This is a genomic window from Bifidobacterium sp. LH_424, assembly GCF_056356895.1.
Genome location: NZ_JBKEVC010000002.1, coordinates 115,344 through 173,014, shown reverse-complemented (window position 1 = coordinate 173,014; position 57,671 = coordinate 115,344). Strand labels below are relative to the sequence as shown.

The following is a 57,671-nucleotide window of genomic DNA, read 5'->3' as shown; positions in this document are numbered from 1 at the left end:
CGACGCCCGGCACCGCCTCTGCGCCGTCCAATCGCGGCATGATCGCGATGATCGTCAAGGACACGGCGGACGGCGTCTCCTCGCAGATCCTCAAGGGCGCGCAGATCGCGGCGATGGAGTCGGACAGCGCGGTGAGCGTCATCGAGACCGGTGATTCCGCGCAACGCACGATGCAGATGCTCGACCATCTCGTCGGGAAGGTGGACGGCGTCATCCTCGCCTCCGACGCGCCGCGCACCGATTTCATCCGCGACTACGCCCGGCGCATGCCGCTGGTCGTGCTCAACCGTCCGGTCGAAGGCGTGGCCAGTGTGATCCCCGACCCGCGCATCGGCGTCGTGCGGGCACTGAGCCTGTTCAAGCGATACCATCATGCGGCCGTCACGTATGTGGCCGGGCCGTCCGCCTCATGGGCGGACCAGTCGCGGTGGCGGTTCCTGCACGACATCGGGCAGCGCATGGGATTCAAGGTCAACCGCATCGGACCGGTCCACGCGACCGTCGAAGGCGGGTATCAGGCGGCGCTCGCGTTGGAAGGCGGGTCGGCCACGGCCATCGTCACGTACAACGATCTGATTGCGGCCGGTATCGTATTGCGTCTGACCGCCGACGGCGTCGTCGTGCCGGATGACGTGTCCGTCATCGGATTCGACAACACGCTGATCGCGCCGGTGGTGACGCCGCCGATCACGACGATCCGCATCCCGCGCGCGCAGCTCGGGCAGGTGGCGGTGAACCGGTTGCTCGGGCAGCGGTCCGCTGCCTACCGCAATCCGGCGGATACGCAGGTGATGGCGAAGCTCGCCGAATACGGCATCCGCTGCGAGGAGGAGGCCGATCCGGAGGTGTCGCTCGTGGATACCTCGATCATCGTGCGCCGTTCGGTGGGGGAGCGCCGGCGGGCGTAGACCCTTATCCGGCCGTTATTTGACGGTGAAGCCTTCCTGACGGCCGTAGGTCTTGAGGGATTCGCCCCAGGTGACGAGGGCCTTGGCAAGGGTGGTCTTGCCATGGTAGGCCTGGCCGATCGAATCGACGGCGATCGAGTTCGCGTAGGCCATGTACGGCAGGTAGTCGAAGTCGGTCGTCACGTCGCGCGCGGCCTCGGCGATCGTCTCATGCGTCTTCTGCCCACCGAAGAAATCGTCGGTCTCGGCCAGCCAGCGCTTGTCCTCCAGCACCGATTCGAGCGGCGGGATGCCGCCCTGCTCGAGGTTCACGTCCACGCCGTCGCCGTGCGCGAACCATTCGGCGAACGTGTAGGCGGCCTTGGTCTTCGCCTCGTCGGAGCCCTTCGGCAGGGCGAGCGCGCCGCCGCCGTTCTCGCCGTTCGCGTGCGCGCCGGCCGTGTACTGCGGCATCGGGGCCATCCGCCATTGCCCGGCGGTGCGCGTGAGGTTCTTCTGCATCGACGAGACGAGCCACGCGCCGGTCAGGACGGTCGCGATCGACCCGTCATCGAGCCTGCGCCACCAGTCGTCGGTCCACATCGAGGTGGAGACGTCGATCAGATCGTCGTCGAGCATTCCCTGCCACAGGTCGGTGAACCGGGAGACGTGCTTCGCGGTCATGTCCACGCCGATAGTCGTGCCGTCCACGCTGAACGGCTTCGCGCCGGCCTGCCAGAGCATCGACGTGATGAAGCCGCCGTCGCCGGTGTCGTTGGTGATATGCGCCTTGCCGTCGGTGGCGTCCTTGATCTTCTCGGCGGCCTCGCGGTATTCGTCCCACGTGGTCGGGGCCTTGGCGACGCCGGCCTGGTCGAACACGGTCTTGTTGTAGAACATCACCATCGGGCCCGACGAGATTGGCAGGCCGTACGGTTCGCCGTTCACGGTGACATTGCGTTGCGCGGCCTTGGTGAAATCGCCGCGGATGGACGAGTATCCGAAGTCGTTCATCGAGCGCAGCTGGTCGGAGATCGCGAACTGGTGGACCGCGTTGAAGTCGAGGTAGACGACGTCCGGGATGCCACGGCCCGCGTTGAGCGCGTTGGTGAGCTGCATGTATTCGTCCTCGTTCGCGCCCGCGTTCGTCACCTTCACCTTGATGCCGGGGTGTGTCTTCTCGAACGCCTTCACGAAGTCGCCGATCGTCGATTGCCAGGTCCACAGCGTGATCTCGACCGGATCGTCGGCGGTCCCTTCCGCCGCCGTCGATCCGCCGCAGCCGCCCGTCGCGGCGATCATGCCGATCGCGGCGACGGCGCAGGCGGCGGTCGTCGCGACGTTGCGAAGACGTGAGAAACGAGACATGGTGACTGCTCCGATCTTCCTTGTTCCCGTGCGCGCGCCGTCCGTGCGCGCACACGTATGTCCGATGTCGGTACCGAGTGTAGCCAGCCGCGGACGTCCGGCCGCGGCGGTGCGTGATTTTGGCAAACGATGGCAATCGACGATGCGTGCGATGTCCGGCCGCGCGTTGGAATGGCGCGGATTATGCGCGATGATGCGGCGATGGTCATGGCAAAAGCCGGCAAACGTGGTATGGCAAACGGATGGCAAAAACCGGCAAACGCGACGGCCCTCTATCGTAGACCTCGTGATCCGGACGAAGACGGTTTCGCCACGGAGCAAGAGGACAAGCGAAAGGTATTGCAATGAGGCTCAACCTCAATGGCGTGTGGGACTTCTACCCCGACGGTGGCGACGAACGCCACGACATCATCGTGCCTACCTGGTGGGATTCGCTCAGCCGCACCACCGGATACCCCGAGGAATGGGAACAGGGACTGCGCCACGGCGTGTACGTGAAGACCGTGGACCTGCCCGAGGACATCAAGGACGAGGACGTGTTCCTGCATGTCGGCGCGCTCGCCACGCTCGGCAAGGTGTACGTGAACGGCAAGTCGGTCGGTCCCGTCACCACCAAGGGCTACCTGATGACCCTCCTGCCGTACGACCTCGACATCAACGACGTCGTCAAGGCCGGGGAGAACGAAATCCGCATCGAAGTGTGGAGCGTCAAGGCGCTGCCCGACGACGCGCTCGCCACCGAAGGCGGCCCCGACCGCCTGCTCTTCCCGTTCGGCGTCGAGAACATCGTCGGCCGCGTCGGCATCGGCGAGGACGTCGAGATCGTCACCAAGCCGAAGCTCAGGATCGACGACCTCCAGATCATGCCGGACCTCAAGAAGAACGCCGATCCGAGCGACGACGAACTCGCCGTCAACGTCACCATCGTCAACCACACCGGCGCGGACGCCGAACTGGATCTCGCCGCCGTCGTGCGCCCGGTCAAGGGCGACGACGCGGCGGACGGCGAAAAGCCGGTCGCGCTCGCCTTCGACGGCGCGACGGCGCACGTCGCCGCCGGCGCGACCACCGTCGTCAAGCTCGCCAAGGGATGGCCGGACGCGCACTACTGGTCGCGCGCCGACCCGTTCCTGTACACCGTCGACGCCACGATCACGGCGGCGGGCGCGGGCGACGCGGCCGCGCGGCCCGTGCACGAATACTCCGACCGCTTCGGCTTCCGCCAGTTCTGGCGCGAAGGCGACGCGTACATCCTCAACGGCGTCAAGATCCGTCTGCGCGGCGACTCCCTGTGTCTGCTCAACCAGGGCAACCGCGACCTCATCAATGAGATCGGCGATGCATATGGCGTGGTTCTCGACGACAACCACGCCACCGACGCGATGGCCAAGGCGTGGATCGACGCCTACCAGCACGCCAACTGCAACATCATCCGCAACCACATCCGCTCCGTGCCGTCGCACGTGCTGATGGACCACGCGGACGAGACCGGCATGCTCCTCGAGGAGGAGACCGCATTCTGGAACCCCGGCTCCACGTCCAACGTGTCCCTCGACCCGCCGTACTACCTCAACTACTCCGACGAGGCCATCGGCTACTACGTCGAATGGGTGGAACGCTGGGTGCGCGAATACCGCAACCACCCGTCCATCATCCTGTGGTCCACCACCAACGAGGCGTGGAACCCGAACGACGCGGAGATTCTCATCCCGCCGCTCGAAGCCGCTGCGAACCGCGAGGACCCGACGCGCATGGTCATCAACGACGGCTTCAACAAACCGATCACCAACGAGGACTCCCGCCACTACTACGGCGGCTACCCGTCCGGCATGACCAGCGCGCCCGACATCTACGACCTGTACCAGATCGACGGCGACCTGCCGCTCGGCGCGGGCGAGGAGTTCTCCGTCTCCACCGCCGGCATCCCGCAGTACGCGGAGGACGGCACCATCAAGGACATCTACCACGGCCGACTCAACGGCAACCCGGACACGATCTCCCGCGCCGACTTCGGGCGTGAGGTCGGTCGCGTGACCCGCGGCGTGCGCACCACGCGCATGGCCAACTGGAAGCCGTTCTGCCTGTCGATGTTCATCTACGACAACATCGAGAAGGTCGTCGAACTCGACCAGGAACACACGCGCCACGGCCTCAACCCGCGCGTCCTGCTGCGTCCGCAGTTCGACCCGACCGCCGAGGGCGACGCCCGCTGGATCGAAGGCGACGGCTACCGCTACTTCGCCAACTCCTACGCCGACGTGGCCGCGTTCGACAAGGAATACGACAAGGAGCCGCGCCTCGGCCTGCCGCACGCCATCTACGCGCTCGGCACCACCTCGCAGCGCACGCTCATCGTCTACAACGACGAGGAGATCGACGGCACCGAGCTCGAAGTGCGCTGGACCGTGTCCGCGCTCAACACACAGGACGGTACGCGTCGCGAGGTCGAAAGCGGTTCGAAGACCGTCACCGTGGAGCACGGCGAGTTCGTCGAGACGCCGATCGAGATCCACGTGCCCGGCGAGGTCGAGACCTACGAGTCGAAGCTCATCGAGACGCTGAGCGTCGTCAAGCAGGGCAAGGTCAAGTTCTCCGAAGACAACTTCCTCGGCTGGATCGGCCGCCCCGCGCCCGCGAAGATCGGCTCCAACCGCCCCGACATCGACCTGGGCGTCGTGGATTGGGCGTCGCGCAACGTCAAGCACTGCCTGCACCTGAACCAGCAGGGCGGCGCGCTGAGCGAGAAGTGGACCGCCCGCGTGGTGGACGACGCCTCCGGCTCGATCAGCTTCGAGCGTCTCTCCGGCAACCTGCGCCACGAGCAGGAACTGTTCTACACGGTCAACGTGGCCGGTCTCGAAACCGGACGTGCCTACACCGGTCAGATCGAATACACCGGCGAGAACGGCGACACCGTCACCGTCACCGTGCGTTTCACCGCCGGCAAGCTGCCGACCGGTTCGGGCGAGACCGGCTTGGGCGAGGCCGACGCCCCCGCGAACAAGGCGCTCGGCGCGACCGTGCGCGTGAGCTCCAACTCGACGCGCAACGGCTGGACCTCCGCCTCGCTCGTCGACGGCGAATTCAAGGCCGACTACGACCACTTCGGCTGGTCCAGCGAACCGACCGCCGAGAACCACGACGAGTGGGTGCTGCTGAAGCTCGCCCATCCGACCACCGTGGCGCAGGTCGTGCTCGCGCCGCGCGGCGAGAACCCCGGCGGCACCGTCGCCGAGGCGTTCCACGGCGAAGGCGAGGGCGTCGGCGGCGTGCAGGAGTTCGCCGCCGGCCACCGCGCGGTCGACCCGAACCAGGGCCAGGGCTTCCCGGTCGACTTCACGATCGCCGTCTCCGCGGACGGCAAGGCGTGGACGACCGTCGCCGACAAGCGCGACTACGCGCTGCCCGCCAACGGCACGCCGCGCGCCTTCGACTTCGCGCCGGTGGACGACGTCCGCTACGTCAAGGTCGAGGCCACGAAGCTGCGCTCCAACCCGAACGAGGGCGGCGAATACGCCCTGCAGCTCGTCGAGGTCGCCGTCTTCGCCGACCATCACATGCCCGCCATCCCGTCCGAGCCGACCGACGTCGCCGTGAACGTGCAGGCGCACGACGTGCAGGTGAACTGGCAGTTCGCCTCCGACGGCCGCTCGCCGATTCTCGGCACGACGCTCACGCTCGTCAACGCCGCCGGCGAGGTGATTCCGGCCGGCGTCGTCGGCACCGACACGCACGCGCTCGTCACCGACGTGCCCGCCGGCGAGTGGACCGTCACCGTGCAAGGGCGCAACGCGATCGGCGAAGGCGAAAGCGCCGTCTCCGTGCCGTTCAAGGTCGGCCGCGCCGACGCCGGCGCCATCGACGAGACGGTGCCGCGCCCGAAGGCCCCGACCGCCGAACTGATCGTCGAGACCGGTGCCGTGGCGGTCGCCTGGGACGAGGTCGACACCCGATCCGGCTTCGGCCGCGGCGGCGTCAACATCCACCTGACGCCGGTCGCCGGAGGCGCTTCCGCCGCGCCGAAGCGCACCGCATGGGCGCCGGTCGGCGTCACCGCCTACACGTTCGAGGACGTGGCGCGCGGCACCTACACGGTTACGCTCGAAACCACCACCGGCGAGGACCGCGTGTCCGAGACGAGCGAGCCCAGCGAGCCGGTCATCGTCGCCGCCGTGCCGTCCAAGCCCAACAAGCCGGGCGTGACCTCCGCCGACGACACGATGAACGTCACCTGGAAGGCGCCCGCCGACGGCGGCACCCCGATCGAGTCGTACGTGCTGACGCTCAGGAACCTCACCGAGAACACGGTCAAGGTCGTCAAGGCCGAGGCCGGCGACGAGGCCAAGAGCGTCTCCGGACTGACGCCAGGCAACTACACGGCATCGGTGATCGCGGTCAACGCCATCGGCATGTCTGCGGAATCCAGCCCGTCCCTGCCCTGCCTCATCAAGTAGTCACCAAGCAACACGGTTCCCTCCCGGACCGTCACGGTTCCCTCCTCGGTTTGCATCGTTTTTCCATGGCAAACCGTGGATCGAGTCGTGATGGTCCCGGAGGGAACCGTGACGGTCATGGACCGACCCACGGGCGACCGTGACATTCACGGACCAAACCGTGACGATCCCGGACCGACCCCATCACGGCGGACGCCGCACGAACTAGGCTGGATAATATGGCGAGAGCAGCGAGTGGAGCGAGCGAATCGAGCAACAAGAACCAGAAAGGCGCACGTGACCTCGTGCGCAAGATCACGATACGCGAGGCCGTCGGCTTCGGCGTCGGCGACTTCTACGGCGGTGGCCAGCTCACCATCATCGCCACGTATCTCGCCCTGTTCTGGACGCGCTTCTGCGGCATGAACATCGCCGCCGCGCAGGCCGTGATCGGCGTGAGCGCACTCGTCAGCGCCATCGCCGCGCTCGCGTTCGGCGTCCTCGACGACAATCTCTACCGCTACCCGATCGGCCTCAAATACGGCCGCCGCCGGTTCCTCCTCATGATCATCGGACCGCTCATCCTCGTCGGCGTCCTGCTGTGGATCCCCGGACTCCCGTTCGCCGCCTACGTGGCCGCCTACGTGTTCTGGGTCGTGCTCGCGCAACTGTTCCAGACCGCCTACAACCCGCTTCCCGGCGAGATGACCGCCGACTTCAACGGGCGCACCAAACTGTCCACCGTGCGCCTGTTCATCTCCACCGGCGCGGGCACGGCGATCCCGCTCGCCGGCGCCGCGACGCTCGCCGTGTTCGGCGAGACCGCGCCGACCGGCTACATGGCGTTCACGATCACGACGACCATCCTGTTCGCGCTCGCCGTGTTCGCATGCTGGCGCAGCACGTGGGAGATGACGCCCGAGCGCGCCGGCTTCGGCGCGTACGCGCGCGGCGAACGGCGCGACGGGCACGTCGGCGTACGTCGGTGGATGCGCCGCGCCGGCAAGGTGCTCGCCGAATACGCGACCACGTTGCGTATCCGCGAATTCCGCAAGCATCTCGCCATCTACCTGCTCGTGCAGGTGACGATGGACGTGTTCGGCCAGGCATTCGTGTTCTTCGTCGTCTACGACTGGAACCGCACGGCCGCGTTCGCCTCGCTGCTGCTCGGCTGCGCGGCCGTCTCCCTGCCGCTCATGCCGCTGTTCGGTTTCGGCATGACCCGCCTCGGCCCGCGCCGCATGTACGCGCTCAACTACGCCGGTTGCCTGCTCGGCGTGGTGTGGTTCCTTGCGTTGTGGCTGTGCGCCGGCCACCTGCCGGGCGCGGCGTGGACCGCGCTCGCCGTCGCGGCCTCGCTGTGGTTCTTCGCGTTCAAATCCCTGTGCGGGTATCTGCCGTGGGCGGTGTTCCCGTATATCGCGGACATCGATCAGATCGTCACGCGCCGGTACCGTTCCGCCACGTTCTCCGGCATCCAGGCGTCGTTCCGTCAAGTGGGTTCCGGTCTCGCGACGATCTGCGTCGGCGTGATTCTCGGCGCGGTCGGGTTCGACGCGACGCGGGCCGTGCAGACGCCGGCCGCGCGCGTCGGTGTGGGCGCGTTGCTGCTCGGGTGGTTCTCGTTCGCGATGATCGCCGGCTGGATCGTCTCCACGCGACTCGTCATCGACAAGCGCACCGACGGCGTGGTCCTGCGCGAAGTGACGCGACTGCGCAACGGCGGCGCGAAGGCCGACGTCGCGCCCGCCACGCGCGAGGTGGTCGAACGCCTGACCGGCGTCGACTACGAGGACTGCTGGAAGTAGGGGCGGAGGCTCCCTCCTGGATTGTCACGGTGACCGTCACGGTTGACACCGGGATCGTCACGGCTCCTTCCCGGGACGTCACGGTTCGCTCCATTGTTTGCTACGGGAAAACGATGATGGTCAAGGAGTGAGCCGTGACGATTCGGGAGGGGATTGTGGGCTTGTGAAAGGGGCCGTGAGGGTCGTGGACAGAACCGCCCGATAGAGCTCCGGCAGGTTCCATCAACGCCGCTAGATATCCCAATGCAATGCGGTTGAAACCCCATGTCGAAATCGGCCATCGACCGAAGTGATGTGGCCTGCCTTTGTTGCTGATGCATGTCATGGGAGTTTGCCTATGCAGTTTTCTGTATGAGGGTTGCGTTCATCCCGGAGAACATGTGGAATCATAGAAGGATTATTGTGAATGGAGGCCTAGCATGCGACAAATGAGAAATGGGCGAATGGTCGAACGTGTGACGAAGAAAATGACCACGGTGATGATTGTCGCATTGCTGGTGCTGGGTATGTCGCCTGCGACGGCGTGGGCGGGGGATGTGCCGAATGGGGGTGTATCGCCACAGATGAACACTCGTGTCTTTCCATGTCCGTCATGGCTGTGGTGGCTCTGCGGATATCGGCGTTGATACGCTATAGCATTCAGTGCGGAACGATTAGAGTATCGCCGTGTCGTTGGGTATCTCAATATGGAGTGACCAGTATGAGGCCGTTCTCTGTTTTTCCCAGATTCCGCCGCATTTCTCAATGAGCTTGCGGTAGTGGGTCAATCCCATCTGCGTGCTCTGCGTAGGGGTGGCGGAACTGACTTGTTGAAAACCGTGGATGGAATTCGTTGTTTCAATCACAATGAATCTTGTGGTGTAGGAGACCATCAAAGTGTACGGAGATGAATGATCGCCGTGCTTGGCTATATTATTGAATAATTCCTTTAAAATGTTGCTTGCGACTGTGAGACTGTGTGGCGTTTTGTTTTTGGGGCTCGCCAATAATAATGATGCTGCCAGTCATGCCAAGGTTGTTTAATATTGCTTTCCCTTGGTCGACAACTTGCTGTATGTCTTGAGAGTGTATTGGTCTATGGGGCCGTTTTGGTGTTTCTGAATTGTCAAATTGTAGCGTTCTTATGGATTGACGTGTGCACGACAAAGCTTCGGAAGCAAGTTTCTTCGTCAAGTCAATTTGCTTCCTTGTCGTATTGTCAATATTTGCTTCTTGCATCTGAGATAGCAATAGGATGATATCTGACAAATTATTTGCTGTGTCATCATGTAAATTATTCGCAATCATTTGATTGTCTGCTAAATGCTGGTTCGTTTGCTGAAGAAGTTTTGTGCGGTATTGCTGCCGAATTTGCATGCCTATGCATATGCATACAATAACAAAAGCTGAGTAAGAGAGAAATCCTCCATTTCCCATGTCTTGATCTGTCGATAGAAGTCCATTTATAGTAGACGAAAGGACCAATATGGCACCTAAAGCAATTCCCTCTATTTCATTGAAATAACTTGCAAAAGTAATTGAAGATAGTGCGGAGATAGTTAGAATCCGTGGGACGGGCGTGGAAATGCAGATAGAAATTGCAATTTCTACTGCAGTTATTCCTGTGATTGTATAAACTCCGATTTCTGGTTTCAGTATCAAAGTTATGAAGGCCGCTACTTGTAATGCGATGTGTGTGAGAAATTGAATGTCGGGTTTTATGCTGAGAAGTTCTGTATTGATGAACGGTATTATTTCCACTATATAAAGAAAGCAAAAAAAGCAAGATAAGGCGGAAATATATGGGTGTAGAAATTTTCTCCGAAGCCAATTCATGGCTTTGCTTTGACTGATTATTTTCAATAGTTTTTTCATATTAATGATGGAGGATAGGGCATATGTTCATACGATATGAAGCGATTGGCAGATGCTCAGAGCTTCGTACCACGTACGGGCATTCAGTTTTTGCCGTATGTTCCGGCGATACGAAGAAACAGTATCGACGTTGATTTCCATGCGTTTCCCAATCTGCTTATTGTTCAACGATTGCAGGCTCAAAGCGACGACTTGTATTTCCCTTGCGCTAAGAGGTCTTCGAGTGGGGGTGTCGGATTCGGGAATACTGGAAGGCCCACTCGTATCTTCAGGCGGGACGGCATACGTGGATTGCAGGATCCGTGAGATCGTCGGTTGTAATGTTTTCGGCAGGCTGGCTTTGTCCAGCAGGACAGGCACGCCGTTGGCCTCGGCATTTTCACGATAGGTTTCCACATCATATGACGTCATGCCGATGATATGGGTGTGAGGTGCTTTGCGCAGGATTTCATGGGCGATTCGCGGACCGGTGACGCCTCTCAGCGCCATATCAAGCAACAGGATTTCAGTAGGTTTCGTGCTGTCGCAACAGATTTGGATTGCCTCTGTGGGAAATGTCGTAGACCATATATTTACTCGATTATTGCAACGTTGTGTGCATACCCGAAGCATGCGCACGATGCAATCCAAGGCACAGGGGTCATTGTCCAATACACCGATGCGTGTGGGGTGCCGCTCATCCGTTCCGCCTTCATTCATGGCCTTTATGATAGCCCATGCTATTGCTTCATGCTCACCGTATGCAGTTTTCTGCATAGTGCTGGCTTTGCACTCTACGTCATCATATTGTTATAGCCAAGATATTCCAGAGCAATTCGAAACAGCAACAAGGAGGTTATAATGAGCAGTCTGAAGATTATCGGTAAACGTTTAAGCGCTGTATTCGCAGTGCTTGCGGCATCGCTGTGTTTTGCGACACCGGCATTGGCTAACAACCATGGGGACACTGCATGGAGCATGTATCTCGTCGGTTGGAATGCGCAGGATACGCAAAACCGCTGGAAGGAGGACGCTTCCTCAGGATATATTGCGCTTCATAGCGCAGATGGCGGGCGCCAGATTCGCGCTTGGATGTTGCAGTATTGGAATAAGGATATCAATTCCGAGACTGTACGTCTGACTCCAGGGCACTGGGCGTATGTCACGAATTATGCATATGAATGGTTCAACCGCACCCAAGTTCATATGCGTATACAGAATACGGCTAACGTATCAGGCAGTGCTTCCGGTGTTTGGAGCCCGGACTCAGTCTGATGCCCGTGCGTAGCGCTGGCGAATTATGGTGTGCCGCTCCGGCGGGTGCCGGAGCGGCACGTTTTTGCGTACTGATGACATGAGGGGGTGTCGTGGTGAACGGGGCGTTGTTGGGAAAGCAATTGGTTTCCAATCTGCGAAGCCTGCGAATGCTGGCGTTGGTGGCGCTGTCCGTGGCTTTGATTGGGATGCAGTATTGGACGGTGCACCATGCGGCGTATTGGCGGTGGGGAAGCAAGCCGACCTTTCTGCGTGAGGTCATGCTGTTCAATGCAGATGGTAACGGTTCAGGCCTGTATTTGTTTATGTTGCCGTTCCTTGCCGCATTATTGGGAGGCGGTGTACTCGCCAAAGAACGGTTCAGTGGGCGGCTGTATGAAGTCCTTGCGCGGGAGGGGCGTGGCACGGTGTTGCGGACCTCAGTGCTGTCCGGTTTCCTACTCGGTGGCATTGGCGGTTCTTTGCCGCTCATCGTTAATTTGATTGCCGCCGCCATCGCCATTCCGCATTTGAGTTTCATCGATGGCGATGCGGTTGACCATACCACTGGTCAGGTGCTGCCGAGATATGTACTCATCGATGCCACGTCCTGGGCCTATCCGATGTACCGAATCAATCAGGTGCTGCTGATTCTCTTCATCATATTGCTGGTGTTCGTCGTCGCTGGCCTGTTCTCTGCTGTCGCAGTCGGCGCTTCGTTCTTCACCCGCCATCGGTATGTGGAGTTGCTGGTGCCTTTTGTGTTGAGCGTGGTGTGGTGGATGATGCCGACGCTCACGTTCTACGCGGTGCCGGACCAATGGAGCCATAACGTTTTCCTGTACATTGCGGTGGGCAATTCGCTGCCAGATGCGGCATTGCGCAGTTGGACCGGCATCGCCATCAATGTCATCGGGCTTTCCGCTATCGTTACTTTCCTATCGTTCGTGGAGTTGTCGCGTGATGTTCGCTAGGGCGCTGTTGGAGATTAGACGATCGTCTCCGATGATGAAAGCCGTGTTGATTGCGGTCGCGGTGGCATCCTTATTGTTCTGTGCGTCTATGCTGCTTGTCAACGCCTATCGCGGGCCTGCGACAGCGGAGCAGGGCGCCGTGGCCGACTATCGTGGGTTCATGGTGGATTGCGCAGCACGAGGCGTTTTGCCGCTGGCTCTTCTATTGCAGCTGATTGGCGGCGTGCGTTACGGCGTGTTCGAACGTTGCCGGAAAGACCCGACGCGGGAGCTGCGCGACAATTTCATCTGGCTCGTGATCGTGTCGGTCGGCAGCGGAATCTGGTCCGTGGTGTTGTTCGGGACATTGGAATTCTTGGTGCTCCGCCGCTCGGCAGTTGATGGTCTGTTGACGTCCGTATTGGGGATGGTGCTCGTGCAGACCGTGATGATGGTTGCTTCGGTATCGCTGTTGGTGCTGCTGTTGGTGAATTGCGGCCTATCGTTCGGCCAAGTGGTGCCGGCGATGCTTGGTTTCTTCATGATGGCCGCATGGCTGTTCGCTCCGCTCATCGGTGATGTGACACGATATGTGTACTACTTCTGGTATCCGATTGCTCCCTCATGGTCCGTGGTTGCGGTCAACCAGATCATGCCGTTTGTCGGCTACTGTGTATTCATGGGGTTGGGCAACGTCATGGCATTTGACCGCACCGATCGTTTGGGGGAGTGACATGCACGCACTGAAGGCCGCTACTCAGTCCTTTGCGGGGGACTCGCCGATGCGCCTGCTGCTCATCGCCATCTACATAATTGTCATGTACCGATTTTTCTGGACGGTTCCGCACTCGGATGTCTTCATCGGCATGGTCAGACCGGTGTCGCCCGGTGAGACGTTCGATTTAGTCGCAAGTCTGTATCCAATCGCCTATATGGCGTTCGGGCTGGCACTTCCGCTGGGTTGTGACTCGCGGTATCTTTGTACCCCTGATTACCTTGTGTATATCCGCAAGCCTCGTGGCGTCGCCCAGTTCCTCCGGTATCTCGGTGTCGTGACTGCGGAGTGCGCGGTCTTTAGCGTCCCGCAGTCAATGGTCACGGCATGGCTGCTGCCGGATGTCGACCAAGACATGCTGGTGCGTACATCGCTCTGCTCAGCGCTGATTCTTATGGCGCTCGTTCTTATCGTCAATCTCGCATACTTGATGAACGCGCATGGGGTGGGGTATGGCATGGCGGGTTTCGTATATCTTGTCGTCATCGCCATTCCGCCGATTCGCCAATGGTTGGGAGAGTCGTCGTTTCCGTGCATCGTGACGTTGGTCGTCGTCGCGATTCTGGCCCTTACGGATTGGATGGTATTCGATCATGTGCAGATTCAATGAATAGCCACGAGCATCGGGCGGAGTCGAAACCGAAGAGAATCAATTCATCAAAGGAGGACATCATGCATGTGACTATCACCGACTACTCCAAGACCATTAAACATAAGCCCATCCTGCGCAACGTCAACGCGGAATTCGATTATGGACATGTCTACGGTATTGTGGGGCCGAACGGCTCCGGCAAGACCATGCTACTGCGTGCCATCTGTGGGTTCATTAGGCCCGATTCCGGCTCTGTGACGATTGAGGGCAGAACGGTGGAATTCAACCGCCGACTTCCTGAACCAGTGGGCGTAATCATCGAAAGCCCCGGTTTCGTGCTGTCCGAGAGCGGAGAGCAGAATCTGCGGTATCTGGCCGACATCAACCGCTGCTATGACGAGGAGGAGACGCGGCGTCTTCTGACGGAATTCGGACTAGAAGTACATCGTAACGAGAAAGTCAGCTCCTATTCTTTGGGAATGAGGCAGAAGCTCGGCGTCGTACAGGCGCTGATGGAGCATCAACGCCTGATCCTTCTCGACGAGCCGACCAATGGGCTGGACGAGGCGTCGGTGACGGTGTTCCTGCAGGAGATGCGTCATCAGAAGGACTTGGGGAATACAGTCATCATCGCGAGCCATCACAGCGATGAACTTGGCCAGATAGCGGATACGCTGTACACGATGGACAATGGAACGCTGCGCAGGGAGGAATGACCTGTCAATCAATGGGTTCATTCTCCTGAAGGTCGCTCGCCGCCTCCGCAACTACACTGGGCAACCATGAGCAAGCATCATCATCGCGACCGCAGCTGGGCGCCCGCGCCGGAATCGCTGCCGGAGGACGCCCACGTCATCGACAACCACACGCACGTCGCATCCGTCGTGCCGTTCGCGCGCGCGATGAGCCACGAGGCTGTCGCGAAAGGGCAGCCGGAAGTGCCCGTCTACGACGTCGACGAACTGCTCGCGCAGGCGGCGGCGGTCGGCGTGACCGGAATCGTCGACTGCGGCTGCGAACTGCCGAACCTCCAACGCGCGATCGACATGGCCGTCGCGCATCCGGGCGTCGTGCACGCGGCCATCGCCATCCACCCGAACGAGGCCGTGCGCCACGGCCACCGCGCGGTGGCCGGGCCGGACGGACTGGCCGTCACGTACAAGCCGTACCACGACGTGCCGTTCGACGAGGCCATGGCCGAGGTCGAACGCCTCGCACGCGCGTACCCGGACCAGGTCGTCGCGATTGGCGAGACCGGCATGGACCTGTTCCGCACCGGCGAAGGCGCGCTGGAACTGCAACGCGAGGCGTTCCGCGCGCACATCGCGCTCGCCAAGGAGCTGAACCTGCCGATGCAGATCCACGACCGCGACTCGCATCGCGAGGTCATCGAGACGCTGCTCGCCGACGGCGCGCCCGAACGCACCGTCTTCCACTCGTACTCCGGCGACGCCGAGATGGCCGCGATCGCGCGCGAGAACGGCTGGTACCTGAGCTTCTCCGGCACGGTGAGCTACAAGGGCAACGAGGGGATCCGCGAATCGTTGCGCATCGTCGGACTCGACCACGCGATGGTGGAGACCGACGCGCCGTACCTCACGCCGATGCCGTACCGCGGGCGCACGAACGCGCCGTACATGATTCCGTACACGTTGCGCGCGATGGCCGATACGCTCGACGTGCCGCTCGCGGCGGTGGCGCGCGGCACCCGCGCCACCACGCGCGCGGTGTACGGCGTGTGAGCCGCGTGCGAGTGCGGCGGTGGCGGTGGCACACGGTGCGGTGACGGTGGTGCGGTGACGTGGTGACGGTGCGGTGCGGCGGTGGTGCGGTGACGGTGACGTGGTGACGGCACGGTGAATATCAGGCGAAGTGGGGGAGGAATGGTGGATTTCCGCTGATTTCGCGGCGATGATTCGTGCCGCTGGTGAATTTGTGGTGATTGCGGTGGCGGACTACGATGTGTGTCCGAAGAAAAGCGAGTGTGACGCAAGAGACGAAAGAGCATCGAGAACGGCAGGCAGTGTGAGGCCGCTCCGCATGGAGGATTGAGTGTATGGCTGACCGCAATCAGCAGACCAAACGCGCCCGCAAGGTGGTAGGCGGCACCGCGACCGAAACGAATACAAAATCCGGCAGATCGGCCCTGGACGGGAAACGGCGGGAACGCCGGGAATGGCAGGAGCGCCAGGAGAAGGCCAAGGCGGAGAAGGAGGCGCTGCTGAGGGCCGACACCTTCACCAACGCCCCGAAGGTCTCACGCCGCACCCTCACCAAGGAGGAGCGCGAAGTCCTCGCCAAGCAGGCCGAGGCCGAGAACAAGGAGGCCGCCAAGCTCGCCACCACCGCCGCGAAGGGACGCTTCGGCCGCTGGTGGGCGCGCCTGCAGTCCGGGCCGAACAAGGTCAGCTGGGGCATGATGATCGTCGCGCTCGGCGTCGTCTACGGCGACATCGGCACCTCGCCGCTCTACACCGCGCAGACGTTCCTCTCCGGGCAGGGCGGCATCGGCAGCGTCGACCGTGAGGCCGTGCTCGGCATGCTCTCGCTGGTGTTCTGGTCGATCACGCTGATCACCACCGTCAAATACGTGCTCATCGCGATGAAGATCGACAACAACGGCGAAGGCGGCATCTTCGCGCTGTACTCGCTGATCCGCCGCCGCGGCGCGTGGCTCGCCATCCCCGCGATGGTCGGCGGCGCCGCGTTCCTCGCCGACTCGGTGCTCACGCCGGCCGTGTCGATCAGCTCCGCCGTCGAGGGTCTGCAGACGCTGCCGCCGCTCGAGAAGCTGTTCGACGACAATCCGAGCCTCACGCTGATGATCACCGTGGTCATCATCGTCGTGCTGTTCATGGTGCAGTCGCGCGGCACGGAAAGCATCGGCCGCGTGTTCGGCTCGATCGTGCTCGTCTGGTTCAGCTTCCTCGCCGTGGTCGGCCTCGTGAACCTCGCGCAGGACTGGACGGTGTTCGCCGCGCTCAACCCGGTGTACGGCGTGCGGTTCCTGTTCAGCCCGCACAACGACGCCGGCATCGCGCTCATGGGCACCGTGTTCCTCGCGACCACCGGCGCCGAGGCGCTCTACTCCGACATGGGTCATGTGGGCCGCGGCAACATCTACTTCACGTGGCCGTTCATCAAGGTCGCGCTCGTCTGCTGCTACTTCGGCCAAGGCGCGTGGATCCTCGCGCACAGCCGCGACCCGCACTACACGACGATGAAATCGTTGAACCCGTTCTTCCAGATGATGACCCCGGACGTGCGCTACGTAGCGGTCGTGCTGTCCGTCACCGCCGGCGTGATCGCGTCGCAGGCGCTCATCACCGGCGCGTTCACGATGGTCTCCGAGGCGACGCGACTCAACTGGATGCCGCATCTTCAGGTGCGCTACCCGGCGCGCACGCGCGGGCAGCTGTACATCCCGGTCGTCAACGCGGTGCTGTGCGTCGCGACGCTGCTCGTGCTCGCGATGTTCAAGGATTCCGAACACATCTCCGCCGCGTACGGACTCGCGCTCACCATCACGATGATTACGACGACGATCCTGCTCGCCGTGTACCTGTGGTACGCGAAGCGGCGGGTCGGCGCGATCGTGTTCCTCGTGCTGTTCCTCGCCATCCAGATCCTGTTCTTCATCGCGTCGATGGCGAAGTTCCTGCACGGCGGCTGGTTCACGATGCTGCTCACCATCGCGATCCTGTTCGTCATGTACACGTGGAACGAGGGCACGAAGCTGGAACGCGCGCAGCGCCGCCACATGCGCCCGAAGGACTTCCTGCCCACGTTGGAGAAGCTGCACGGCGACTTCCGCATCCCGTACTTCGCCGACAACATCGTGTATCTCACGTCCGACAGCGAGACGAAACGGCTCGACACCGACATCTTCTTCTCCATCTTCGCCGACCATCCGAAGCGCGCCCGCGCATGGTGGGCGGTGAGCGTGGAGACCACCGACCAGCCGTTCACGCGCGAATACGAGGTGCAGGACTTCGGCACCGACTTCCTGTTCCGCGTGCGCATCCGGCTCGGATTCAAGGTGTCGCAGTCGATTCCGGCGTACCTGCACCAGATCATGCACGACCTGTCGAAGACCGGCGAACTGCCGCAGCAGAAGTCGCTGTACCCGAAGGTCGACGCCGATCCGAACATCGGCACGATCCGCTACGTGCTGATCCACAAGGCGCTGATGCCGGAGTCGAAGGTCTCCGCGCGCGGGGCGCTGTCGCTGCAGACGAAGTATGCGATCCGCCACGTCGCCGGCTCGCCGGTCAAATGGTTCGGACTCGCGCCGTACAACCCGCTCGTCGAAGTGCAGCCGCTGTTCGTGTCCACGCGCAGGCCGCCGCGGCTGAAGCGGATTGAACGCGCCGCCGGGAATGAGCCGGTCACCGGGGATCTGCCGCCGGTGCGGTGAGGCCGCGGTGCGGACGAGACGCGTGGGTGAAACCTATAAGCAACGCTTATAGCACCGGCCGCGCGTCGAATCGTGTGCGGGTTATGGTAGCCAACTATGTGCAGATTACTGGGTTACGCGACGGCAGGGTTCAACCTGAGTCTCAACGCAATCCTAGGCACGGAGGGTGTGGACGCCTATCGTGAGATGAGCGAGATCCACAACGACGGCTGGGGTTGCGCGATGCTCTACGAGCCGATCGAACGACCCGGCACACTCGACGGCGGCGCGCCTTCGCCCGAAACCGGCACCAAGCTGTACAAGACCACCGTGGCCGCGCGCCTCGATCCGGTCTTCCCCGAACTCGCCTCCGAACCGGCGCGAGGCGGCCTGTGGCATCTGCGCCTCGCCTCCTCGAACCTGCCGCTCATCCTCGAGAACCAGCAGCCGTTCTTCGCGAACGGGCTGAGCTTCATCCACAACGGCGACATCTCCGATTCGCATGGCCGCAACATCGTGACGAACCGCCAGTACCCGGTGAACCACAGCGTGTTCCTGTCCACCGGCGGCCGCTCCGACTCCGCGATCTTCTTCGCCGTGATCCTCGAATACATCGGCTTCGGCTACGACCTCGACGAGGCCGTGGCGCAGGCCGTGCGCGAGCTGCGCCAGGCCTACCCGCGTTCCAGCTACAACTGCATGATCCAGTCGCAGGACCAGTTCATCGCATTGAACGCGGCCGGCCGCGAACGCACGTCGTCGCGCATCGTCGAGATCTACGACCAGTACGGCCAGGGCGAGAAGGCGCAGGACTACCGTGTGATGCGCTACCGTGCGCTCACCGACGAGGAGGGCGCGCCCGCGGGCATCGTCGTCGCGTCGTCCGGTTTCGACCAGACCGAGGCCGACGGCTGGGAAGAGCTCGAAAACGACCAGATGATCGTCGCCTCCAACCGCACCGGCGAATGGTCGATGCGCTCCATCGACTGACCTCGGGGGAAGACCAAGGCGTTCCGAGGCCGCCATACAATGGCGGTATGGTTCCTACGCTTGAGCAGATCGAAGAGCTTCACCACAAAATCGCGCCTTCCGAAGAGGCGTACAACCTGATCCACACGCATTGCGTGATCGTCGCGCGCATCGCCCGCATGCTCGCGCATCGTCAGAACATGCTGTTCGCGCGCCGCTGCACCCTGCCGAAGGACGCGGCGGAACTGGCCGCGCCGTCCGCGGCGGGTGCGGAGGCGGTGCTCGCCGGGATTGAGGCGGGGGAGAGCGGCGCCACCGGGTCCGGTGTGTCCGGGGAGTTAACCGCGCACGATCTCCTCGCCGTGCCGCCGTCCGACGGGGTGACCGGCGGGCATGTGCCGCCGCGACTCATCGACGAGCATCTGGTCACGATCGGCGGACTGCTGCACGACATCGGCACGTACAAGGTCCTCAAGCATGACGGCACCGACGGCGAACCGCTGAAATTCGCCGGCAAGAAGTACATCAAGCACGGTCTGCTCGGCTACGAGTACCTGCTGGAGAACGGCGTGGACGAGGAGATCGCGCAGTTCGCGCGCAACCACACCGGTGTGGGCCTCACGCGCGACGACGTGATCCGCCAGGAACTGCCGTTGCCGCCGGCCGACTACGTGCCGGTCAACCTCGAACAGGAGACCGTGATGGTAGCGGACAAGTACAACAGCAAGTCGCTGCCCGCCAAGTTCGTCACCGCGGAAAGCTACACGAAGCGCGCGGCCCGCTTCGGCGAGGAGAACAAGCGCCGCTGGCTGGAACTCCTCGACCAGTACGGCGTCGTCGACGTGCGCCCCCTCGCCAAGGAATACGGCATGGTCATCGTGTGAGGGCTGTGCCTACACATGTGGCCCCCTCTGATGGGACATCGCCGTGGAGCAAACGCCGGAGGCGTTTGTAGGCGATGTGCGAGCCGGCAGGCGAGCCGATTTGAGGCCAGCCGAAGGCTGCCCGTAATCGCGGTCGGGCTGTCAGCCGAAGGCTGACTGGGGGAGAGTAGAGGAGCGGCCGCAGGGCGCGGGAGATACTGCATCGGCCGAAGGCCGATTCTATTTCCTGCGGCCTGCGGCCGGTGTCTCTCCCCCACCCGGCTTCGCCGGGAGCCCCCTCGTCAGAGGGGGCCGATTCGAATTGGTCTTAGTCGGCGAGGGGGAAGGTCTGGTCGGCGGCCTGTGCGACCTCGTCGGAGGCGGTGACGATGATGACGGCGCGCTTCGGGTCGCGGGCGTGCGCGATCGAGGCGAGCAGCTCGAGAATCGCAGCCGCATCATCCGAATCCAAGCCCTTCGTCGGCTCGTCGAGAATCACGACATCCGCCTCGCAGCTGATTGCGCGGGCGATCGCCACGCGGCGCTGCTCGACGAGCGGCAGCTCGCCCACCGGACGTCCGCTCGTCGCCTCAGAGAATCCGACGCGGTCGAGCAGCTCGCGCGCAATCACCGGCTTCGGCTTCAGATACGTGCGCCCGGACGCGTCCATCGCGTACCGCACGTTCGCTTCCGCGTCGAGGTCGCCGCGCACCGCGTAGCGCTGCGGCACGATGCCGAGCCGATGCCCGCGCAGCTCGTTGATCTCCAGTTCCGCGAGGTTCGAGCTCTTCGTCATCGCCGTGCCGGAGGTGGGCAGCTGGTAGCCGCCGAGCACCTCCATCAGCGTGACGCGCTGCTCCGGATCGTCCGCGTCGGGCAGCACGCGGATCGCGTACAGCGAGCCCGCGTAGCAGGCGATCGACACGTTGTCGAGCACGTGACGCCCGGTCTTGCGGTTCGTCGTGGTCGCATGGTTGAGCGAGAACGTCGGGTACGACTTGAGCAGCACACGGTCGCCGACCTGCTTGTCGAGCGCGCGTTCGGAGCGCTTCACCGACGCCTTGATCTCGTTCGGGTCGGCGATCGCGTCGAGCGTCGCGTGCTTCGCGGCCAGCGCGAGCGTCTCGTTGACGCGTCGCGCGTTCGCCGCCGTGGCCGCCGCGCTCGTCTCCTTGGGATTCGCGTCGGCCGCCTTGTCCTCGGCGGTGTCTTCGGTATCGGCGGTTTCCGCGGGTGCCGTGGGTGCGTCGGTTTCGTTGACGGTTTCGTCGTCGTCCGTGGCGGTGTCCGTTTCACCGGCATCCGTCGCGTCGTCGGCGTCCGCGTCGGGCTCGCCCGCGGTGGCCGTTTCACCGGAAACGTCCACCGGCGCGGCGTCGCCTTCCGCGGTGTCATCCGTCTCGTCGGTTTCGTCGATATCGTCGCCATCATCGGCATCGTCGATGGCGTCCGGATCGAACGCGATCTGCGCGTCGCCGTCCTCGTCGTAGACGATGCTGAATTCGACCGGCTGCGCGTTGATGTCGGCGTCCGTGATGTCGTCGTCATCCGCATCCGCGTCAGCGGCTTCCATGGCTTCCGAGGACGACTCCGTGGAGTCCACGTCCGTCTCGTCGGTTTCGACGGTCTCCGCGGTCTCGTCGATGACGGTGTCGTCGGCGACCGTCTCGGTCGCGGCGTCGTCCTTCTTCTCGACGATCGTCTCGTTCTTGTCGATATCCTTCTCGCTCATGCCTTGTCCTCCGAAATCTCCGATGCCTTGAACAGATTCGCGTTGGGGAACGTCGCCGGACGCAGCATCGCGACGATCGCGAGCACAACGACGATGCCGATCGACTCCCAGACCAACGGCCAGACGATGCCGGACGTGACGGGCGTGGCGTGGCCGTTGGCCAGCGCGGCGCCGATGGCGCCCGCGCCCAGGCCGCCGGCCACGAGGCCGACCGCCGCCGGGACCACGGTGAGCATGAACGTCTCGACCATGAACTGCCAGCCGAGGCGCGGCTTCGTCACGCCGGAGACGAGCGCCATGCCGATCTCGTCCGTGCGGCCGGACCAGGTGCGCGCGATGGTGAGCGCCGCGAGCACGATGCAGCCGCCGAGCGCGAACGCCCACAGGGCGACGCGCGCGCCGGACGCGGCGGAGGCGAGCGGCTCGATCGACTTCGTGTAGGCCTCGAGCGAGGGGGATTCGAGCGTGTAGCCCTTCGGCAGCTTCGCCTTCTTGACGAGCGTGACGAACTTGTTGTAGGTGGCGACGTCGCTGAAGTCGAAGATGATGTCGAGCTTCGGCATCGACCAGGTGTTCTTCGCCTTGGAGTCGTCGAGCTTGTCGAGGCCGAGCGTGTACGTGGTGGCGTACGCCGTGTAAATCACGTTCTCGCGGTTGTCCTTCGCGTACTTGCCGCTGGTGCCGCTCGTGCCGTTGGTGCTGTCGTCGTACTGGTAGATGCCCTGCACGGTGAGCTCGTAGGTCTTCGATTTGTCGGTCGGATCGGCGACCTTGAACTTGTCGCCTACCTTGAGGTTGTTCTTCTCGGCCACGGACTTGGAGATCAGCGCGCCGGTGAACGAGGTGTCGGTGAACTTGAGCGCTTTGCCGTCGACGATCGTGTACTGGCCGTAATCGTTGTCCTGCTTGGTCTTGCCGTCGTAGAAGGAGCGCAGCTGGAACTCGCCGCCCGTCTTGTCGGCGGAGGAGTCGGTGTCCGCGGTGCCGGCGATCGCCTTGAACTTCGCGGTCTGGCGCACCGGAATGGTCTCCATGAACGTGTACGTGAACGAGACGCCCTTCTCCTGAGCAGCGACCGCGTACGGGGTGTAGTCGTCGAACGTGAGGTAATGGGCGGTGGTCGCCTTTGCGTCGTCGGACTTCATCGCCGCCTGCGTGGCGGCGGTCGGGCGCAGGACCGCGTTCGGGGTCTGCGCGTCGTAGGCGCTGCCGTGCGCCGTGTCGTTCTCCTGCACGATGGCGAGCGAGGCGATCGTGCCGAACGATGCGAGCAGCGTGACCACCACGGTCAACGCCGAGATCGCCCAGCGGCGCGTCACGGCGCGCCAGGCGTTGGTGAGAACGAACATAAGCTGCTTCTCCAGTCCTCTATATCCCTATGCGCGCGGGGCGGGATGCCGGGCTCGGCCGGGGGTGCGGGATCCGCGCGCGTTTCGCTATAACAGTAAGACAGTACGTCGGCAAATGTGGGGGTTCTCTTGCCTGATGCTGTGAGGTGGCTGGGAAAACCCCTCAGTCCGCCTGCGGCGGACAGCTCCCCCTCAAGGGGGCGCAAAGAAAGGTCTTTTCTGCTCTCCTTCTGAAGGGAGGAGCAAGGGAATGGCCTTTTGCGCCCCCTTCAGGGGGAGCTGTCGGCGAAGCCGACTGAGGGGGTGCCGGGTGCCTGGCCTGGAAACCACGGCCGGAACCCTGTCCGAACGGACCGGCAAGTGGGACAATATGAAGAGGTATAACGAGGTACTGAGAGACATAGGGAAAGGGAAGGAGTCCATCATGATGGAGCCGTATGTGAGGCCGGGCATCGACGATCGCCCCGACTACGAGAAGGCGCTGAGCGCCGAGGACAAGGCCTCGGTCTCCCGTCTCGCCGCCGATCCGCACCGCATCGCCCCGGAGGCGTCCGCCGAACAGCCGACCGCGCAGGCCGCCCGCCTCGCCGCTGACGGCACCGCATCGGTCGTCGCGGCCGCCAAGGTCGACGCCGCCGTACCCGACTATGCGTCGTCGTTCCTCGACATGCGCGACCCGATGGTCGCCGCCGACGGCGAACGCCCCGACGCCGTGCAGCTCTCCCGCCTCAAGTGGGGGTTCGCGACGGGTGCGCTGCTCATCACCGCGCCGTGGGCCGCATTGAACCTCGTCGCCGTCCCGAACCAAATCGCGCACGCGGTCGGCCTGTACGCCGCCGTGCCCGCCGTCGCTCCGAGTAACGGCAGCGGTAGCGTGGCCGTCCCCCTCGCGGATGCCGCGGCGGCCTTGCCTCCCGCCGAACTGGTTTGGCCGCTGGCCGCACTGCTCGCCGTCGGCGCGCTGTTCGGCCTCGTGTTCATGCCGCTGGTCGCCGCGCTCTCCGACCGCACGCGCGTGTCCCTGGGCCGTCGTACGCCGTGGCTCGTGGGCGGCGGCGTCCTGTCCGCGCTGATCGCGCTCGCGCTCAGCGCGGCCACCGCGGTCTCCCTGCTCGTCATCCTGTGGGTCGCGCTGCAGTTCTCCTACGCGATGCTCGTCTCGCCACTCGCCGCCGCGCTCGCCGAACGTGTGCCGGACAAGTTCCGTGATGGCATCGAACGCTGGTATGCGATTGGCGTGATCGCCGGCCAGGCGACGGGCGGCGTGGTCGGCGGCCTGGCCGTCGGCTTCGGCGCGTTCAACCCGTTCCTGTGCGCGGCCGTCCTGTTCGCCGTGTCCGGTGTGGGCGCCGTGGTCGTCTGGCCGCAGGAACCTTCCAGCGTCGAACAGCCGCATAAGCGGTTCGACTGGCGTGAGGTGTTCGCCGCGGCGTCGCCGCGCCTGCCGCGCGGCGCTGAGGCGAAGACGTTTCGCCGCCTGTTCTGGTCGCGCGTGTTCGTCAGCGCCGCCGTCGCGATGACCGGTGCCTACCTGTGGTACGTCGTGCGGTTCTCGGTGTACGGCGACCAGCCCGTGTTCACGTCCGCCCCCGTCACGCTACCGTCCGGCGTGCTCATCGCGCTGCTCGCGCTCGCCTCGTTCGCCGGCATGCTGCTCGCCACGCAGTCCGCCGGTGCGATCACCGACAAGTTCGTCGAAGGATTCGGCCCGTGGTGGCGTGATTCGCGCGCGGCCGTGGTCTGCACGTGCGTGCTGTACGCAATCGCGCTGGCGGTGGGATTGGCGATCGCCGTGATCGGCGGCGAGAAGAGCCTGATGATTTTCTCGTTCCTCGCCGGATTCGCCGTCGGACTCTATGATGCGCTCGTCCAGCCGCTCGTCATCGAGGCGCTGCCCGATGCGCGCGACGCGGGCCGCGCACTCGGCGTCTACGGCAACGCCCGCCCGGTCGGCGTGGTGATCGGCGCGCTTGCCGGCGCGCTCGCCATCGTCGTGGCGCCCGCGTCGCTCGGCTACGTGGCGGTGTTCCCCGCCGCGATCGTATGCGTCGCACTCGCCGCGTTCTTCCTGCGCAAGTAGGACTTCCTTATCCCCTGTGCCCCCTTGAGGGAGCCAGTGCGATTCGGACAGACGGTGGGACCACGGCTTCTTTGCGCCCCCTTGAGGGGGAGCTGGCGCGCGAAGCGCGACTGAGGGGGCTGTCGGCGGAGCCGACTGGAGATGATGGTGCGGGTACGATAGTCCCGTATATATGGTCATAGCGCGAAAAGGGAGTGGTGCATGGTCGGTATGCGCGACGTGGCCCGTCGGGCCGGAACCTCGGTGAGCACGGTGTCGCTCGTCGTCAACGGCACCGGATACGTGTCCGACGAGATGCGCAAACGCGTGCAGGACGCGATGGACGCGCTCGGCTACATCCCCAACGAGCTCGCACGCAACTTCTACCGCGACCGCACCAACATGGTCGGCGTGATCGTGCCGACCGTTCGCCACCCGTTCTTCGCCACGTTCGTCGCCGCCCTCCAGCGCGGCTTCTCGGCACGCGGCATGCGCGTCGTCCTGTGCTCGGTGGCGGACACCGGCAAGGACGAATCCGAGTACATCGACATGCTGCGACGGCACATGATGGACGGCATCGTCATGGCCGCGCACACGCGTCATCCCGCCGACTATTGGACATCCGTAGACCGTCCGATCGTCGCGTTCGACCGCTATCTCGGCGAAGGCGTGCCGTCGGTGAGATCCGACCACGAGCAGGGCGGCCGCATCGTCGCGCGCGAGCTGATAGCGTCCGGCGCGCGTCACGTCGCGCTGGTCGGCGGCCCACGCGCCCAGTTCCACGATCTGACTGACGATGATCCGTCGGACGGCCCGCATCCGGAATCCACGTTCCCCACCGTGCGCTACTACCTCACGCTGGAACGTGAGCTGGACGCGGCCGGCATCGCGCACGAGTACGTCGAGTCGGGCGGCGTCGACGATTTCGCCGGATACGTCGCCGCCGTGCGCGGCCTGTTCGACCGTCGCGGACGCGCGGTCGACAGCGGCGATGCCGGTAACGTCGACGGCGGTGACGACGGCGTCGCGCCCGTCGCGACGGACGCCGCCGTGCCGCCCGTCGACGCGATCGTCGGCAACGACGTCGTCGCCGCGCTCGCCGTGCAGGAGGCGGCGAGGCGCGGCATCCGCGTGCCCGACGACCTCCAGATTGTCGCGTACGACGGCACGTATCTCGTCGACGCGGCCGGCGTGCGGCTCACGACCGTCGCGCAGGATTTCGGCACGATCGCCGAGCGCATCGTCGACCGGATGATCGCGTTGATCGGGGATGGTGGTGACGACGCGACTGCCGGTGACGCTGCGATTGTCGATGATGGCGATGATGACGGAGCGGGGGAGCGCGGCGTCACGCTCGTGCCGCTCGTCCTGCGCAAGGCCGACTCGACGCGGTGACGGCGGCGCGGTGGCCGCGGTGGTGGCTGCGACCTGTCCCGCAGGTTACGGGAATGTGATGGGAAAATGCGACGAATTCGCATGGTTCACATAGTGAACATCAGTGGCCGGCGGCGGAACGGCGCTCCTATGGTGTGGAACCAGTTCGAGCGATAACCGCTCGGAGGACAAACTTCTAGACCGAAAGGAGGCCGCCGCGATGACTGGATACACTGCCGATACCACCGTTGATGAGTCCGTTCTGACCCTCGTCAACGTCGCTCTGCTGTCCGCACGAATTATTATTCCGTCTTCGCTGGCGGCATGATCGGCTTACAAGCTTGAGCCCCGTCAGCGAAGGCAGGGCGAGAGCGATTGATCACGTTTCAAGCCCTGCATGAGATGCGGGGCTTTTTCATTGCCCGCCCGCCACGATCCACAAGATCAGGGCGTGCGATGGAATTCCGCGAAATAGAGAGAGAAACCCCATCCAATTCAGGAGACAATCCCATGAGTGCAGTCGAGGAAACGGCTGAAAACGCAGCTGAAGGCAAGCTGCAGGCGATGGCCCACGATTCCGTGAAGACCGTCATCGCCGCCTCCATGGTCGGCACGGCCATCGAGTTCTACGACTTCTACGCCTACGGCACCGCCGCGGCGAACTACTTCCCGCACATCTTCTTCTCCGCGAAGGACAACCCGACCGTTGCGCTGCTGATGAGCCTGCTGACCTTCGCGATCGCGTTCATCGCCCGCCCGCTCGGCTCCCTCGTGTTCGGCCACTTCGGCGACCGCATGGGCCGCAAGACCACGCTGGTCGTCTCCCTGATGACGATGGGTATCGGCACGTTCCTCATCGGCTGCCTGCCGACCTACAACCAGGCGGGCGTCTTCGCCGTCGCCATCCTGTGCCTGCTGCGCTTCATCCAGGGCATCGGCCTCGGCGGCGAATGGTCCGGCGCGGCCCTGGTCGCGACCGAGAACGCGCCTGAGGACAAGCGCGCCCTCTACGGCTCCTTCCCGGAGCTCGGCGCCCCAATCGGATTCTTCCTCTCCAACGGCACCTACTTCCTGCTTGAGACCTTCAACGACTCCGACGCGATGCTCGCCTGGGGCTGGCGCGTGCCGTTCCTGCTCTCCGCGGTGCTCGTGATCATCGGCCTCGTCGTCCGAGTCCACATGGAGGAGACCCCGATCTTCCGTATGGCCCAGGAGCAGAAGAAGGTCGTCAAGTCCCCGCTCACCGAGGTGTTCCGCAAGTCCTGGAAGCAGGTCCTGCAGGCCACGTTCCTCGTCGCCGTCACCTACACGCTGTTCTACACGCTCGCCACCTGGTCCCTCGCATGGGGCACCAAGGAGCAGGGTGAGGGCGGCGGTGGCCTCGGCTTCACCAACCAGGAATACCTGCTCATGCTCATGATCGCCATCTGCGTGTTCGCCGCCTTCATCGTGATCTCCTGCGTGAACGCCGACAAGTGGGGCCGCAAGCGCGTCATCATCACGTCCTCCGTGCTGCTCGTCGTGTTCGCCGCGCTGTTCCCGTTCCTCCTGAACGGTGAGATCGTCGGCCAGCGCAACTTCTTCGCCAACATGGTCTTCCTGTGCGTCGGCTTCGCCCTCATGGGCACCGCGTTCGGCCCGATCGGCGCCTTCCTGCCCGAGCTGTTCGACGCCAACGTGCGCTACTCCGGCTCCGGCATCGGCTACAACCTCGCCGCCATCGTCGGCGCGGCCTTCGTGCCGACCATCGCCACCTGGCTGAGCTCCCACTGGGGCGTCCACTCCGTCGGCATCTACCTCGGCGTGATGGCCCTGTGCTGCCTCGTCGCCGTGCTCTCCTGCCACGAGACGAAGGACGTCGACTTCACCAAGTGACGTCTTCCCTTGGCTCCCTCTGACGAGGGAGCTGGCCGCCGCAGGCGGACTGAGGAAGAGATATTGCGGGCCGTCACGTTCCAGCTATCTCTCCCCCACCCGCTTCGCGGGAGCCCCCTCGTCAGAGGGGGCCGGAGAAAGCCCTCGCCACTTCCCGCCAGCGGGAGGGGCGCAGGGAATGCGAATCCCCCAAACTTTCCAGCTGTAATCGCGTTTGATTTCGGCTTGATTCCATAACTGAAAATTCAATTCAATATTTGGACGCGGGCGACCGCGCCGCCCACTGCGGGACTAGAAATAGTCCCCAGTGAACCGATGACTTTCCCCGACACAAGGACACAATCCTTCTCGCCGAAGGCCGTCAGCAATCTCACCGATTGTCGGACGTGCAGTTTCGTTCGGCACACTGAACAACATAAAGGAGTGCCTATCATGGCAGCAACTATCTGGTACGAGAAGGACGCCGACCTCTCCGTGTTCGAAGGCAAGAAGGTCGCCATCCTCGGCTACGGTTCCCAGGGCCACGCCCACGCGCTGAACCTGCGTGACTCCGGCGTCGACGTCGTCGTCGGCCTGCGTCCGACCTCCAAGTCCGTCGAGTTCGCCAAGGAGCAGGGCCTCGAGGTCAAGTCCGTCGGCGATGCCGTCGCCGAGGCCGACGTCGTCATGATCCTGCTGCCTGATCAGTACCAGGCCGCCGTCTACAAGAAGGACATCGAGCCGAACCTGAAGCCGGGTGCCGCTCTGGCCTTCGCCCATGGCTTCAACATCCACTACGGCTACATCAAGCCGTCCGAGGATCACCCGGTCTTCATGGTCGCGCCGAAGGGCCCGGGCCACATCGTGCGTCGTGAGTACGCCGCCGGCCGTGGCGTCCCGGTGGTCGTGGCCGTCGAGCAGGATCCGGATGGCAAGACCTGGCCGCTGTGCCTCGCCTACGCGAAGGCCCTCGGCGCGCTGCGCGCCGGCGCCATCAAGACGACCTTCACCGAGGAGACCGAGACCGATCTGTTCGGCGAGCAGGACGTCCTCATGGGCGGTATCAACCACCTGTGCGACATGGGCTTCGACGTGCTGACCGAGGCCGGCTACCAGCCGGAGATCGCCTACTTCGAGGTCTTCCACGAGCTGAAGATGCTCGTCGACCTCGCCAACGAGGGTGGTCTGAACAAGGCCCGTTGGTCCTGCTCCGACACCGCCCAGTACGGCGACTACACCTCCACGGTCATCACCGAGGAGACCAAGAAGCGCATGCAGTACCAGCTCAAGCGCATCCAGGACGGCTCCTTCGCCAAGGAGTTCATGGATGACCAGGCCGCCGGCGCCCCGAAGTTCAAGAAGCTGCAGGAGGAGTTCTCCCACCCGCACCTCGAGACCGTCGGCCCGAAGCTGCGCGCCATGTTCTCCTGGAACAACGGCCCGGCCAAGGATCAGGACGAGGCCGAGTCCTTCAACGGCAAGATTGCTCGTACCCAGGTTCAGTGAGCTTGACCGCCCCGGCTCCCGTCCGATGAGGACGCGGCCGGGCGACCATATCGGTCGGTGAAAGGCCGCCATCCGTTTACCACGGGTGGCGGCCTTTTTGGTTGTTTCTGTTGTTTCTGTTGTTTTGGTTGTTTGGGTCTTTTGGGTTTCGTTTCTTTGCCGGCGGTTGTCGGCCTCGATTGCCGGTCGGCGGCTGTCGTCTGCCCCGTATCGGTCGCCCCGTCCTCGGCGCGATAAATCCCGGGAATTCGGCCTATGCTCCGGGAATCTTTGTGCTGACTCGGTCTCAGCGCAAGGATTCCCGGGTGATGGGGCTGTTTTCCGGGATTTCTTGTGCTGGTGACGGTTCAGTGCAACAATTCCCGGATGACAGGGGTGATTCCCGGGAAAAATTGCGCTGGGAATTTGCGTTGGGGAATGGGGCGCAAGGATTCCCGGGTGATGGGGATGATTCCCGGGAAAAGTTGTGCTGGAGGTGTTTCAGCGCAACGATTTCCGGACGACAGGGGTGTTTTTCGGGAAAAGTTGCGCCGTGTCTGTGGTTGCGCCATGGTCGGCGGGGCGACGCGATGGGATGAGGCCCCGGCTGTCCACGATGCGGGGGAAAGGGTCGGATGATGGCCCGAATCATGGACGTGGGCCACTATCCGACCGCAATATCGCTAGGATTGAGCGCAGTTCACGGGACACAATCCCGTACGATCGAGGTCATCCGGTCAACGCACAACGCACGCGTCACCACGCACACGCGACCGGCGGACCACCCACCCGCGCAACATGCGCCAACGCATAACGCGCAACCACATAACGACACCGTGTACCGTTCGCACGAACGGTCGAACCGGTTGGACACGACCGACGGCGGCCCCGCAGGGGCGATGCCGGCGGGCGTCGTCGGACCGGCGCATCGACCGACGCCGTGCGACGGTACGCAAGTAAAGGAGTGCCACCATGGCTGCACAGATCTGGTATGAGAATGACGGCGATCTCTCCGTGCTCGAGGGCAAGAAGGTCGCGATCATCGGCTACGGCTCGCAGGGCCACGCCCACGCGCTGAACCTGCGCGATTCCGGCGTCGACGTCGTCGTCGGCCTGCGCCCCACCTCCAAGTCTGTGGACTTCGCGAAAGAGCAGGGCCTCGAGGTCAAGTCCGTGCCGGAAGCCGCCGCCGAGGCCGACGTCATCATGATCCTCGCGCCGGACCAGTACCAGCGCAACATCTGGAAGGACGACATCGAGCCGAACATCAAGCCGGGTGCGGCCGTCGCCTTCGCCCATGGCTTCAACATCCACTACGGCTACATCAAGCCGTCCGAGGATCATCCGGTGTTCATGGTCGCGCCGAAGGGCCCGGGCCACATCGTGCGTCGTGAGTACGCCGCCGGCCGTGGTGTCCCGGTGGTCGTCGCCGTCGAGCAGGACCCGCGCGGTGACGGCTGGGCGCTGACCCTGGCCTACGCGAAGGCCCTCGGCGCCCTGCGCGCCGGCGCCATCAAGACCACGTTCAAGGAGGAGACCGAGACCGATCTGTTCGGCGAGCAGAACGTCCTCATGGGCGGCGTGAACAAGCTCGTCGAGATGGGCTTCGAGGTCCTCACCGACGCCGGCTACCAGCCGGAGATCGCCTACTTCGAGGTCTGCCACGAGCTCAAGATGCTCGTCGACCTGATGAACGAGGGCGGCCTCAACAAGGCCCGTTGGTCCTGCTCCGACACCGCCCAGTACGGCGACTACACCAACACCGTCATCAACGAGGACTGCCGCAAGCGCATGGAGTACCACCTGGGCCGCATCCAGGACGGCTCCTTCGCCAAGGAGTTCATCGACGATCAGGACGCCGGCGCCCCGCACTTCAAGGAGCTGCAGGAGAAGTACTCCAACGAGCGCATCGAGACCGTCGGCCCGAAGCTGCGCGCCATGTTCTCCTGGAACAAGGACGGCGTGAAGGACGCCGACGAGGCCAACTCCTTCACCGGCAAGATCGCCCGCGCCCAGGTCCAGTGAGCCTGACGCTCTGAGCTGAGCCCATAAGCAAGGCCGCCGTTCCCCGATACGTGGGGAACGGCGGCCTTTCGCGTTATCGAAGAAATCAAAAGAATCAAAAATATCAAAAGAATCAAAAGCTGGGGTCGGGGAGGGGGAGTCGCGCGCCTGCGGTGCACGGCGTCGGTTCTGCTCCATGCTTGGCGCGGAAGCGACGCTGACGGCCTTCTTAGCGTCGTTGCCGTGCCATGGGTGGCGTGGGGACGACGCATTTGGCACGGATGTGATGGGGATGGCGGTCTTGGCGGTGGTTCCGTGCCATGGGTGGCGTGGGGGCGACGCATTTGGTGCGGAGGCGACGGAATCGGGGGAGTCGAAAGCGGCAAAGTGGGGGTGGGCGGGGGTCTCTCCCTCAGTCAGCCTTCGGCTGACGGCTCGACCGCGATTATGGACAGCCTTCGGCTGGCCTCATATCGGCTCGCCTGGCGGCTCGCACATCGCCTACAAACGCCTCTGGCGTTTGCTTGACGGCGATGTCCCGTCAGAGGGAGTCCCGCTTTGCGGGACAGCTCCCCCTGAAGGGGGAGCAAAGGTGGGGCGTATAGCACGTCTCGGCTGGGAAAACAAGTCTTGTGTTCTGGGAATTTGCGGCGTAAGTTGACGAATGGACTGTGAGTGTTCGACGGCGGCACCGGGAACGGGAAGATAAGGTGCCGTGTCCGGGGGTGGCGTCGGCGCTCGTCGTAACCGATTACGGGATTACGGGCAATCAGCATGGTCGGCCATCACCGATGGTCGTCGTGCGAAGTCGTCGTGCGAGGCCGTCGGTCGAATGACCGTAGTGCGTACCGTGCGTGCCCCGTGCCCCCGCGATCGGCAATCATCGACAGACCGATCAGATATGGATATGAGAGGGAACACCCGTATGGTTTCAGGGCATCATCATGCCGGACCATGGCGGTCGATCACGGCGCTTGCCGTGACAGCCGCCATGCTGCTCCCGGCCAATGTGGCGATGGCCGCGCCGGCTGCGTCGCAGCCTGCCGCGGCATCGCAGGATTCCGCCGTGGCCGCCGCGTCCAACGGCACCGGCAGCACCGCCAGCAACACCGTCACCACCGCTGATAGCGGCAAGAACGCCACCGGTAGCACCGGTAGCACTGCCGACACCGCCAAAGCCACCGCCAAGACCGCCGACAAGACGGACGGAAAGGACGCCGACGCGCTGCTGCGCGCGGTCGGCGAGTCCGCGGACAAGTCCGGCAAGAACGACAAGTCCGGCGACAAGGGGCTGCTGTCCGGCTCCGGCGACACCACGACCGGCATCGCGACGATCATCGTGCAGCTTGACGACACCACCGCAGGCGTGCCGTGGTACCGTTCGCTGTTCGGCGTGAGCAAGCAGACGCGCCACCGCGAGATCAAGAACGACATCCGCGACCTGGCCGCCAACGAGCCGTCGCTGATGTCCACCGACGGCGCCAAGGCCAACGGCAAGGCGAAGTCCGTCCAGGTCTCCGACGTGCAGGACTACTACCACGCGATCGACGGCTTCGCGGTCAAGGCGCCGGCCGCGCTGCTCGACGGCATCCGCGAGCTGCCGGGCGTCAAGCGCGCGTTCATCGAAAGCAAGTACAGCATCCCGGACGAGAAGTCCGCGGCCGACGATTCCACGCCGGACCTGAAGAACCAGTCGTCGCTCGACATGACCGGCGCCGACAAGGCCGCGCAGAAGGGCGACGGCCAGACCATCGCGATCATCGATTCCGGCCTCGACACCGACCATGAGGCGTTCCAGGGCGACCTCGACGACGCCAAGGTGAAGATGAGCAAGTCGGACGCCGAATCGAAGATCAAGGAGCTCGGCCACGGCACGTACGTGTCCGAGAAGATCCCGTTCGCGCGCGACTACGCCGACAACGACGACAACGTGAACCCGAGCGACCTGTCCGGCATGGAGCACGGCACGCACGTCGCCGGCATCGCGGCCGCCAACTCCGGCGACCAGATCCGCGGCACCGCGCCCGACGCGCAGATCATGCCGATGAAGGTCGCCGACGATTTCAGCGGCGCCATCTACGATTCGTCCCTGCTCGCCGCCATCGACGACGCGAAGGCGCTCGACGCGGACACCGTGAACATGTCGCTCGGCTCCGACGCGGGCTTCTCCGAGGAGTCCACCGCCACCTACGGCGACGCGATCAAGGCGCTGCGCGACGGCGGCGCCACGGTGAACGTGGCCGCCGGCAACGCGACCACCGCCGCGCTCGGCAACGCCTCCGGCGCGAACCTGCCGTACGCCTCCGATCCGGACAGCTCCGTGATCTCCTCCCCGTCCTCCTTCCCCGACTCGCTGTCCGTGGCGAGCGTGAACAACGCGCAGCGCCAGTCCGCGTTCCTCGGCCCCGACGGCACGGCCATCGGCTACCTGCAGCTCGGCTTCGCCGACGAGAACGGCCAGGCCACCGGCGACAGCACGCCCGGCCTGTCTGACAAGGACAAGGGCCTGAAGGACGGCGAATACGAGTACGTGGACGGCGGCATCGGCTCCACCGAGGACCAGAACCGCCTCGCCAATGAATACAACTGGGACCTGTCCGGCAAGATCGTCGTCGTCAAGCGCGGCGGCACCGAGCCGAGCGACGGCCACGCCCTCACCTTCGGCGACAAGCTCATGAACGTCGGCACCGCGCTCAACGCGGCCGCCGTCATCTTCTACAACAACGCGGACGGCGCGATCACCGGCGCGGCCATCAAGACCGGCATCGTCGTCAACATCCCCGTCGTCTCCATCTCCGGCAAGGACGGCGAGAAGCTCATCGCCGCCGCCGATAAGAAGCTCACCGTCAAGGCCGACGCCACCGCCGCGCCCGCCGGCTACTCGATGAGCGACTTCACCAGCTGGGGCGTCACCCCGGACCTCAAGCTCAAGCCCGAGATCACCGCCCCCGGCGGCAACATCTGGTCCTCGATCCCGAACGACAAGTACGAGTACATGTCCGGCACGTCGATGGCCACGCCGCAGCTGGCCGGCATCTCCGCGCAGATACACGAGTACGTGGACGGCGACAGCAAGTTCTCCGGCATGTCCGACGCCGAGAAGGCGAAGGCCGTCACCCGCCTGCTGATGAGCACCGCCAAGCCGGTCGCGTCCGGCGACTCCTACGCCTCGCCGCGCCAGCAGGGCGCCGGCCTCGCCGACGTGCCCGCCGCCACCTCGACCGACGTCTACCTGACCGTCGACGGCGCCGCCGACGACTCCCGTCCGAAGGCCGACCTCGGCGACAGCACGGACGGCACGTGGTCGTTCACGATGACCCTGCACAACCTCGGCGGCAAGGCCCGCTCCTACACGCCCGACGCGCAGGCCCTGTCCGAGGCGGTCGCCGACGGCCTGTTCCAGAACACCGACACGAACTGGACCGGCAAGGGCATCGACGTCGCCTACTCCGGCAACGGCTACGACGCGAAGACCGGCAAGGTGACCGTCCCGGCGAACGGCAGCGCGAAGCTGACCGTCACCGTCGCCACCGCGCAGGCGTTCAAGGACTTCGCCGCCGCGAACACCCCGAACGGCACGTTCGTCGAAGGCTTCGCCCTGCTCAAGGCCGCCGACAAGAACGGCGTCGACCTGTCCGCCCCGTTCGTCGGCTTCTACGGCAAGTGGAACCAGGCCTCCGTGTTCGATTCCGCGCTGTGGGAGAAGGGTGACAAGGCCTACCACATCTACGGCACCGCGCTCGCCAACCCGAACAACGGCCTGCCGCTCGGTGTGAACCCGCTCGACGGCGACGCCACCGCCGGCCCGGTCTACGACATCGACCCGAACCGCATGGTCGTCTCCCGCACGAACTACAGCGCCTCGCCGATCGCCGCCTGGCCCGTCACCGGCCTCCTGCGCAACGCGAACAAGCTCAAGTACGAGTACACGGACGCGAACGGCAAGGTCGTCAGGAGCTACTCCTACGACTACGTGTCGAAGTCCACGCTCAACCAGACGACCGGCAGCGTGCTGTACGCCGAAGCGCGTCTCGGCAACGGCTCCGGCGCGTTCGACGGCAAGTCGAACGACGGGACCAACCTGCCCGACGGCACGTACACGCTGCGCCAGACCGCCACGACCGCCGGCCCCGGCGCCACCGAGCAGCAGAGCGCCGCGTACCAGGTGACCCTCGACACGAAGGGCCCGCGCATCACCAACATGCAGCTCACCGGCGAAGGCGACGCGAAGACGTTCTCCTTCGACGTGACCGACGAGTCCTGGCTCTCCGCGATCGACTTCCACGATCCGACCACGCTCGCCTACTTCAAGCGCATCCTCGCGCCCGCCGACTACACGACGAACGCCGACGGCACCCGCACGTGGCACTTCGACGTGAAGGTCGCCGACGTGGCCGCCGCGTGGACCGCGTCCGGCCTGTCCGGCTCCCTGCCGAACACCGTCCCGCTGTACGCGTGGGACTACGGCCTCAACGCGAGCGATCGCACGGCCGCCGTCATGACCCCGGTGGCCGCCACCGGCATCACCGTCACGCCGGACAAGCTCACGATTGCGCCCGGCCAGACGGCGAAGCTCAAGGCCGCCGTCCAGCCTGCCGACTCCACCGAGCAGGATCTGACGTGGACGAGCGCCGACCCGGCGAAGGTCAAGGTCGACGCCGACGGCACGCTCACCGGCGTCGCCCCGAGCGACGGCAAGCCGGTCGCCGTGACCGTCGCCTCGAAGATCGATCCGGATGTCAAGGCCGTCGCGCAGGTCACCGTCGCCGACGTGACCGACGAGACCGGCATCGCGATGGCGCAGGATTCCGCCACGATTGAGCCGGGCAAGACGCTCGACATCGCCGCGATCGTCGCGCCGTCGCTCGACGGGAAGAAGATCGCGTGGTCGAGCTCCGATGAGAAGGTCGCCACCGTCGCCGCGAAGGACGGACAGTCCGGCAAGGCAATCATCACGGCGGGCGAGCAGGTCGGCACGGCGACGATCACCGCCACCGTGGCCGGCAAGTCCGCCACGATGACCGTGCGCGTCCAGCCCGCCGACTTCGCCCAGTTCGTGTTCGACAAGGACGGCACGACGCTGCTCGGCTACACCGGCAACGCGCGTGACATCGTGATCCCGAACAACACGAAGGCGATCGACTACAACGCCTTCGCCAACACGCAGGCCGTCACGATCACCGTGCCGTCCAGCGTGGAGACGATCGGCAAGCAGGCGTTCGCCGGCTCCGGAAAGCTGACCACGGTCACGTTCCAGAACGACGCGAAGCACCCGAGCCACTTGAAGTCCATCGGCGACGAGGCGTTCACGCAGAACCTCGCGCTCGACACGGTGAACCTGCCGGTCGACGTGAAGGACTTCGAGCTCGGCGTCAACGTGTTCTCCAGCTCGACGCTCCGCCACGTGACGCTGCCCGCCTCCCTCACCGAGATCCCGGACGGCACGTTCAACGGCGATCCGCAGCTCGCCGACGTGACGATCTCCGCCGATACCACCGTGATCGGCGACAACGCGTTCAATGCGAACCAGTCGCTCGGCGCGCTCAAGCTCGTCGACCGGAAGGGCGACGTGACCACCGGCTGGCCGCAGAAGCTGAAGACGATCGGCGGCTCGGCGTTCGCCGGCACCGCGTTCGGCGGCGTCATCGAACTGCCCGCCAGCGTCCGTTCGATCGGCGACAGCGCCTTCGCCCTTGTCGGCGCCGATGTGCGCCTGAACGACGGACTGGAGTTCATCGGCGCGACCGCGCTCTCCGACACCACCGGCACCGAGGTCGTCATGCCCGATTCGCTCGACGAGGTCGGCCACGGCGCGTTCTCCAACATGCCGAACCTCGCCAAGGCGACGATCGGCGCGAACGTGCCCGACAAGCAGTTGGAGGCCGCGTTCGTCGGCGACGCCAAGCTCGCCGAGTTCACCGTCGGCAAGGACGTGAAGCACTACAGCGAGTTCGGCGGCGTGCTGTTCAACAAGGACCGCACGCGCATCATCGCCTACCCGAACGCCAACGCGCAGGGGCCGAAGGACGGCGTCTACACGATCCCGGCCAAGGGCGAGAACGGCTTCGACACGACCGTGACCGACGTGGCCCAGTACGCGTTCTACGACAACTCCACGCTCAAGGGCGTGAAGTTCACCGAAGGCCTCAAGATCATCGGCGACTCCGCGTTCCTGAGCACCGACTTCACCGAGGTCGTCCTGCCGAAGACCCTGGAGACCGTCGAACACGGCGCGTTCATGAACATGGCGAACCTCAAGTCCGTCGACTTCGGCGGCACCATCACCGTGGGCGGCAGCGCCTTCTACAGCGATCCGGTGCTCACCGACCTCAACATGCGACCCGAGTACAACAGGCTCAAGTCGTTCGGTTCGCTGGCGTTCGGCCAGTCGCCGGCCATCACCGCGCTCGACTTCCCGGATTCGGTGACCGACCTGGGCGACCTGGCGTTCTCCAACATCACCTCGCTCAAGAAGGTCCACCTCGGCGCGGGCATCACGTCCGGCGTGGCCGGTGTCTTCACCGGCGCCAACGGCCTGAGCGAGATCACCGTGTCCGAGAAGAACCCGGTGTACTCCGCCAGCGGCAACGTCCTCTACCAGAAGCAGGATGACGGCCTCCACCTGGTGCTCTCCGCTCCGGGCAACCCCGTCACCGACTACACGGTCAAGGACGGCACCGTCGCCATCGAGGCGCAGGCGTTCCGCAACAACCACCAGTTGAAGCACATCACCCTGCCCGCGAGCCTCAAGACCACGACGACCGGCTCGTTCAACTCGACCGACGGGCTCACCGAAGTCGTCTTCCCGGACGGCTTCGAGAGCACGAAGTCCTCGTTCCTGTTCGCCTCCGGCCTCGAATACGTCGAGTTCGGCACGAAGACCAAGAACATCGACCAGGAGTTCTGGGGCCACCGTCCGACGCACCTCGTGGTGCGCGGCGGCCAGGACGGCACGTACACCGGCGGCATCATCGCCGGCGGCATGCAGACCGCGTACTTCGGCGAAGGCATGACCACGCTGAACATCTCCGATACGCCGAGCATCGTCGTCGTGCCCGCCAGCCTGAAGACGCTGAGCCTCGCCGGTGACGGCACGGTGTACGCGCCCGCCGGCTCGGAAGGCGAGAAGGTCGCCATCGCGACCGTCGGCGCCGACCGCGTGAAGGCGTACACGCCGCTCACCCTCACCGCCGACATCGACGGCGAGGTCAAGGCCGGTGCCAAGGTGACGGTCAAGGCCGAAGCCGAGGGCGGCGTCGACGGCGCGAAGCAGTACCGCTTCGTCGCCGTGGCCGCCGACGGCGCCGAGACCGTCCTGCAGGACTGGTCCGACGCCGCGCAGGCGGAGTGGACCGTGCCGGAGCAGGCCGGCGGCGTGAAGGTGCGCGTCGAAACGCGCGACGCCACGTGGTACAGCGTCGCCGCGAACGCGACCGACGCCACGCTCGACGCCGCCCGCGCGGCGCTCGACGAGTCCATCGCCGCCGCCAAGGCCGTCAAGCAGGGCGACAAGGTCGATTCCGCGTGGAAGACGCTCCAGGACGCGATCGCCGCCGCCGAGAAGGCGCGCGACAACGCGACCGCGACCGCCGGCGACCTCCAGCAGGCCTCCGCCACGCTCGACGCCGCCGTGACCGCGTTCGGCAAGGCCGACGCCAAGGCGACCGACGCCCAGCGCGCCGCGCTCGCCGATGCGATCGCCGACGCCAAGGCCGTGACGCAGGGCAAGAAGACCGACGAGGCGTGGAAGACGCTGCAGGACGCGATCGCCGCCGCCGAGAAGGTCGCGTCCGACACGAGCGGCGACCTCTCCGGCCGCGAGGTCGCCTCCGCCACCGCCGCGCTGACCGCCGCCGTCAAGGCGTTCCAGCAGTCCGCCGACAAGCCCGATTCGGGCGATAACGGTGGGAACGGTTCCGGCGATAACGGAAACGGTGGCAACGGTTCCGGTAATGGTTCCGGCGATAACGGTGGTTCCGGTAACGCCGGTGGTTCCGGAAACGCTGGTAACGGCAACGGTTCCGGCGCCGGCTTGGCTGCCGGCAACGGCCAGTCCGGCCAGAACGGACAGCACGCCGCCGACCGCGGCGGACTGTCCGCCACCGGTTCGACGATCCTCCCGCTCGCCGTCTTCGTGACGGTCTGCATGGCGATCGCCGCAGCCGCCACCATCGCCCGCCTCCGTCACAAGGAGTAACGGCATGACGGCATGCGCCAATAGGCGCATGCCGTATTCTCTGCGCCCCCTCAAGGGGCGCAGGGTGTTTTGGCCCCCTCTGACGAGGGGGCTCCCGGCGAAGCCGGGTGGGGGAGAGACAGCGGCCGCAGGCCGCGGGAGATACGGCATCGGCCAAAGGCCGATTCGATTTCCCCGCGGCCTGCGGCCGCTCTTCTTCTCTCCCTCCGTCATCGCTTCGCGATGACACCTCCCTCGTCAGAGGGAGGTTGTTTTTGTTTCAAGCGGTTTCGCGGGTGTCGGGCGGGGGTGTAATAATGGGCGGCAGTTTTCTATGAGAACGTTCACATTACAGGCGGACGTCGTTGAGGAGCGACGGACGGCGACCGATGCGAACGGGTATCGTGGAACGTCACGTGCGCGGGTGACGGGACGAACCGGAACCGGCGTGCGGAACGTCCGGCATGGCCGTGGTGTGGCGTAGCACCGTGGTACGGCGATGGCGGGGGAGAACGGAAGGAAGAGGCGCTGCGTCGCGCCTGGACGAAAGTGCATAGCAGCATATGAAGAACTGGAAGAAAGCAGTCGCGCTGATCGCGGCCGTGCCGATGTTCGCGGCGTTCGTGCCCGCGGCCACCGCCGCCGACGCGACGACCGCGGCCGCGCAGTCCGCGCCCGCCGTCACCGCCGCGGCCGACGCCGCACCGACCCTGCTCGCCAGCTGGGACTTCACCGGCAAGAACGGCACCAGCAGCGGCTCCATCGCCGATTCGACCGGCAAGTACAACCTGACCCTCAACGGCGGCGTCTCCGTCGGCAAGTTCGGCGACCGCTCCAACAACGAGGCGCTGAACCTCAACAACGACGCGAACAGCGCCAAGTACGCGCAGATCGACGACCAGCTGTTCAAGGACGCCGGCGACTCCTTCACCCTGGAGTTCGCGGCCAAGTCCCGTCAGGCGGACAGCGACGCGTTCTTCACCTTCGCGGTCGGCAAGGACTACAACAAGTACTTCTTCAACCGCATCAGCACCACCAAGGTGAAGACGGTCATCTCCGACAACAAGTGGAACAACGAGCACGGCGACAACGTCACCGTTTCCGGTAACGACAATACGTGGCACACCTACAAGATCGTCGTGGACGGCACCAATCTCGGCGTGTGGCGTGACGGCTCCCTGCTGAGCTTCACCACCAACACCGGCATCAAGATGAGCGACCTCGGCGGCTACACCACGTACATCGGCAAGTCGTTCTACGACGGCAGTGGCTCCGGCATCGGCACCGACAAGTACTGGAACGGCGCGATGGACGACATCAAGGTGTACAAGGGTGCCGAACTCGCCTCGCCGACCGGCGTGACCATCTCCGGCGACGGCGTGGTCGACGGCAAGCTCGCCCTGACCGAGAAGTCCACCGCGAAGCTCACCGCCACCGTCACCCCGGACGACGCCGTGAGCAAGAACGTCACCTGGTCGTCCTCCGACGAGGGCGTGGCGAAGGTCTCCGACGATGGCACCGTGACCGCCGTCAAGGCCGGTTCCGCGACCATCACCGCGACCACCGAGATCGGCGGCGTGAAGGCCGAGCTGCCCGTCACCGTGAACCCGCTGGACGCGAAGAGCGCCGCCACCGAGGACCTCGACTCCGCGATCAGCGCGCTCAAGACCACCACGACCGAGAACCTGCCGCTCGTCGCCGAAGGTACGAAGAACGGCTCCGCGATCACGTGGACGTCCTCCGATCCGAAGCTCATCACCGGCACGAACGCCGACTACAAGGCCCCGGTCAACGGCGCGGCCGCCGACCCGTACCAAGGTGCCGGCGTCGTGACCCGCCCCGCCTACGGCGACGGCGACTCCAAGCCGGTCACGCTGACCGCCACCGCCAGCTACAACGGCGGCGAGAAGGTCACCAAGACCGTCGAGGTCACCGTCAAGGAGAAGACGCGTTCCGTGCCGGACGGCGCATATGCGTCCGTCACCTTCCTGTCCGACTCCGCGACCACCAACGGCAAGATTGGCGAGGCCCTGTACGAGTCCGCCACCGACGGCAACAATTTCTTCTCGTTCAAGGAGATCAACGGCTCCGACCCGGTCATCGTCTCGAACACCGACACCAAGGGTCTGCGCGACCCGTACGTGCTCAAGTCCCATGACGGCGACAAGTTCTACATGATCGCCACCGACCTCAAGGTCTCCTCGCAGGGCTGGGGCCAGAACCAGCAGTACGGCTCCCTCAAGCTTGAGGCGTGGGAGTCCACCGACATGGTGAACTGGACCCGCACCAACGCCGAGGACGGCGACACCGGCATCAAGGTCAACGCCGACAACATGGGCATGACCTGGGCGCCGGAGGCGTTCTGGGATGACGACCTCAACGCCTACGTCGTGTTCTTCTCCTCCCGCGAGTACACGGACGACACCCGTTCCACCGCGGTGAAGAGCTCGAAGACCGGCGGCGCGTACAACATCGTGATGATGGCCATCACGCGCGACTTCAAGAACTACACCCCGGTGCAGAAGTGGCAGGACACCCAGTACTCCCGCATCGACTCCACCGTGTTCAAGATCGGCGACATGTACTACCGCCTCACCAAGAACGAGGAGAACGGCAAGGCCGGCGACTACATCACCACCAAGAAGTCCACGTTCCTCGAGCGCTCCAAGTGCCTGACCTGCGAGACGACCTCCGCCGATCCGAACGCCGACGTGACCAAGACCTGGCAGCTCGTCGACCAGAACATCCTGCCGTTCGAGGGCCCGGAGTCCATCAAGCTCAACGCGGGCGACCCGAACCAGAACGAGGCCGGCGACGCGATGATCATCATGGCCGACTCCGGCGGCTACAAGCCGTACATGACCTCCGAATCCGCGATCGCCGCCTCCAGCTGGGCCAACCGCCTGTCGCAGACCGACGGCTGGAACACGGAGAAGCAGTGGGGCCCGGGCGTCACCGGCAAGGTCACCCCGACCAACATGCCGACCCCGACCCGCCACGGCGCGTTCGTGAACGTGTCCGCCGCCATCGCCGAGAACATGCACCAGTGGACGACCGCCAACCCGACGAAGCTCGCCGCCGTGGACTCGACGACCACGCTCAAGTATGACAAGGACTCCCGCGTCCTGACCGCGACCGTCGCGGCCGCCGACAAGGGCACCGTCGCCGGCTCCGTGAAGTTCGCCACCGCGAACGGCAGCTGGACCGAGACCGTCAAGCTCGACGCCGACGGCGTCGCCGCCGTGACCGTCCCCGCCGCCGTCTCCGGCGACATCACCGCCACCTACGACGGCTACACCGACGGCCTCGTCAACGGTTCCACCAGCAAGGCCGTCGCGGTCGCGCAGGGCGAGAATCCGAACCCGGATCCCGATAAGCCTGACCAGCCCGGCGCGACGGTCGACAAAGACGCGCTGTGGACGCTCTACAACAAGGTCAAGGGATACGAGGCGTCCGACTACCAGTCCGGTTGGGCCGCCTTCGCCGCCGCCCGTGCCGCCGCCGACGCTGTGCTGCGTGATGACAACGCCAGCCAGCAGCAGGTGGATCAGGTTCTCGCGAAGCTCCAGTCCGCCGTTGACGGTCTGGTGAAGAAGAGCTCGTCCGGCAAGCCGAACGGCACGACCGCTGCGAAGAAGCCGGTGCTGTCCTCCACGGGTAGTGCGATCGCAGGCGTGACCGCCGCCACCGCGCTGGTCCTCGCCGCCGGCATCGCCCTCACCGTCTGGCGTAAGCGCCAGGCGTGAGCCGCTTGCTCCCCCACGAATGTGGGGGAGCAAAAACAGAATGCGCCGAAGGCGCATGCCGATTTCGGCCCCCTCTGACGAGGGGGCTCCCGGCGAAGCCGGGTGGGGGAGAGATGCCGCGAACGTAACGTTCCAGCTATCTCTCCCTCAGTCAGCCTTCGGCTGACAGCTCCCTCGTCAGAGGGAGCCACCCCGCTCGCCCCCCAAAAAACGTATGCGCCAAGGGCGCTTTTCGTTGGTGCACCGATGCATCAACAGCTGCATCACCGGTGATGCGGCATCACAGTAGATGTGCGTGGGACAACGTAGGTCTCACGCGAAGGAGGAAACAATGACCACCCAACCATCACCGATCGGGCGGCTTTCGGCCGTGCGGCGATCGGCCGGAGGGCACGCGATCCGCAGGCGTCTTATCGGCGCCGTGATCGCCGTGCCGATGGCGCTGTCCGGACTGGCGCTCGGCGCGACCACCGCGGTCGCTGCCGACGGCGACACGGCCCAGACCATCGCCGCCAAGGCCGCCACCGCCACCGCCACCGCCACCGCGACCACCAAGGCCGCCGCCCTGCCCACCCCGCTCGCCAGCTACTCGTTCGCCAAGGACGACGGCAACGGCGCCGTGGCCAACGAGGCCACCGGCTCCGCGTTCGGCGCCGCGCAGGTCAAGGACACGAAGGACGCCGACAAGGCCGGCACCTACGCGGACGGCGCGCTCCAGCTCACCGGCGACGAATACGTGAAGCTCCCCGACGATCTGCTCAAGGACAAGACCTCCGCCACCGTGGTCACGATGGTGAAGAACAGCGACTTCAGCATCAGCGACTCGAAGTGGACGTACTTCTTCACGTTCGGCGGCTCGCGTCTCAAGGCGGAAGGCAACTGGGCGGTCTCCACCCACAACGGCCTGTACACCTCGATCACCGCCACGCAGAACGGCGAGAACGAGAACTACTTCAGCGCCTCATCCAACCTGTCCACCGAGAAGTTCCAGCTGCTCGCCGCCACCATCGACGGCGCGACGAAGCAGGCGAACCTGTACATCAACGGCCGACTCGTCGGCTCCGGCACGTTCAACACGCTGCCGAACCAGTTCAAGGCGCAGAACTGGAACACGATCGGCAACTCCACGTATCCGGGCGTCGGCGACGCGATGTTCCACGGCGCGATCAAGTCGTTCGCCGTGTACGACACCGCGCTCACCCAAAGCCAGATTGTCACGATGATCGACGCCGACGGCGCCGCCGACCTGCTCGAAGGCGAAATCGGCAACCTCACCGTGCCGACCACCGCGAACGCCGACTTCGCGCTGAAGACCGCGACCGACAACGCCGCCGTCACGTGGACGAGCGACAACGACAAGGTCATCAGCGTCGACAAGGCCGGCAACGCGACCGTCACGCCGTCCACCGAGAGCGACGTGACCGTGACGCTCACCGCCACGCTCTCGCCGAACACGGGCGTGCCCGCGCCGCCGCAACCCGTCACGAAGACGTTCACCGTGCTCGTGCCGCAGAAGCTCGGCGACGAGGAGATTGTCACCCGCGACCTGAAGGCGCTCTCGATCGAGAACGCGACCGACATGCGCTCCAACTTCTCCGTGCCCACGAAGGGCGCCAACGGCGCGACCATCTCGTGGACCGTCAAGGACGCCGGCAAGGCGAACCCGACCATCGCGAACGGCGTCAACGCGACCTCGAAGACCGTGAGGATCGCCCGCCCGGCCGCCGGCGCGAAGGCGACCACCATCACGCTCACCGCCGCCGTGACCAGCGGCAGCGTCACCAAGACCCGCGACTTCGCGGTCAAGGTGCAGCCGATGCCGTCCAGCAAGACCGACACCCAGGCCTACGTGTGGATGTACTTCACCGGTGAGGGCGGCGAATCGCAGAAGGTCAGCATCGCCGCGTCCAAGGGCAACAACGCGCTCGACTGGAACGCGCTCAACACGAACGCCGAAGGCAAAGCCGAGCCGATCATGACCTCCACGTTCGGCGAGAAGGGCCTGCGCGACCCGTTCATCATGCGCTCGCATGACGGCGACAAGTTCTACCTGCTCGCCACCGATCTGAAGGTCGTCAACGGCGACTTCTCCACCGCCCAGAACAAGGGCTCCAAGTACCTGGAGATCTGGGAGTCCACCGACCTCGTCAACTGGTCGAAGCAGCGCCACGTGAAGGTCAGCACCGACTACGCGGGCAACACGTGGGCGCCCGAAGCCTACTGGGACGACGAACTCGGCACCTACGTGGTCTACTGGGCGTCGAACCTGTACGACACCACCGACGAGAACGACCGCACGTCGCTGACCTACAACCGCATGATGTACGCGACCACCGACGACTTCATCACCTTCTCCGAACCGAAGGAATGGATCAACGTGGACCGCCGCGGCCAGGCCGGCGCCGGCTCGATCGACGCGACCGTGCAGAAGGTGGGCGACACCTATTACCGCATCTACAAGGACGAGAACTCGATGACCCTGCGCGAGGAGAAGTCCACCGACCTGACCGCCTCCATCGGCGCCGACGGCGTGACCGACTACGCGACCGCGCTCAAGGGTTCCAAGTGGACCGAAATCGGCGTGAACATCGGCAAGGGCCAGCCCAACGGCTACGGCGGCACGTTCACCGCCGGCGAGGGTCCGTCCCTGTTCAAGGCCAACAAGGGCGACGTGAACGGCTACCAGTACTACCTGTTCGCCGACCAGCCGAACTACCACGGCGGCCCGAACCACTACGTGCCGTTCGCCACGACCGACATCACCGACGCGTCCAAGTGGACGTCCGTCGGCGAGAAGATGCCCGAATCGCAGATGCCGCTCAACTCCGACGGCGGCCGTCCGCGCCACGGCACCGTGCTCGGCGTCACCCGCGCCGAATACCAGGCCGTCCTCGAGGCGTACGAGCCGAGCATCGCCGTCAAGTCCGTCGACGCGCTCGACGCGACCACGAAGCCCGGCGAGGCGCCCACGCTGCCGCAGTCCGCGCACCTCACTATGGCCGACGGCAAGTCCGAGGACGTCGCCGTCGTCTGGAACGAGATCAAGGCGAGCGATTACGCGAAGGAAGGCACGTTCACCGTGTCCGGCGTCGCGCAGGACGCGTCGCGCATGCCGGTCGAGGCGACCGTCACCGTCGCCGCGAAGGCCGCGACCGTCACCGACGTCAAGACCGACGCGATGACGGTCTCGACGAACGGCACTGTGACGTTCGCCGAGCCGGCGGCGGTGAAGGGCCACGCGAAGCGGGCCCTCACCAAGGCGCCGGCGCAGGGCGTCGCGACGCTCGCCGACGACGGCGTGCGCTACGACGCGCTCGGCGTCGCGGCCGGAACGTTCGCGTTCACCGTGCGCTACACGATGAAGGACGGTTCGATCGTCGACGTGACGTACACGGCCGACGTGACCGCCTCCCGCGCCGACGACACGCACCAGCGCGGCAGCGCGCACGACCCGAGCATCGTCAAGGAAGGCGACACGTACTACGTGTTCGGCTCCCACCGCGCATGGCTCAAGTCGAAGGACCTGCAGAACTGGGAGCCGTTCCAGAACAACCTGAGCACCGACTACAAGACCGTGCTCGGCGGCATCTGGAACGAATGGTCGTCGAAGAACGACGCCGGCAACAACGAGATCGACGGCAACATGTGGGCGCCCGACGTCTCCTGGAACGCCACGATGGGCAAGTGGACGATGTACCTGTCCGTCAACGGCGGCGGCAAGGGCAACTACCAGAAGACCGTAATCGTGCTGCTCACCGCCGACCATCTCGACGGCGACTGGACGTACGTGGGCCCCGTGGTCTACTCCGGCTTCCAGGATTCCGACGTGGCGGCGACCGACGTGGCCAAGGTGTCCGGCGTGCTCACCACGGACGGCAAGGTGCCCGCCCGCTACAAGAGCCTCGACGACACCGGCATCAACGCGATCGACGCCGACGTGCACACCGACGACGACGGCCAGCTGTGGATGAGCTTCGGCTCCTGGTTCGGCGGCATCTGGGCGATCAAGCTCGACCCGGCCACCGGCCTGCGCGACTACGGTGCGACCTACGCGACCAAGGCGGACGTCTCCGACGCTTACTACGGCGTGAAGCTCGCCGGCGGCCACAACAACTCCGGCGAAGGCGCGTCGTTCGTCAAGCACGGCGACTGGTGGTACATGTTCGTCTCCTACGGCAACCTCGGCGTGGACGGCGGCTACCAGATCCGCGAGTTCCGCTCGAAGAAGCTGACCGGCCCGTATGCGGACCAGAACGGCAACCCGGCGATCTACACGTCCGTGTACGGCAACCCGGGCTCCGGCGCGAACAAGACCATCAACCGCGGCCTGCGCGTGCTCTCCACCGTGGAGCAGAACGGCTCCACCGAGATCCGCACGTCGCAGGGCGGCAACGAGGTCTACGTCGGCTCCGACGGCGCGATCTACAACGTGTACCACACGCGTTTCGTCGACAAGACTGCCTCCGAGACGGCCACCAAGTCCGACAACGAGCTGCGCGTGCAGCAGATGGTCGCCACCGCGGACGGCTGGCTCGTCTCCACCCCGTACGAGTACTCCGGCGCGTTCCGCCAGAAGGCCTCGTACAAGGTCTCCGACGTGGCCGGCGAATACCAGATCGCCGTCAACGATCCGACGCGCAGCTACGCGACGAATACGGAAGACGCCGACCTCGCGACGCGTCTCGCCGACGCGGGCATCGTGCACGCGGTCACCGTGCGCCTCAACGAGGACGGCACGATCTCCGGACGCGCGCAGGGCACGTGGGAGCTGTCCGGCAACACGGTCACGCTGCATGTGACCGCCGCCGCGACCGGCAGCGACCTGATGGGCGACTACACCGGCACGCTCGCCGGGCAACCCAACGAGACCGGCGGCTACGCGCTCGTGTTCGGCGCGGTCGGCGGTAGCGTGTTCACCAACGCCGGCACCGACGTGGCCGCCGCCACGCCGGGCGCCGTCTCCATCTGGGGCGCCAAGCAGACCGCCTGGCCGTCCAACGAGGACCCGGACAACCCGTCCGGCCCGGGGGACAACGGCAACGGTGAGAACGGCAACGGTACGGGCGATGGCTCCGGTGCCGGCAGCAACGGCGGCAACGGCGCGACCAACGCCGGCAGGAAGCCCGGCCTGTCCGCCACCGGCGCGTCCGTGACCGCGATCGCGGCGGCGGCGACGGTCCTCGCCGTCTCGGCGCTCGCCGCCGGCATCGCTCTAGCCCTCCGCCGCAAGCGCGCATAGCGGTGAGAGCCGGGTATGGCATTGCACCCGGCTCTGGCCCCCTCTGACGGGACATCGCCGTGAAGCAAACGCCGGAGGCGTTTGTAGGCGATGTGCGAGCCGACAGGCGAGCTGATATGAGGCCGGCCGCAGGCCGTCCGCAATTGCGGTCGAGCTGTCCGCGAAGCGGACTGGGGGAGAGATAGCTGGAACGCAACGTTTGCGGTTGTCTCTCCCCCACCCGGCTTCGCCGGGAGCCCCCTCGTCAGAGGGGGCCGAACAATACATCGATTTCGAAGGAGAAACACGTAATGTCCATGTCAACTACCAGGCGCTGGGGGAAGAGGATCCTCGGCGCGGCGCTCGCGGTGCCGATGGCGCTCGCGGGCATGGCGCTCGGCGCGACCACGGCGGTCGCGGCCGACGCCGTCATCCCCACCGACCATCTCGTCGCCGCCTACGACTTCACGTCGAAGCCGGCCGACGGCAAGACCGTCGCCAACGGCGCGCCCGCCGCGAACTCGAGCCTCGGCGCGGCCGAAGTCCAGAACGCGGCCGATTCCCTCTGGTCCGACAGTGCCCTCACCCTGTCCGGCGGCGCGAAGACCGGCTCCGGCGACTGGGTGAAGCTGCCCTCCGGCCTGCTTTCCGGCAAGGACGCGGCCACCGTGCAGATGGAGGTAAAGGCCGACAAGAGCATGCTGAGCTCGTTCCACTTCCTGTGGAACGTCGGCAACGACAGCTCCGATACCGAATACTTCTTCTCCACGCTCAACTGCGGTTCCGGCCGCAATCCGCTCGTCGGCCTCAAGTCCGGCGGCGCCGAGACGCTCGTCCAGGCGAAGTCCTGCGTCGCGTCCGCCGACCGCTGGCTGTCCGTCACCGCGACGATCGACGGCAACACGACCAAGATGTACATCGACGGCGTGCAGGTCGCGTCCGGCACCGTGCCGGCGAAACTGTCCACCGTTAAGGACCAGTCGCTGAACACGATCGCACGCTCGCCGTGGCCCGACGCGCTGTTCAAGGGCGCCGTCTCCACGTTCCGCGTGTACGACGCCGCGCTGAGCGCCGACCAGGTCGCCGCAATCAGCACGGTCGACGCGAAGATCCACGCCGACGAACTCACCGGATCGGCGCTCGACGGCATCAGCGTGCCGAGCGAGATCAACGCATCCTACGTCGCGTTGCCCACCGCGAACGGCGTCACGTGGACGTCGTCCGACGAGAGCGTCATCGCGACGAACGGCACCGTCACGCAGCCCGCCAAAGGCGAGGCCGCGAAAACGGTGACGTTGACGGCGACCGTCACCGTGCGCGGCGTCACCGCGACGAAACGGTTCACGGTGACCGTCAATCCGACCGACAAGACCGCCGCCGAAGTGCTCAAGGAAGCCGCCGACGGCTACGCGATCCCCGCCATCGTGCGTTCCGGCGACGCACTGCCCACGCCCGGTGACGGCACCACGGCGACCGTGAAGGCGACCACCGGCGGCGTGACCGCGGCCGACGGCGTCATCGCCGCGGCCGACGGGAACACCGACAAAGCCGCGGAAGGCACCATCACCGTGACGTTCGCAAAGGACGGCACCGTCGGCACCGTCGACAAGACGTTCGCCGTGACCGTCCTGCCGAAGTCGAAGTCCGCGACGATCGCCGCCTACGACCGCAACGCCACCAGCGTCGACGACGCGAACAACGGCGACATCGCGTACAGCATGCACCTCGCACGACTCGCCGACGACGGCTCCTACTCGCCGTACAACGAGAACTACGGCATCTTCTTCCCGCTCGGATACAAGTCCCAGCCGCTCAACATGAACACCGAGGACGTGGCCCGCAACCTCAAGGACCCGAGCCTGTTCCGCCTCGCCGACGGCACGTTCGCCGTGATCGCCGTGCGCACCAACCGCGGCACCGCGAACGGCGACTCCACCGCCAAGTCCAGTGTGCTCATCGCCACGTCGAAGGACCTGCTCGCCTACAGCGAGAAGGCGAACTCCGGTTCGATCGTCGACCTCGGCGAGACCAACGGCGTCAACGAGCCGTACGCGGTCTACGACACCGCCGCCAAGCAGTACCTCGTCGGCTGGAAGGACGACAACGGCGTGGCCAAGCACACGACGTTCGCCACGCTCTCCAACGACGGCAAGGCCGCCAAGCACGGCGACGTGGTCGTCGGCGCCTACGCGACGTCCGGCAGGCTCGCCGCATCCGGCGCGGGCGCGGTCACGGGCATCGCCGACTTCCGTTCCGGCGCGACGATCGCCGTCGACACCGCCACCGCGAAGGCGCTCGAGACGCGCTTCGGCCGCTCCACCAACACCGGTGCCAGCAACCTGCCCGAGACGATCACCGTCAAGCAGGGCGCGTCGATGGACGAAGTGACCAAGCAGCTGCCGAAGAACGTGGACCTCACCTACTCCGACGGCTCCACCGGCTCGCTGCCGATCTCGTCGTGGGACACTTCGGCGGTGGACACGTCCAAGGTGACGGGCGAAGCGAGCGGCAACGCGGACGGCTACACCGTGACCGGCACCGTCAAGCAGACCGAATACCAGATCCCGTTCGCCGAGGATCGCGCCGACCCGTCCATCACCAAGTGGGAGTGGACGCATCAGGTCGACGGCAAGGAAGTCACCGAAACCAAGTTCCTGATGATCGCCTCCAACGACATCCAAGGCGACGTGACCTGGCAGCACGGCTCCCCGCACATGCCGTTCCGCATGGCCGACTCGATCGCGGCGCTCGCCGACGAGCCGGGCAACCCGGACGCGACCATCCAGTCGAATGGATACAACAACAAGGAGGTGTCGCTGCTCACCGCCGGCGTCAAGGACTCCGAAGGCAAGGCGATCATGCACAGCTTCTGGGCCCCCGAGTTCCACGAGATCAACGGACGCCTGACGATTCTGTTCATGGCCGGCTACGGCAACACGTGGTCGAACGGCAAGTCCGTGTACATGCAGCTCAAGCAGGACGCGAACGGCTACGACCTCGACCCGAGCAAACCCGAGAACTGGACCACGCCGACGCCGATCTACCGTGACGCCGCCTCGCAGGTCAACGGCAAGAAGGACCTCGCGCTCGACGCGAACGGCAACGTGGGCATGTCGCTCGACATGACCTACTTCAAGGACGCGAACGGCAAGTCCTACTACGCGTGGCAGCAGCTCGGCGCGACCTACATCGCGACGATGGACCCGTCGAACCCGGGCCTCATCACGTCCAAGCCGGTGCGCATCGTCTCGCCGGAATACCCGTGGAACGTGACCATCGCCGAAGGCCCGAACGTGACCATGCGCGACGGCAAGCTGTACCTCATGTTCTCCGGCTCGTCCGTCGGCAAGACGTACACGACCGGCCTCGCGGTGGCCGACGCCTCCGGCAGCGACCTGACCGACCCGGCCAGCTGGACTGTGCTCAACTACCCGATCCAGAAGTCCGGCCCGTTCAACGGCGAGATGCAGCTCGGCACCGGCCACGGCATGTGGAGCGAGGACGAGGACGGCAACATGATCTACGTGTTCCACGCCTACGCGACGAAGAACCTCGGTTCCGTCAACGCGACCGGCCGTGACACGTTCGTGCGCCGCGTCCACTGGGCCGCCGACGGCATGCCCGTGTTCGACATGAGCTCGTCCGAAGAGCTCAAGGCCTCGCTGAAGACCGTGACCGTCAAGGTGAAGGTCGTGGCGGATGACGGCGACACGACACCGACCGACCCGGACAAGGGCGACGGCGATGGTGACGCGACCAAGCCGGAGACTCCGTCGGCCAAGCCGGGTGCTGGTGCTGGTGCTGGTGCGAACGGGGCAAACGGCTCGAACGGGGCGAACGGTGCGAACGGTGCGAACGGCGCGAAGAAGCCGGGCCTGTCGAGGACCGGTTCGTCCGTGACCGGTGTGGCGGTCGCCGCGGTCACGCTGCTCGTGCTTGCCGCCGGCGCCGCGCTCACCCTCCGCAAGCGCCGCGCCTGACGGTCGCGTGCATTCCCCTGCGCCCCCTTCAGGGGGAGCTGGCTCGCGCAGCGAGACTGAGGGGGTCGACTGATTTCGGCCCCCTCTGACGAGGGGGCTGTCCGCGAAGCGGACTGGGGGAGAGATACCGCGAACGTAACGTTCCAGCTATCTCTCCCCCAGCCTCACTTCGTTCGGCAGCCCCCTCGTCAGAGGGGGCCAATGTATGCGGGCTGCCTGCCATGTGGAATCGCTCTGCGCACACGCTGGTGATGGGGGGCGTGGCGTAATGGGAGCGTTCACAGTACACTAAACAAGTGTATGGCGTGCGCGCGGTCGAGGTTGGTCGTGCGCAGCGGGAACCGGCGGAGACCACGACAGGTCGCCGTGTGGGCGTCGCGAGGAAGGGCGGCGTGCGGTTCACCCGACGCGATACGAGGAGATACAGACGATTCCCTTATCGAAGGAGCATTATGGGGATGTGGACAAGAAAGGCCGTCGGCATCGTGGCGAGCGTCGCCACGCTGGCCGCCGGTCTCATGCTGCCGATGACGGCGGCCGCGGCGAGCGTGCCGAAGCCGCTCATCCATTATTCATTCGACGCCGCGCCGAGCGGCAAGACCATCGCGAACGAGGGCACCGCGGCGAACAGCGACGCCACCCTCTCCGGTGACGCGACCGTCGCGAACGGCCAGATCAACCTGACCGGATCGCAGACCATCAGCGTGCCGACCACCGCGATCAAGGGCCAGAAGGACGTGACCGTCTCCATCTGGCTGAAGAACAACTACGGTAACGGCAACGTCGCCGCCGCGTACATCGGCAATGGCGCGACGAAGAACGGCTACTTCCTGCTCAATCCGGCGAACCCGTCCGGCTACGTGAAGTCCGTGATGACCACCGCCACCGCGGCCGCCCCGAACAACAGCCCGTGGGGCACCGAAGTCGGTCCCGCCGCGACCAACGCCGCCACCACCGGCGCGAAGGCGACGAACGCGCTCGCGCTCTACACCACCGTGATCGACGGCACCGACGGCACGATGAGCTTCTACCTGAACGGCCAGCCGGTCGGCGACAAGACGTACACGATCCCCGCCGGCGGCCTCACGAACTACGGCGACCTCGTCGCGTACATCGCGAAATCCTCCTACGCCGATCCGAACACGAAGATCGACGTCGACGACTACGCGGTCTACGGCACCGCGCTCACCGCCGATGACGTCGCCGGACTCTACAGCGCTGAAGCGCTCGACAAGGCCGCCGCGGCCGTCGCCGCCGCCGTGCCGTCGAGCGCGACGGAGGACTTCACGCTGCCGGTCGCCGCCGCAGGCGCGACCGTCGCGTGGAAGTCCGACAACGCGGCCATCGCCGTCGACAACGCGACCGGCAAGGCGACCGTCACGCGTCCCGCCGCGACCGCGGGCGACGCGACGGTGACGCTCACCGCGACGTTCGCGCTCGACGGCACGACCAAGACCGCGACGTACACGGTGACCGTGCCGAAGCAGCTGTCCGACAGCGACAAGGCACAGGCCGACCTCGACGCGATCGCCATCGAAAGCGCGGACGACGTGCGTTCGAACATCTCCATCGCGACGAAGGGCGACAACGGTTCCGCGATCACGTGGAAGATCGTCAAGGGCGGCGACTACGCCACCGTCGGCGACGGCGTGAACGACAAGTCTGCGACCGTGACCGTCAAGCGTCCCGCCTCCGGCAAGGACGCGGTCAAGGTCACGCTGGAAGCCACCGCGAAGAATGGTGCCGCCACACTCACCAAGGACTTCGAGATCACGATCCAGCCGATGCCGGCCGCCGAGGAGAAGGACGAGGCCTACGTGTGGGCGTTCTTCACCGGCGAAGGCGTGGGCGGCGAGAAGATCAGCCTCGCGGCCTCCAAGGGCGACAACGCGCTCGACTGGAACACGCTCAACAACGGCACCCCGCTGTTCACCTCCGAATATGGTGAGAAGGGCCTGCGTGACCCGTTCATCATGAAGTCGAAGGACGGCGACAAGTTCTACATGCTCGCCACCGACCTGAAGATCTCCGGTCGTGCCAACGCCAACGGCATCAGCAGCCTGAACGGCTTCGCCGGCGCGCAGGTCAACGGCTCCAAGTACATCGAGATCTGGAAGTCCGACGACCTAGTCCACTGGTCCAAGCAGTCGCACGTGAAGGTCAGCTCCGACTACGCGGGCAACACGTGGGCGCCCGAGGCGTACTGGGACGACGAGATCGGCAAGTACGTCGTCTACTGGGCGTCGAACATGTACGACACCGAGAACTCCGCCGACCGCAAGGCGATGACCTACAACCGCATGATCTACGTCACCACCGACGACTTCGTGAACTTCTCGGAGCCGAAGGTGTGGATCGACTCGCAGCGCGGCAACGGCAAGGATGGTAAGGGCTCCATCGACGCGACCGTGCAGAAGGTGGGCGACACCTACTACCGCGTCTACAAGGACGAGAACTCGATGAGCCTGCGTCAGGAGAAGTCTACGAACCTGCTCGCCACCGTGAAGGGCGACTACCCGGGGACCACCGGCGCGGCCGACCAGTGGACGTTGGTCGCCGAGAAGATCGGCAACGGCCAGCCCAACGGCTACGCCACCGGCAGCGGCAAGTTCACCTCCGGCGAGGGCCCGTCCCTGTTCAAGGCCAACGACGGTGACGTGAACGGTTACCAGTACTACCTGTTCGCCGACCAGCCGAACTACCACGGCGGTCCGAACCACTACGTGCCGATGGCGACCAACGACATCGCCAGCGGCAAGTGGACGGTCATCGGCGACAAGATGCCGGAAGAGAACTTCCCGACCAACTCCGACGGCGGCAAGCCGCGTCATGGCACCGTGCTGCCGGTGACCCGCGCCCAGTACCAGAAGGTGCTGGAGGCGTACGCCCCGGCCGTGGCCGTCAAGTCCGTGGGTGCGCTGGACGTCGTCGAGACGAAGGTCGGCGAGGATCCGACCGCCAAGCTGCCGGCGACCGTGCACCTCACGCATGCGGACGGCTCCGAGGCGGATGTCGCGGTGAAGTGGGATGCGGTTCCGGCTGATTCCTACGCGAAGACCGGCACGTTCACCGTGAAGGGCGTCGCGCAGGATAATTCCCGCATGCCGGTCGAGGCGACCGTCAGCGTCACCGGCATCGACATCTCCGGCGCGACCGTGAAGCTCGCGCAGACCGAGTACACGGCCGACGGCTCCGCCAAGGAGCCCGCGGTCGAGTCCGTGACGCTCGCCGACGGCACCGTGCTGGGCGAGGGCGACTACACCGTGTCCTACGCGAACAACGTCGAGCCGGGCACCGCCACCGTGACCGTGACCGGCGCAGGCAAGTACTCGGGTACGGTGAAGGTCACGTTCACGATCAAGCCCGCTGAGACCAAGCCGGGCGAGACGGTCGCGGATAAGGGCGATCTGCAGAAGCTCTACGACCAGGTCAAGGGCTACAAGGAGAGCGACTACCAGTCCGGCTGGGCCGCCTTCGCCGCCGCCCGCGCCAAGGCGTACGAGGTGCTGCAGAGCGACTCCGCCACCAAGGACGACGTGGCCGCGGCTCTGGCCGACCTTAAGGCCGCCGCTGATGGTCTGGTGACCGGCACGCTGAAGCCGGGTTCGGGTGCGAACACGAATGGTACGGGTGCAAACGGCTCTGCCGCCGGCGCGGGCAAGGGCTCCGCCCTGTCCGCCACCGGCACCGCCGTCGCCGGCCTGACCGCGCTCGCCACGACGGTCCTTGCCGCCGGCATCGCCCTGACTGTCTGGCGCAAGCGTCGCGCCTAACGGCATGCGCCGGAGGCGCATACCGATTTCTTGGCCCCCTCTGACGAGGGGGCTGTCGGCCGAAGGCCGACTGGGGGAGAGATAGCGGCCGCAGGCCGCGAGGAAACGGAATCGGCCTTCGGCCGATGCGATATTCCCGCGGCCTGCGGCCGCTCTTTTTCTCTCCCTCCGTCATCGCTTCGCGATGACACCTCCCTCGCAGAGGGAGGCGATGTCCCCCTCAGTCCGCTTCGCGGACAGCTCCCCTGACAGGGGGAGCAGGGGGGGATGGTATGCGCCGTGAGGCGCATTCCGTTATCTTGCTCCCCCACGGATGTGGGGGAGCTGGCCGGCCGTAGGCCGGACTGAGGGGGTGCCGGGTTTGCCGGCCTCTGCGCGATTTCCCTGCACTGTAAGCGCTTAAGTAAAGTGAGCGTTCACAGTATAATGAGGGGCACAAGAGCCGGGGAGCCGGCCGTGCGAAAACGTTGTTCCGGGAAACGTTGTGGTGACTGGGATTGCGGGTGCGGCGGGCGTTTCCGGCGAAGGAAACCGATTGCGGCGTCGCGTGCGCCGTGAAGGAGGGCGACGGCGAAACACGCCACTTGAGGAGGATTGGCGGCCGGTCGTCGATAACGATTTGGTAACAAAATTACAAATCGGGTGTTCGTTTGCCAGACATCGAGTCCCCCCTCAGCCGCGCTTCGCGCGACAGTTCCCCCTGAAGGGGGCGCAAAGGAATGGTTGTGCTGCGTGGCGCGTTCCATTCCCTTTGCTCCCCCACGTATGTGGGGGAGCTGGCCGGCCATAG

General features: G+C 65.0%; 28 protein-coding genes (1 of these 28 only partly in view). 23 read left to right on the top strand and 5 right to left on the bottom strand.

Features of this window, described 5'->3' with window-relative positions:
• Positions 1-908, top strand: the 3' portion of a protein-coding gene (locus tag AC1AYP_RS03715; protein WP_476502294.1) for a LacI family DNA-binding transcriptional regulator. The gene continues 343 nt to the left of window position 1, outside the view; only the last 908 of its 1,251 coding nucleotides appear in the window; its start codon lies beyond the left edge, outside the window; the stop codon is at positions 906-908.
• Positions 909-923: 15 nt separating this feature from the next.
• Here AC1AYP_RS03715 and AC1AYP_RS03710 read toward each other — a convergent pair whose 3' ends face one another.
• Positions 924-2,255 (bottom strand): ABC transporter substrate-binding protein, encoded by a 1,332-nt coding sequence (locus tag AC1AYP_RS03710; protein ID WP_476502295.1) that lies wholly within the window; start codon positions 2,253-2,255, stop codon positions 924-926.
• A gap of 129 nt (positions 2,256-2,384) precedes the next feature.
• On the opposite strand from AC1AYP_RS03710, the gene AC1AYP_RS03705 reads away from it, so the two are divergent.
• From AC1AYP_RS03705 to AC1AYP_RS03695, 3 genes are all read left to right on the top strand, one after another.
• Positions 2,385-2,603 (top strand): hypothetical protein, encoded by a 219-nt coding sequence (locus AC1AYP_RS03705; protein ID WP_476544765.1) that lies wholly within the window; start codon positions 2,385-2,387, stop codon positions 2,601-2,603.
• Entirely contained in the window at positions 2,600-6,709 is a 4,110-nt protein-coding gene (locus AC1AYP_RS03700) for a fibronectin type III domain-containing protein (protein WP_476544766.1), read from the top strand. The genes AC1AYP_RS03705 and AC1AYP_RS03700 overlap by 4 nt, the downstream gene beginning before the upstream one ends.
• A 218-nt stretch (positions 6,710-6,927) precedes the next feature.
• On the top strand, positions 6,928-8,496 hold the full coding sequence (locus tag AC1AYP_RS03695) for an MFS transporter (RefSeq protein ID WP_476546786.1): 1,569 nt from the start codon (positions 6,928-6,930) through the stop codon (positions 8,494-8,496).
• Between the two features lie 912 nt (positions 8,497-9,408).
• Here AC1AYP_RS03695 and AC1AYP_RS03690 read toward each other — a convergent pair.
• Entirely contained in the window at positions 9,409-10,338 is a 930-nt protein-coding gene (locus tag AC1AYP_RS03690) for a histidine kinase (RefSeq protein WP_476546785.1), read from the bottom strand.
• A gap of 39 nt (positions 10,339-10,377) precedes the next feature.
• Entirely contained in the window at positions 10,378-11,106 is a 729-nt protein-coding gene (locus AC1AYP_RS03685; protein WP_476544769.1) for a response regulator transcription factor, read from the bottom strand.
• Positions 11,107-11,190: 84 nt separating this feature from the next.
• On the opposite strand from AC1AYP_RS03685, the gene AC1AYP_RS03680 reads away from it, so the two are divergent.
• From AC1AYP_RS03680 to AC1AYP_RS03640, 9 genes are all read left to right on the top strand, one after another.
• A complete protein-coding gene (locus AC1AYP_RS03680; RefSeq protein ID WP_476544770.1) occupies positions 11,191-11,604 on the top strand; it encodes a hypothetical protein in 414 nt (137 codons plus the stop codon).
• Between the two features lie 92 nt (positions 11,605-11,696).
• Positions 11,697-12,557, top strand: coding sequence for an ABC transporter permease (locus AC1AYP_RS03675; protein ID WP_476544771.1), 861 nt, complete (start codon positions 11,697-11,699; stop codon positions 12,555-12,557).
• 31 nt (positions 12,558-12,588) lie between these two features.
• Positions 12,589-13,269, top strand: a complete 681-nt coding sequence (locus AC1AYP_RS03670) for a beta-carotene 15,15'-monooxygenase (protein ID WP_476544772.1) — start codon at positions 12,589-12,591, stop codon at positions 13,267-13,269.
• A gap of 1 nt (position 13,270) precedes the next feature.
• Positions 13,271-13,921 (top strand): hypothetical protein, encoded by a 651-nt coding sequence (locus AC1AYP_RS03665; RefSeq protein ID WP_476544773.1) that lies wholly within the window; start codon positions 13,271-13,273, stop codon positions 13,919-13,921.
• Positions 13,922-13,983: 62 nt separating this feature from the next.
• Positions 13,984-14,619 (top strand): ABC transporter ATP-binding protein, encoded by a 636-nt coding sequence (locus AC1AYP_RS03660; RefSeq protein WP_476544774.1) that lies wholly within the window; start codon positions 13,984-13,986, stop codon positions 14,617-14,619.
• 66 nt (positions 14,620-14,685) lie between these two features.
• Positions 14,686-15,645, top strand: a complete 960-nt coding sequence (locus AC1AYP_RS03655) for a TatD family hydrolase (RefSeq protein ID WP_476546784.1) — start codon at positions 14,686-14,688, stop codon at positions 15,643-15,645.
• 314 nt (positions 15,646-15,959) lie between these two features.
• Positions 15,960-18,320: a KUP/HAK/KT family potassium transporter gene (locus tag AC1AYP_RS03650; RefSeq protein WP_476546783.1), complete on the top strand. Its 2,361-nt coding sequence runs from the start codon at positions 15,960-15,962 to the stop codon at positions 18,318-18,320.
• A 96-nt stretch (positions 18,321-18,416) separates the two neighbouring features.
• Complete coding sequence (locus AC1AYP_RS03645) at positions 18,417-19,289, top strand: class II glutamine amidotransferase (RefSeq protein WP_101621691.1); 873 nt, start codon at positions 18,417-18,419, stop codon at positions 19,287-19,289.
• Between the two features lie 47 nt (positions 19,290-19,336).
• Positions 19,337-20,152 carry an HD domain-containing protein gene (locus tag AC1AYP_RS03640; RefSeq protein ID WP_476546782.1) on the top strand — a complete coding sequence of 272 codons (816 nt, stop codon included), beginning with the start codon at positions 19,337-19,339 and terminating at the stop codon, positions 20,150-20,152.
• A gap of 307 nt (positions 20,153-20,459) precedes the next feature.
• Here AC1AYP_RS03640 and AC1AYP_RS03635 read toward each other — a convergent pair whose 3' ends face one another.
• Together AC1AYP_RS03635 and AC1AYP_RS03630 are read right to left on the bottom strand one after the other, a co-directional pair.
• Entirely contained in the window at positions 20,460-21,863 is a 1,404-nt protein-coding gene (locus tag AC1AYP_RS03635; RefSeq protein ID WP_476546781.1) for an ATP-binding cassette domain-containing protein, read from the bottom strand.
• Positions 21,860-23,212 carry an FtsX-like permease family protein gene (locus tag AC1AYP_RS03630; protein ID WP_476546780.1) on the bottom strand — a complete coding sequence of 451 codons (1,353 nt, stop codon included), beginning with the start codon at positions 23,210-23,212 and terminating at the stop codon, positions 21,860-21,862. Before AC1AYP_RS03630 ends, AC1AYP_RS03635 begins: the two co-directional genes overlap by 4 nt.
• A 424-nt stretch (positions 23,213-23,636) precedes the next feature.
• On the opposite strand from AC1AYP_RS03630, the gene AC1AYP_RS03625 reads away from it, so the two are divergent.
• From AC1AYP_RS03625 to AC1AYP_RS03580, 10 genes are all read left to right on the top strand, one after another.
• Complete coding sequence (locus AC1AYP_RS03625; protein WP_476546779.1) at positions 23,637-25,292, top strand: MFS transporter; 1,656 nt, start codon at positions 23,637-23,639, stop codon at positions 25,290-25,292.
• Positions 25,293-25,493: 201 nt separating this feature from the next.
• Complete coding sequence (locus tag AC1AYP_RS03620; RefSeq protein ID WP_476503135.1) at positions 25,494-26,666, top strand: LacI family DNA-binding transcriptional regulator; 1,173 nt, start codon at positions 25,494-25,496, stop codon at positions 26,664-26,666.
• Positions 26,667-27,155: 489 nt separating this feature from the next.
• Positions 27,156-28,520: an MFS transporter gene (locus AC1AYP_RS03615; protein ID WP_476503136.1), complete on the top strand. Its 1,365-nt coding sequence runs from the start codon at positions 27,156-27,158 to the stop codon at positions 28,518-28,520.
• Between the two features lie 432 nt (positions 28,521-28,952).
• Complete coding sequence (ilvC, locus tag AC1AYP_RS03610; RefSeq protein ID WP_476503137.1) at positions 28,953-30,005, top strand: ketol-acid reductoisomerase; 1,053 nt, start codon at positions 28,953-28,955, stop codon at positions 30,003-30,005.
• A gap of 951 nt (positions 30,006-30,956) precedes the next feature.
• Positions 30,957-32,009, top strand: coding sequence for a ketol-acid reductoisomerase (ilvC, locus tag AC1AYP_RS03605; RefSeq protein WP_034529598.1), 1,053 nt, complete (start codon positions 30,957-30,959; stop codon positions 32,007-32,009).
• Positions 32,010-32,967: 958 nt separating this feature from the next.
• Positions 32,968-40,185 (top strand): leucine-rich repeat protein, encoded by a 7,218-nt coding sequence (locus AC1AYP_RS03600; RefSeq protein ID WP_476546778.1) that lies wholly within the window; start codon positions 32,968-32,970, stop codon positions 40,183-40,185.
• Between the two features lie 542 nt (positions 40,186-40,727).
• Positions 40,728-43,910, top strand: a complete 3,183-nt coding sequence (locus AC1AYP_RS03595; protein ID WP_476546777.1) for an Ig-like domain-containing protein — start codon at positions 40,728-40,730, stop codon at positions 43,908-43,910.
• A 331-nt stretch (positions 43,911-44,241) separates the two neighbouring features.
• Positions 44,242-49,149, top strand: coding sequence for a family 43 glycosylhydrolase (locus tag AC1AYP_RS03590; RefSeq protein WP_476546776.1), 4,908 nt, complete (start codon positions 44,242-44,244; stop codon positions 49,147-49,149).
• 290 nt (positions 49,150-49,439) lie between these two features.
• Positions 49,440-53,108: a family 43 glycosylhydrolase gene (locus AC1AYP_RS03585; RefSeq protein WP_476546775.1), complete on the top strand. Its 3,669-nt coding sequence runs from the start codon at positions 49,440-49,442 to the stop codon at positions 53,106-53,108.
• A gap of 452 nt (positions 53,109-53,560) precedes the next feature.
• Positions 53,561-56,881 (top strand): immunoglobulin-like domain-containing protein, encoded by a 3,321-nt coding sequence (locus tag AC1AYP_RS03580; protein WP_476546774.1) that lies wholly within the window; start codon positions 53,561-53,563, stop codon positions 56,879-56,881.
• Positions 56,882-57,671 lie beyond the last annotated feature (790 nt).

Bases quoted from the DNA above. Each gene is read 5' to 3' on its own strand.
- AC1AYP_RS03710 (WP_476502295.1), bottom strand. From the start codon at position 2,255: ATGTCTCGTTTCTCACGTCTTCGCAACGTCGCGACGACCGCCGCCTGC.
- AC1AYP_RS03630 (WP_476546780.1), bottom strand. From the start codon at position 23,212: ATGTTCGTTCTCACCAACGCCTGGCGCGCCGTGACGCGCCGCTGGGCG.
- AC1AYP_RS03655 (WP_476546784.1), top strand. From the start codon at position 14,686: ATGAGCAAGCATCATCATCGCGACCGCAGCTGGGCGCCCGCGCCGGAA.
- AC1AYP_RS03635 (WP_476546781.1), bottom strand. From the start codon at position 21,863: ATGAGCGAGAAGGATATCGACAAGAACGAGACGATCGTCGAGAAGAAG.
- AC1AYP_RS03645 (WP_101621691.1), top strand. From the start codon at position 18,417: ATGTGCAGATTACTGGGTTACGCGACGGCAGGGTTCAACCTGAGTCTC.
- AC1AYP_RS03590 (WP_476546776.1), top strand. From the start codon at position 44,242: ATGACCACCCAACCATCACCGATCGGGCGGCTTTCGGCCGTGCGGCGA.
- AC1AYP_RS03625 (WP_476546779.1), top strand. From the start codon at position 23,637: ATGATGGAGCCGTATGTGAGGCCGGGCATCGACGATCGCCCCGACTAC.
- ilvC (WP_476503137.1), top strand. From the start codon at position 28,953: ATGGCAGCAACTATCTGGTACGAGAAGGACGCCGACCTCTCCGTGTTC.
- AC1AYP_RS03695 (WP_476546786.1), top strand. From the start codon at position 6,928: ATGGCGAGAGCAGCGAGTGGAGCGAGCGAATCGAGCAACAAGAACCAG.
- AC1AYP_RS03705 (WP_476544765.1), top strand. From the start codon at position 2,385: ATGGCAATCGACGATGCGTGCGATGTCCGGCCGCGCGTTGGAATGGCG.
- ilvC (WP_034529598.1), top strand. From the start codon at position 30,957: ATGGCTGCACAGATCTGGTATGAGAATGACGGCGATCTCTCCGTGCTC.
- AC1AYP_RS03615 (WP_476503136.1), top strand. From the start codon at position 27,156: ATGAGTGCAGTCGAGGAAACGGCTGAAAACGCAGCTGAAGGCAAGCTG.
- AC1AYP_RS03640 (WP_476546782.1), top strand. From the start codon at position 19,337: ATGGTTCCTACGCTTGAGCAGATCGAAGAGCTTCACCACAAAATCGCG.
- AC1AYP_RS03670 (WP_476544772.1), top strand. From the start codon at position 12,589: ATGATGAAAGCCGTGTTGATTGCGGTCGCGGTGGCATCCTTATTGTTC.
- AC1AYP_RS03595 (WP_476546777.1), top strand. From the start codon at position 40,728: ATGAAGAACTGGAAGAAAGCAGTCGCGCTGATCGCGGCCGTGCCGATG.
- AC1AYP_RS03585 (WP_476546775.1), top strand. From the start codon at position 49,440: ATGTCCATGTCAACTACCAGGCGCTGGGGGAAGAGGATCCTCGGCGCG.
- AC1AYP_RS03665 (WP_476544773.1), top strand. From the start codon at position 13,271: ATGCACGCACTGAAGGCCGCTACTCAGTCCTTTGCGGGGGACTCGCCG.
- AC1AYP_RS03680 (WP_476544770.1), top strand. From the start codon at position 11,191: ATGAGCAGTCTGAAGATTATCGGTAAACGTTTAAGCGCTGTATTCGCA.
- AC1AYP_RS03660 (WP_476544774.1), top strand. From the start codon at position 13,984: ATGCATGTGACTATCACCGACTACTCCAAGACCATTAAACATAAGCCC.
- AC1AYP_RS03685 (WP_476544769.1), bottom strand. From the start codon at position 11,106: ATGCAGAAAACTGCATACGGTGAGCATGAAGCAATAGCATGGGCTATC.
- AC1AYP_RS03580 (WP_476546774.1), top strand. From the start codon at position 53,561: ATGGGGATGTGGACAAGAAAGGCCGTCGGCATCGTGGCGAGCGTCGCC.
- AC1AYP_RS03700 (WP_476544766.1), top strand. From the start codon at position 2,600: ATGAGGCTCAACCTCAATGGCGTGTGGGACTTCTACCCCGACGGTGGC.
- AC1AYP_RS03620 (WP_476503135.1), top strand. From the start codon at position 25,494: ATGGTCGGTATGCGCGACGTGGCCCGTCGGGCCGGAACCTCGGTGAGC.
- AC1AYP_RS03650 (WP_476546783.1), top strand. From the start codon at position 15,960: ATGGCTGACCGCAATCAGCAGACCAAACGCGCCCGCAAGGTGGTAGGC.